Annotated in this window: 56 protein-coding genes and 1 tRNA gene (1 of these 57 running past the window's edge); 52 read left to right on the forward strand and 5 right to left on the reverse strand. The window is 60.0% G+C overall.

The annotated features are described in order from the left end of the window. Positions 1–636: ATP-binding protein (locus GTO91_RS03800; RefSeq protein WP_161255117.1), on the forward strand; the 636-nt coding region annotated here is incomplete at its 5' end. Between the two features lie 65 nt (positions 637–701). On the opposite strand, the gene GTO91_RS03805 is transcribed toward GTO91_RS03800, so the two are convergent. Further along, entirely contained in the window at positions 702–2,042 is a 1,341-nt protein-coding gene (locus GTO91_RS03805) for a DUF2252 domain-containing protein (protein WP_161255120.1), read from the reverse strand. 329 nt (positions 2,043–2,371) lie between these two features. Here GTO91_RS03805 and GTO91_RS03810 point away from each other — a divergent pair, with 329 nt between their 5' ends. Further along, a complete protein-coding gene (locus GTO91_RS03810) occupies positions 2,372–3,403 on the forward strand; it encodes an HD-GYP domain-containing protein (protein ID WP_161255123.1) in 1,032 nt (343 codons plus the stop codon). A gap of 71 nt (positions 3,404–3,474) precedes the next feature. Here the strand turns inward: GTO91_RS03810 and GTO91_RS03815 are convergent, their stop codons facing one another. After that, positions 3,475–4,131 (reverse strand): superoxide dismutase, encoded by a 657-nt coding sequence (locus tag GTO91_RS03815; protein ID WP_161255126.1) that lies wholly within the window; start codon positions 4,129–4,131, stop codon positions 3,475–3,477. Positions 4,132–4,528: 397 nt separating this feature from the next. Between GTO91_RS03815 and GTO91_RS03820 the strand changes: the two genes are divergently transcribed. The 17 genes from GTO91_RS03820 to GTO91_RS03900 all read left to right on the forward strand — a co-directional run bounded on the left by GTO91_RS03820 (position 4,529) and on the right by GTO91_RS03900 (position 20,761). Further along, positions 4,529–4,750 (forward strand): Sec-independent protein translocase subunit TatA/TatB, encoded by a 222-nt coding sequence (locus GTO91_RS03820; RefSeq protein ID WP_328793721.1) that lies wholly within the window; start codon positions 4,529–4,531, stop codon positions 4,748–4,750. Between the two features lie 60 nt (positions 4,751–4,810). Then, positions 4,811–5,773, forward strand: coding sequence for a polyprenyl synthetase family protein (locus GTO91_RS03825; protein ID WP_161255129.1), 963 nt, complete (start codon positions 4,811–4,813; stop codon positions 5,771–5,773). Positions 5,774–5,851: 78 nt separating this feature from the next. After that, a complete protein-coding gene (resB, locus tag GTO91_RS03830; RefSeq protein WP_161255132.1) occupies positions 5,852–7,240 on the forward strand; it encodes a cytochrome c biogenesis protein ResB in 1,389 nt (462 codons plus the stop codon). Between the two features lie 6 nt (positions 7,241–7,246). Beyond that, positions 7,247–8,086, forward strand: a complete 840-nt coding sequence (gene ccsB, locus GTO91_RS03835) for a c-type cytochrome biogenesis protein CcsB (protein WP_161255133.1) — start codon at positions 7,247–7,249, stop codon at positions 8,084–8,086. A gap of 130 nt (positions 8,087–8,216) precedes the next feature. Beyond that, the gene (locus GTO91_RS03840) at positions 8,217–8,849 is read left to right on the forward strand and encodes a precorrin-2 dehydrogenase/sirohydrochlorin ferrochelatase family protein (RefSeq protein ID WP_161255134.1); all 633 of its coding nucleotides are present in this window, start codon (positions 8,217–8,219) and stop codon (positions 8,847–8,849) included. Next, positions 8,831–10,150 carry a glutamyl-tRNA reductase gene (gene hemA, locus GTO91_RS03845; protein ID WP_161255135.1) on the forward strand — a complete coding sequence of 440 codons (1,320 nt, stop codon included), beginning with the start codon at positions 8,831–8,833 and terminating at the stop codon, positions 10,148–10,150. The genes GTO91_RS03840 and hemA overlap by 19 nt, the downstream gene beginning before the upstream one ends. Further along, complete coding sequence (hemC, locus tag GTO91_RS03850) at positions 10,150–11,094, forward strand: hydroxymethylbilane synthase (protein ID WP_161255136.1); 945 nt, start codon at positions 10,150–10,152, stop codon at positions 11,092–11,094. The genes hemA and hemC overlap by 1 nt, the downstream gene beginning before the upstream one ends. Then, positions 11,094–12,638: a uroporphyrinogen-III C-methyltransferase gene (gene cobA, locus GTO91_RS03855; protein WP_161255137.1), complete on the forward strand. Its 1,545-nt coding sequence runs from the start codon at positions 11,094–11,096 to the stop codon at positions 12,636–12,638. Before hemC ends, cobA begins: the two co-directional genes overlap by 1 nt. A 234-nt stretch (positions 12,639–12,872) precedes the next feature. Next, entirely contained in the window at positions 12,873–14,054 is a 1,182-nt protein-coding gene (gene nirJ1 / locus GTO91_RS03860) for a putative heme d1 biosynthesis radical SAM protein NirJ1 (protein WP_161255138.1), read from the forward strand. A gap of 65 nt (positions 14,055–14,119) precedes the next feature. Next, positions 14,120–15,109, forward strand: coding sequence for a porphobilinogen synthase (hemB, locus tag GTO91_RS03865; RefSeq protein ID WP_161255141.1), 990 nt, complete (start codon positions 14,120–14,122; stop codon positions 15,107–15,109). Between the two features lie 449 nt (positions 15,110–15,558). Then, entirely contained in the window at positions 15,559–16,554 is a 996-nt protein-coding gene (gene nirJ2 / locus GTO91_RS03870; protein ID WP_161255144.1) for a putative heme d1 biosynthesis radical SAM protein NirJ2, read from the forward strand. A 3-nt stretch (positions 16,555–16,557) separates the two neighbouring features. Beyond that, complete coding sequence (ahbA, locus tag GTO91_RS03875) at positions 16,558–17,043, forward strand: siroheme decarboxylase subunit alpha (RefSeq protein ID WP_161255147.1); 486 nt, start codon at positions 16,558–16,560, stop codon at positions 17,041–17,043. Between the two features lie 23 nt (positions 17,044–17,066). Next, on the forward strand, positions 17,067–17,543 hold the full coding sequence (gene ahbB, locus GTO91_RS03880) for a siroheme decarboxylase subunit beta (protein ID WP_161255150.1): 477 nt from the start codon (positions 17,067–17,069) through the stop codon (positions 17,541–17,543). Positions 17,544–17,692: 149 nt separating this feature from the next. Continuing rightward, on the forward strand, positions 17,693–19,003 hold the full coding sequence (gene hemL / locus GTO91_RS03885) for a glutamate-1-semialdehyde 2,1-aminomutase (RefSeq protein WP_161255153.1): 1,311 nt from the start codon (positions 17,693–17,695) through the stop codon (positions 19,001–19,003). Positions 19,004–19,005: 2 nt separating this feature from the next. Continuing rightward, complete coding sequence (locus tag GTO91_RS03890; RefSeq protein ID WP_161255156.1) at positions 19,006–19,260, forward strand: cytochrome c3 family protein; 255 nt, start codon at positions 19,006–19,008, stop codon at positions 19,258–19,260. Between the two features lie 281 nt (positions 19,261–19,541). Continuing rightward, positions 19,542–19,769 (forward strand): hypothetical protein, encoded by a 228-nt coding sequence (locus GTO91_RS03895; protein ID WP_161255159.1) that lies wholly within the window; start codon positions 19,542–19,544, stop codon positions 19,767–19,769. 143 nt (positions 19,770–19,912) lie between these two features. Then, positions 19,913–20,761, forward strand: coding sequence for an EamA family transporter (locus GTO91_RS03900; RefSeq protein ID WP_161255162.1), 849 nt, complete (start codon positions 19,913–19,915; stop codon positions 20,759–20,761). Between the two features lie 46 nt (positions 20,762–20,807). Here the strand turns inward: GTO91_RS03900 and GTO91_RS03905 are convergent, their stop codons facing one another. Further along, complete coding sequence (locus GTO91_RS03905) at positions 20,808–21,455, reverse strand: DedA family protein (RefSeq protein WP_161255165.1); 648 nt, start codon at positions 21,453–21,455, stop codon at positions 20,808–20,810. Positions 21,456–21,978: 523 nt separating this feature from the next. Between GTO91_RS03905 and ilvB the strand changes: the two genes are divergently transcribed. The 22 genes from ilvB to GTO91_RS04015 all read left to right on the forward strand — a co-directional run bounded on the left by ilvB (position 21,979) and on the right by GTO91_RS04015 (position 46,023). After that, positions 21,979–23,676: a biosynthetic-type acetolactate synthase large subunit gene (gene ilvB / locus GTO91_RS03910; RefSeq protein ID WP_161255168.1), complete on the forward strand. Its 1,698-nt coding sequence runs from the start codon at positions 21,979–21,981 to the stop codon at positions 23,674–23,676. Position 23,677: 1 nt separating this feature from the next. Next, positions 23,678–24,175, forward strand: a complete 498-nt coding sequence (gene ilvN / locus GTO91_RS03915) for an acetolactate synthase small subunit (protein ID WP_161255171.1) — start codon at positions 23,678–23,680, stop codon at positions 24,173–24,175. 32 nt (positions 24,176–24,207) lie between these two features. Beyond that, positions 24,208–25,329, forward strand: a complete 1,122-nt coding sequence (gene fni, locus GTO91_RS03920; RefSeq protein ID WP_161255173.1) for a type 2 isopentenyl-diphosphate Delta-isomerase — start codon at positions 24,208–24,210, stop codon at positions 25,327–25,329. 225 nt (positions 25,330–25,554) lie between these two features. After that, complete coding sequence (locus tag GTO91_RS03925; RefSeq protein ID WP_161255176.1) at positions 25,555–25,743, forward strand: hypothetical protein; 189 nt, start codon at positions 25,555–25,557, stop codon at positions 25,741–25,743. A gap of 15 nt (positions 25,744–25,758) precedes the next feature. Then, on the forward strand, positions 25,759–27,501 hold the full coding sequence (locus tag GTO91_RS03930; RefSeq protein WP_235919134.1) for a methyl-accepting chemotaxis protein: 1,743 nt from the start codon (positions 25,759–25,761) through the stop codon (positions 27,499–27,501). A gap of 47 nt (positions 27,502–27,548) precedes the next feature. After that, positions 27,549–28,289 (forward strand): hypothetical protein, encoded by a 741-nt coding sequence (locus GTO91_RS03935; RefSeq protein ID WP_161255180.1) that lies wholly within the window; start codon positions 27,549–27,551, stop codon positions 28,287–28,289. Then, a complete protein-coding gene (locus GTO91_RS03940; RefSeq protein WP_161255182.1) occupies positions 28,273–29,166 on the forward strand; it encodes a hypothetical protein in 894 nt (297 codons plus the stop codon). The genes GTO91_RS03935 and GTO91_RS03940 overlap by 17 nt, the downstream gene beginning before the upstream one ends. Next, positions 29,163–30,545, forward strand: coding sequence for a DUF512 domain-containing protein (locus GTO91_RS03945; protein ID WP_161255184.1), 1,383 nt, complete (start codon positions 29,163–29,165; stop codon positions 30,543–30,545). The genes GTO91_RS03940 and GTO91_RS03945 overlap by 4 nt, the downstream gene beginning before the upstream one ends. A gap of 6 nt (positions 30,546–30,551) precedes the next feature. Then, positions 30,552–31,880 (forward strand): ribosome biogenesis GTPase Der, encoded by a 1,329-nt coding sequence (gene der, locus GTO91_RS03950; RefSeq protein WP_161255188.1) that lies wholly within the window; start codon positions 30,552–30,554, stop codon positions 31,878–31,880. Between the two features lie 26 nt (positions 31,881–31,906). Next, positions 31,907–32,515: a glycerol-3-phosphate 1-O-acyltransferase PlsY gene (gene plsY / locus GTO91_RS03955; protein ID WP_161255885.1), complete on the forward strand. Its 609-nt coding sequence runs from the start codon at positions 31,907–31,909 to the stop codon at positions 32,513–32,515. Between the two features lie 38 nt (positions 32,516–32,553). Then, positions 32,554–33,585: an NAD(P)H-dependent glycerol-3-phosphate dehydrogenase gene (locus tag GTO91_RS03960; protein WP_161255191.1), complete on the forward strand. Its 1,032-nt coding sequence runs from the start codon at positions 32,554–32,556 to the stop codon at positions 33,583–33,585. A gap of 1,004 nt (positions 33,586–34,589) precedes the next feature. Further along, positions 34,590–35,603 carry a 3-deoxy-7-phosphoheptulonate synthase gene (aroF, locus tag GTO91_RS03965; RefSeq protein WP_161255193.1) on the forward strand — a complete coding sequence of 338 codons (1,014 nt, stop codon included), beginning with the start codon at positions 34,590–34,592 and terminating at the stop codon, positions 35,601–35,603. Between the two features lie 330 nt (positions 35,604–35,933). Continuing rightward, positions 35,934–37,412: a stage IV sporulation protein A gene (gene spoIVA, locus GTO91_RS03970; RefSeq protein WP_161255196.1), complete on the forward strand. Its 1,479-nt coding sequence runs from the start codon at positions 35,934–35,936 to the stop codon at positions 37,410–37,412. A 116-nt stretch (positions 37,413–37,528) separates the two neighbouring features. Next, positions 37,529–38,125 (forward strand): flavodoxin family protein, encoded by a 597-nt coding sequence (locus tag GTO91_RS03975; protein WP_161255199.1) that lies wholly within the window; start codon positions 37,529–37,531, stop codon positions 38,123–38,125. Between the two features lie 139 nt (positions 38,126–38,264). Beyond that, positions 38,265–39,272 carry a deoxyguanosinetriphosphate triphosphohydrolase gene (locus tag GTO91_RS03980; RefSeq protein WP_161255202.1) on the forward strand — a complete coding sequence of 336 codons (1,008 nt, stop codon included), beginning with the start codon at positions 38,265–38,267 and terminating at the stop codon, positions 39,270–39,272. A gap of 188 nt (positions 39,273–39,460) precedes the next feature. Next, positions 39,461–41,440, forward strand: a complete 1,980-nt coding sequence (gene dnaG, locus GTO91_RS03985; RefSeq protein WP_161255205.1) for a DNA primase — start codon at positions 39,461–39,463, stop codon at positions 41,438–41,440. Further along, a complete protein-coding gene (rpoD, locus tag GTO91_RS03990; RefSeq protein WP_161255208.1) occupies positions 41,437–42,552 on the forward strand; it encodes an RNA polymerase sigma factor RpoD in 1,116 nt (371 codons plus the stop codon). Before dnaG ends, rpoD begins: the two co-directional genes overlap by 4 nt. A gap of 99 nt (positions 42,553–42,651) precedes the next feature. Then, positions 42,652–42,726, forward strand: a tRNA-Ile gene (locus GTO91_RS03995). Positions 42,727–42,822: 96 nt separating this feature from the next. Further along, positions 42,823–43,572 (forward strand): tRNA (adenine(22)-N(1))-methyltransferase, encoded by a 750-nt coding sequence (locus tag GTO91_RS04000; protein WP_161255211.1) that lies wholly within the window; start codon positions 42,823–42,825, stop codon positions 43,570–43,572. Then, positions 43,548–44,669, forward strand: coding sequence for a Nif3-like dinuclear metal center hexameric protein (locus GTO91_RS04005; RefSeq protein WP_161255214.1), 1,122 nt, complete (start codon positions 43,548–43,550; stop codon positions 44,667–44,669). Before GTO91_RS04000 ends, GTO91_RS04005 begins: the two co-directional genes overlap by 25 nt. A gap of 27 nt (positions 44,670–44,696) precedes the next feature. Further along, positions 44,697–45,308: a metallophosphoesterase family protein gene (locus GTO91_RS04010; protein ID WP_161255217.1), complete on the forward strand. Its 612-nt coding sequence runs from the start codon at positions 44,697–44,699 to the stop codon at positions 45,306–45,308. Positions 45,309–45,318: 10 nt separating this feature from the next. Beyond that, the gene (locus GTO91_RS04015) at positions 45,319–46,023 is read left to right on the forward strand and encodes a DUF1405 domain-containing protein (RefSeq protein WP_161255220.1); all 705 of its coding nucleotides are present in this window, start codon (positions 45,319–45,321) and stop codon (positions 46,021–46,023) included. Here GTO91_RS04015 and GTO91_RS04020 read toward each other — a convergent pair. Both GTO91_RS04020 and GTO91_RS04025 read right to left on the reverse strand, forming a co-directional pair. Next, positions 45,909–46,622, reverse strand: coding sequence for a TVP38/TMEM64 family protein (locus tag GTO91_RS04020; protein WP_161255223.1), 714 nt, complete (start codon positions 46,620–46,622; stop codon positions 45,909–45,911). The two genes, GTO91_RS04015 and GTO91_RS04020, sit on opposite strands and share 115 nt — an antisense overlap. A gap of 84 nt (positions 46,623–46,706) precedes the next feature. After that, on the reverse strand, positions 46,707–46,886 hold the full coding sequence (locus GTO91_RS04025) for a small, acid-soluble spore protein, alpha/beta type (protein ID WP_161255228.1): 180 nt from the start codon (positions 46,884–46,886) through the stop codon (positions 46,707–46,709). Positions 46,887–46,982: 96 nt separating this feature from the next. On the opposite strand from GTO91_RS04025, the gene mobA reads away from it, so the two are divergent. From mobA to GTO91_RS04080, 11 genes are all read left to right on the forward strand, one after another. Then, positions 46,983–47,588 carry a molybdenum cofactor guanylyltransferase gene (gene mobA, locus GTO91_RS04030; RefSeq protein WP_161255231.1) on the forward strand — a complete coding sequence of 202 codons (606 nt, stop codon included), beginning with the start codon at positions 46,983–46,985 and terminating at the stop codon, positions 47,586–47,588. A 19-nt stretch (positions 47,589–47,607) separates the two neighbouring features. Further along, positions 47,608–48,564 carry a formate dehydrogenase accessory sulfurtransferase FdhD gene (gene fdhD, locus GTO91_RS04035; RefSeq protein ID WP_235919100.1) on the forward strand — a complete coding sequence of 319 codons (957 nt, stop codon included), beginning with the start codon at positions 47,608–47,610 and terminating at the stop codon, positions 48,562–48,564. Beyond that, complete coding sequence (locus tag GTO91_RS04040) at positions 48,561–49,844, forward strand: molybdopterin molybdotransferase MoeA (protein WP_161255237.1); 1,284 nt, start codon at positions 48,561–48,563, stop codon at positions 49,842–49,844. Before fdhD ends, GTO91_RS04040 begins: the two co-directional genes overlap by 4 nt. 99 nt (positions 49,845–49,943) lie before the next feature. Continuing rightward, positions 49,944–50,438 (forward strand): molybdopterin-guanine dinucleotide biosynthesis protein B, encoded by a 495-nt coding sequence (gene mobB / locus GTO91_RS04045; protein WP_161255240.1) that lies wholly within the window; start codon positions 49,944–49,946, stop codon positions 50,436–50,438. Positions 50,439–50,935: 497 nt separating this feature from the next. Further along, on the forward strand, positions 50,936–51,508 hold the full coding sequence (locus tag GTO91_RS04050; protein ID WP_161255243.1) for a 4Fe-4S dicluster domain-containing protein: 573 nt from the start codon (positions 50,936–50,938) through the stop codon (positions 51,506–51,508). Then, positions 51,505–52,386, forward strand: a complete 882-nt coding sequence (locus GTO91_RS18580; RefSeq protein ID WP_161255245.1) for a CoB--CoM heterodisulfide reductase iron-sulfur subunit B family protein — start codon at positions 51,505–51,507, stop codon at positions 52,384–52,386. The genes GTO91_RS04050 and GTO91_RS18580 overlap by 4 nt, the downstream gene beginning before the upstream one ends. 13 nt (positions 52,387–52,399) lie before the next feature. Next, a complete protein-coding gene (locus tag GTO91_RS04060; protein WP_161255248.1) occupies positions 52,400–54,382 on the forward strand; it encodes a 4Fe-4S binding protein in 1,983 nt (660 codons plus the stop codon). Continuing rightward, complete coding sequence (locus tag GTO91_RS04065) at positions 54,370–54,834, forward strand: hydrogenase iron-sulfur subunit (RefSeq protein WP_161255251.1); 465 nt, start codon at positions 54,370–54,372, stop codon at positions 54,832–54,834. The genes GTO91_RS04060 and GTO91_RS04065 overlap by 13 nt, the downstream gene beginning before the upstream one ends. Before the next feature lie 8 nt (positions 54,835–54,842). Next, positions 54,843–55,802: a 4Fe-4S dicluster domain-containing protein gene (locus GTO91_RS04070; protein ID WP_235919102.1), complete on the forward strand. Its 960-nt coding sequence runs from the start codon at positions 54,843–54,845 to the stop codon at positions 55,800–55,802. 53 nt (positions 55,803–55,855) lie between these two features. After that, complete coding sequence (locus GTO91_RS04075; protein ID WP_161255258.1) at positions 55,856–56,869, forward strand: 4Fe-4S dicluster domain-containing protein; 1,014 nt, start codon at positions 55,856–55,858, stop codon at positions 56,867–56,869. Continuing rightward, positions 56,862–57,671, forward strand: partial view of an FAD/NAD(P)-binding protein gene (locus GTO91_RS04080; protein WP_161255262.1) — the 5' portion only. The gene runs 87 nt beyond the window's last position; the window shows 810 of its 897 coding nt (coding positions 1–810); the start codon lies at positions 56,862–56,864; the stop codon falls past the right edge of the window. The genes GTO91_RS04075 and GTO91_RS04080 overlap by 8 nt, the downstream gene beginning before the upstream one ends.

Below are 57,671 nucleotides of genomic sequence, written 5' to 3' on the forward strand. Positions count from 1 at the left end.
TTATCAATTGTACCTACAGATGTAGTGCATTTGGTTGTCGCTGTTATTGCTCGTGTTGTTTTTGAGGCGCTGCAAAGGTACCGAAGAAAAAATGGAGAGCAACTTCCCACAGTAATGGTGTTAGAAGAAGCGCATACTTTCGTAAGCAAATATATTCAAGGAGACTATTTTTCTCCGTCACAAATGTGTTGTCACACCTTTGAACGAATCGCCAGAGAAGGTCGGAAGTTTGGGCTCGGTTTACTATTATCCTCACAGCGGCCTTCGGAATTGTCTCCCACAGTGCTATCGCAATGCAACACCTTTTTACTGCATAGAATTGTAAATAACAAGGACCAAGAACTTGTGCGCAGTTTGGTTCCAGACAATCTGGGCGCGTTATTAAAAGAACTTCCTGTTTTACCGACAAGAAAAGCGATTTTACTTGGGCTGGCAGCACCAATCCCAATACTGTTGGAGATGAAAGAATTAACCGAGGACCAACGACCGAAGTCTGATGATCCTCAGTTTTGGGACGTATGGACAGGTAAGGTTCCACGTGAGGTGAATTGGAAAGAAATCGCTGATGAGTGGCAAGGTAAAGAGAATGACGAAGATATCGATGTTGGAAACGGTGATACTGCAACAGAGGTTTAACCAAAATGGGTGTCGCGGTCTTAATACGTCCTTTGTTGTCCTGTTTTTTATAGAAGAAACGATGCTTATCTAGGCTCCGGCCACCGCTCCAGGAGGTCCTGAAAGAGGGTGTAATCCTCTTGAACGCGACGGGCGTACTCCAGCGACCACTCTGTGAGTTGCAAGATGAAGCCCCCGGCGTCACGATCGATGGCCTCGGCGATAGCCTCTTCACTGTGATGGGGAAGCAGTGACCGTTCCACATCGGCGTCAGCCCGGGCGTGAATCTTGGCGGTGATGCGACCCATCAGGGCGACGGTTTCGGCCAGGTCGTCGCCATCGACCACCGCCTCAGAACGCAGCTTCTTTTTATAAGGGCAGCGCTGGCGCACATAAAAGTCTTGGCCGTTGATGGTCAGGTACCCCAGATAGGGGTCGGCCCGGTGCTGCATCGCTTTTTGGGTTGTCACCACCCGTTTGCCCTGGTGATCGAGCAATTGGAAGAACGTCTCCTGGTAAGGGAGAAAACAAGACGGGACCGGCGGGCTGGCAGCCTTCATCTCCAGGACCAGATCATCGTCATGGCATGCCGCATCTCCTTCGACCAGGAGGTAGTAGCGGGCGAGACCGATAGAGGCGGTGCCGGAACCGCTCTTGACGGCTACGTCTTCGATCCGGTAAAAGGCAGGCTGCTCCCGCACATCGTCGTCGACAGTCCTTATGTAACCGGGCCAGGCCTCGGTCAATTCCTTGCGAAGGGTCTCGCTAGCCGGTGTGATCTCTTCACTCACGATAAAACGATGGGTTCCATCTGCAACGGTGGTGATCCGGTTCAAGAGCTTGCGCTCATCCTGTTTCTCCAGTTTTTTCAGCAATTTTTTGACAGGGCCGTCGCTGTCGCCGGCGTCGAAGGAGACATTGTGGGGAGATTTTTTCCTCCTGGCATAATCGTCCATGTCTGCCGCGTATCCTTCCAGGTAGCGCATAACGGCATGGGCGATTTCTTTCTCTTTTAAATTTCCCATCTGGCCGACCAGGACGATGGAGGCGCCCATGCGCAACAGGTCATAGAGGTATGAGCCCAGATACCCCTCGTCAAAATCATTCACGTCATAGACGATGTCGCCCTTACGATCCTGAAAGGCGCCGAAGTTTTCAAAGTGCAGATCCCCCTGGATCCAGGTCGGCTGCTGCTCGGGGGTGTGGTAGGGTGTGGGGAACCGGGTTGCGTCATAATAGAAGAGACAGGCGCTTCCCCGGAAGAAGCGAAAAACGTTTTCTGTCATCTGGCTGTACTTGTTCCGGCGGTGAACAGGCGAAAGGCCAAGCATCCCTTCGTCGACGATGTCGAAGAGCGCGCTGATCGTCCGGCGGCGTTGATCAAGGCGCATCTCCCTGATCCGGGCGCTAACATTGCGAACAGGCATCGCAGGACTCCTCCTTCAATGAAGGTCGGGGTAAGATGTTACATTGTTGACTTTCTTTTTGTTACATCTTCCATTCTAGCGGTTGCGCCATCCACTGTCATCGGCTTCCCCTTTCAGAATGACTACACTTTTGTCTTGTAAGCGCGCTTTTGTTATCTCAACGACCTGCACTGCAAAATTATAATAATTATTGATTTATTTTTTCGATGCCTTTATAATTAGAGTGGATCCTGGAAAGGACTGGTCCGCTGCGGCAATAGGTGGTCATATTTTCGACCCTTGGGGCGAAGCGACAACGGGAAACATCATCAGCCAGGGGATGAAAGGGCATGGCGCCACGTTTTTTATCGGTAGCTCAATTGCAGACCGGCATGGTGCTGGCGGGAGACATCATCGTTTCCCATTCCGGCTTGTTGTTGTGTTCTAAGGGAGAAGTCGTCGGCGGCCCGATGATCGACAAACTGCGGTCATGGGGGATCGAATATGCCGCTGTCGAGCACAACTACGATATGCGCCGCGAAGAAACGCTGGAACAGGTCGAGTGCCTGCGTCAAAAGGTGCATGACCTCTTTCAAGCCATTGTCTTCCGGCGAAGTCCCGAACTGACCGGGCTTACAGATGCCGTAGAGGAGATGGTGATTTCCCTTGACAGGCTGGACCTGCATTTCTTCCGGCAGGCGCTAGCCCAGTTAAAGCGCAAAGACGGCTACACCTTCGTCCATTGCCTGGAAGTGGGGTTGGGGGCGCTTCTGATCAGCCGGCAACTGGGTTGCAGGCGAGAGGACATGGTCCATCATTGCCTGGGGGCTACGCTCCACGATATCGGGAAACTGTCGCTGCCGCGCGCCATCCTAACGAATCCAGGGAAGCTGACGGAGGAAGAGTTCGACATCGTAAAACACCACCCCGCCATCGGGATAAAGGTGTTGAAAGCAGCCGGGATGCATCATCCGTTGGTGCTGAACGCCGTCGCTGAACACCACGAACGGCAAGATGGCTTGGGTTACCCCTATGGACGTTCTTGCGACCAAATCACCTTGGCGGGGCAGATCACCGCTGTAGCCGATGTATTCTTCGCCCTGCTCTCCGACCGCCCTTACCGGAAGGCTTGGTGCCCCTTGCGCACCTTCGAATATATCCACTCGCAAAAAGGCATCCAGTTCAGCCATGAGACCGCCGACGCCTTGATCGACAGTTTGTCGCCGCTCTACCTGACGGGAATGCGGGTGCTGCTTTCCGACGGCAGTTCCGGAACGGTGGAAAAGGTGGACCCCCGGTTGCCCCACAGGCCCTCCGTCCGGCTGGAAAACCATGTGGTCGACCTGCGCAATTGCCCGGAGATCGCCGTGATCAGCGCATAATCACCCAAATAACCAGAAGCCCGCGGTCTCGCGGGCTTTCGTGTTTCAGACGATGGTCTTTCGTCGACCCTTTAACGGTAACTACCTGGGATGAGCGGCAATTGACCCTGCATGGCGAGCAGCAGGCGCGTCTCCACCTCGAGCCAATTGACCAACTGCCACCAGGCATTGATGTAGTCGCGGCGCCGGTTCTGATAGTTCAAGTAATAGGCGTGTTCCCACACATCAACGGTCAGGATGGGGATGGCGCCCCACTGGGTCAGGTTCTGGTGCTTTTCAACCATGAGGACCTCGAGCCGCTGCCAGGCGGGATTCCAGACGAGCACCGCCCATCCCGATCCCTCCACATCAGCGGCGGCGGCGCTGAACTGCTCCTGAAAACTGCGGAAGTTACCGAAATAGGCGGCCACTTGGCCGCGGGTATGGGGTCCCGGTTGCCCGCCTCGGCTGGGCGGGGCCATGATCGCCCAGTAAAGGCTGTGCAGGATATGACCGGAACCATGGAAGGCCAACTCGCGCTCCCAGTGCTTGATCAACGAAAAATCGTTCTGCTGGCGCGCTTCGACCAGTTTACGTTCCGCTTTGTTTAACCCTTCCACATAGGACAAGTGGTGGCGGTCGTGGTGGATCTTCAGCGTTTCCGCGCCGATCACCGGCTCCAGGGCGTTGTAAGGATAGGGCAGAGGCGGCAGTTGGTGGCCACCGGGAGGGATCATGAGGTAGGACATAGAACGTCTCCTTCCGTCCTCATACGGTTTTTTCACTTTTTTGACGTTTTCATTTTTGCTTCCCATGATTTCAAGATAGGTTTCGGTTCATAGTTACTGGAGGAAATCCGGCCCTATTCCAATCCCCACTTTTTCCCAATACGCCAGCGAACGTTCGCTGCGCCGATAGAAACGCCGCCCCTGACAGAAAAAAAGGTTCGCGAAGGCACTTTCTTTACAGCGCTCGTCCATTATGCGATAATACCTTCAAAGAAGCGTGCAGGAGGCCCGACCATCGATTGTCGGCCTGTTCCTGGCGACAAAGCCCTTGCGTCATAATCGTGTTGCAAACGGGCCATTTTAATGAAAGAACCGGCGTTTTAACCGTCCCCGCGGGCGTTGGCCAGGGAGGTGCTTGGTGTTGGGTTCCTTAGGCATACCGGAACTGTTATTGATCCTCGTCGTGGCCATGCTGATTTTTGGGGCGGGCAAGCTCCCCGAGATTGGCCGATCCCTGGGTCGCGGGATCAATGAGTTCAAAAGCGCTGTCAGCAATGACGGGGAAGAGACAAAAGAATTGAAGGCAAAGCCCCCGGTGAAGGACGATACCCAAGGGGATGCTCCTTCAAAGGACAACTGATCTGTAAGGGCACGTCTCAACCGGCGTGTCTTTATTCATGTTATTGGAGCAGGTGACAGCATGCAGTTTCAATTATTTCATGAGATCCAAGCCGACCTGGCCAAGGTTGAGGCGGAATTGCAAAAGTACGTCGACACGTCCCTGCCGACACTGACCGCCGCCTCGAGCCACCTGCTCCATGCGGGCGGGAAACGGTTGCGGCCCGCCTTCGTGTTGCTGGCCGGGAAATTTCACCACTACGCCATGGAGCGATTGCTGCCGTTGGCGGTGGCCCTCGAATTGATCCACATGGCTACCCTTGTTCATGACGATGTGGTCGACGAGTCGAAGACGCGCCGGGGCATCCCGACCGTCCGAGCGCGCTGGGGAAACCGCATCTCCCTGCACACGGGGGATCACCTCTTCGCCCGGTCGCTGCTGCTGATCTCTGAATTGAACGATCCTGCCATGACGGCGGTGCTGGCGAAGATCAGCGTGGAGATGTGCGAGGGTGAGATCCAGCAGATGGAGGCCACCTATGATGTTCATCAAACCTTCCGGGACTACCTCTACCGGATCAAGCGGAAGACGGCGCTCCTGATCGCTGCGTCATGCCAACTGGGCGCCATGGCCGTCAAGGCAGATCCCTCGGCGGTGAGGGCCTTAAAAATGTATGGTCATCACCTGGGCATGGCCTTCCAGATCACCGACGACATCCTGGACATGATGGCCGATGAAAAGGAACTGGGCAAACCGATCGGTTCCGACCTCCGCCAGGGCATCATGACCCTGCCGATCCTGGAGGCGCTCCGGGAGAGCCGCGACCCGGCGCTGCGAACCCTGGTGGCCAAAAAGGAAAAGAGCCAGGATGAGGTTTGCCGGGCCATCGAGATCATCAAACAAACCGGCGCCGTCGAGCGCAGCCAGATCATCGCCCGCCGATACCTGGACAAGGCGAAAGAGGAATTGACACGCCTTCCGGCCATCCCGACGCGGGACACCCTGGCGGTGATCGCCGAGTACATCGAAAAGCGAACCTATTAAAACGTGACGGATATCCTTTTTCCCTCTAGGGGGATGTGCTAGAATAGGTTACGTTGAAAGTTGAAGGAGTGAGGAAGGTTGGTCCAACCCCAGGAAGAACGGGAGGATGCCTCCGGAACCAACAAAGGACTTGTGGATCGGCTCTGGGACTTTTTCAGTTCCATGAAGCTCGGTTTGTTCCTTCTGCTTCTCATTGCCGCCGCGTCGATCATTGGCACGATCATTCCGCAAAACGGCGATCCCCGGCAATACGGATCCCTGTACTCGCTATACAGCGCCCTCGGTCTGAACGATATGTATCACAGTTCCTGGTTCATGATCCTGCTCTTCTTGCTGGCGATGAACCTCTTCATCTGCACCTTCAACCGGGCGCCCGGGATCTGGCGCCAGTTCTCCCAGCCGTCGCTGCCCACCGGCGTCGAGTCTATCGGCGGGCTTCCGCAGAAGCTGACGACGGAACGACCCGAGCCTGTCGACAAGTTGGTCAGCCATGTTTCCGAACGCTGGCAGCGCCTCGGTTACCGCGTATTTTCCGAGTCTCGTGACGGCAAAAGCTACATATACGCTGACAAGGGAAGGTTCGGCCTCTGGGGTTCTCTGCTCTCCCATGTAGGGATGCTGGTCATCCTCGTCGGCGGTGTCGTCGGTCTCTATGGCGGAGAAGAGGGGCGCATGCCGGCGCAGGTTGGCAAGACCTTTCGCTTTGCTGACGTGCCGGGCCTTCCGAAAGAGGAGAACCTGGAGATCCGCGTCAACGACTTTCGGACCGTCTTCCGTGAAGACGGCAGTATCGCCGACTGGTTCAGCACCCTCACGCTGATGGAAAACGGCCGGGAGATCATGACCAAGGAAATCCAGGTCAACGACCCGCTGGAATACCGCGGTTATAAGGTCTACCAGGCCTTTTATGGGGCCAACATTGTTGCAAAAATCACGTCGAAGAATGATCCTGAGGGACATGCCTATACGGTCGAAGAGGGCGACGCCATTCCTGTCGCCGGAACCGATTTGGCGGTCCTCGTCTACAAGTACATCCCTGACTTTGATCCGGCGCGGGGAATGATCTCCAAATCGAGTGATCCTAACAATCCTCGCATCGTCTTTGTCGTCTACAAAGGACGCCAGCAGATCGATGCGCGAGCGGCCGAGATTGGCAAGGCGGAGACGATCGCCGGCGGCCTGGCCGAGGTCACTTTTCCCGAGTACAAGCCTTACACCGGTCTGACCATCCGTCGCGATCCCGGCGTCAATATTGTCTGGCTCGGTTGCGCTCTGCTGTTGATTGGATTGAGCTTCTCCTTCTATCTCTTCCACCGCCAGGTCCGGGCGGTTGTCGAGTCGCGAGATGGCGGCAGCCGGCTCCATGTGGGCGGGACAGCTGCGAAAAACAAAATCGCCTTTGCCCGAGAGTTTGAAGGGCTGATCGAACCTTACGTCAATCCGGACAGGAAAGGAATGGAGGCATAAACGACCATGGGCATGGAAGAGAACCTGCTTTTTTACGCCACCTTTGCCGCATACGGCCTCGCCGCCTTCCTGTATATCTGTTTCCTGGTCCTGCGCAAGCCTGCTCTAGCCCGCATCGGTTATTACATCACCGTTGCCGGCGTAATCGTCAATACGGCGGCCCTGGCGATGCGCTCGATTGTTGCCGGCTATGTGCCCCTGACGAACGGCTATGAGTTTCTGCTGGCCTTCTCCTGGGGTATCGCTTTTGTCTATCTCTTTGCCGAGCGGAAGTTTCAAATCCCCATCGCGGGCGCTTTTGTCATCCCTACCGCTTGGCTGCTCCTGGCCTATGTGGCCGTCGATATGTCACCGGCTGAGCGGGCCGCCCGGCCCCTCATGCCTGCGTTGCAGTCGAACTGGCTGACCATCCATGTGGCAACGGCCATGATCGCCTATGGCGCCTTTGCCTTCTCTTTCGGCATCGGCCTCATGTACCTCTGGAAGGTTTCTTCAGAAAAAAGCGGCGCCACGCGAGGGTTGGCCGCTGCTTTTCCTGATTCCGAAAAATTAGATGAGATCGGCTACCGGCTGATCGCCCTCGGCTTTCCCTTCCTGACGCTCTGCATCATCACCGGCGCCATTTGGGCGGAATTCGCCTGGGGACGCTATTGGAGTTGGGACCCGAAGGAGACCTGGTCACTGATCACCTGGCTGATCTACGCCGCCTACCTCCATGCCCGCTTTACCTACGGGTGGCGAGGGCGGCGCGCCGCTTGGATGTCGATCATCGGTTTTATAGCCGTCTTGTTCACCTATTTTGGCGTCAACTATTTCCTTAGCGGTCTGCACGGGTATGCGAATTAGCGTTTCATGTTAGGAACTCTTTGAGAAACTTTTTGAAAACATATTTCTAAAAAGATTTTAGAGAGAGAAATAGCGTCCTGTGATGGAAGATACCTTTCGCGCATCGTCCGTCGGGGCAGAGAAAGGGGCTATGCTGTTGTATCCATTGCTGCTAAGGCTGGAGGGGCAACCGTGCCTGGTCGTCGGCGGCGGTCAGGTGGCCGAGAGAAAGATCGAATCCCTCTTAGAGGTGGGCGCCCGCGTCACCGTCATCAGCCCGGCACTCACGCCTGAGATTCAACGCTGGGTGGACGAAGACAAGCTTCGTTGCCACTTGCGCGAGTACCAGGATGGAGACGCCGCCGGACACATGGTCGTCATCGCCGCCACCGATGTGTCAGCGGTCAACGAGCAGGTCGCCCGCGATTGTTTTCAGCGCAACATCTTGATCAACACCGTTGATATCCCGCAACTCTGCAATTTCTACGTTCCCGCCGTTGTGCGGCGGGGCGATCTGACTATCGCCATCTCCACCAACGGATGCAGCCCGGCCATCGCCCGCCGCATCCGCGAAAAGCTGGAGGCGACCTTTGGCGAGGAGTATTGCGAGTACCTGCAGGTGATGAAAAGTCTCCGCGAGCAGGTGCTTCGCGAAGTGCCCAACCCGGCCCGGCGCAAGGCGATCTTCGAGACCCTGGCCGAGGCGGAACTACTGGAGTGCATCCAGGCAGGTGACGATCAAGCCCTTAAGGAGCGAATCGCCCAGTGTTTATCTTCGTCGTAGGTTTGAACCATAAATCGGCGCCAGTGGAGATCCGGGAGCAACTCTCTTTCCCGGAGCATATCCTCATCGATTCCTTGCGCCGCCTTCACTCAGAACCGGCCATCGAGGGCTGCGCCATCTTGTCGACCTGCAACCGGACGGAGGTCTATGCAGCCACGACAGACATCGAAAAGGGACAGGCCGCCGTCCGCCGCTTCTTTACCCAGTCAGGCAAGCTGGAGGCTGACAAATTCGCCAGCTTCTTTTACACCCACACCCTCTACGACGCCATTCGCCATCTCTTCCGCGTCGCCGCAGGCCTCGATTCGATGGTGCTCGGCGAGACACAGATCCTCGGCCAGGTCCGGCGGACCTACCAGGCGGCTTGTGAGGCGGGAACCTCCAACAGCATCCTTAACACCTGGTTTCAGCAGGCGATCACCGTCGGCAAACGCATCCGCACGGAGACCGGCATCGACCAGCATGCCGTATCCACCTCCTATACGGCCGTTGAACTGGCCAAACAGGTCTTCACCACCCTGGAAGGCCGCTCGGCGCTGATCCTCGGCGCCGGCAAGATGAGCGAACTTACCCTGACCCACCTAATCGCCAACGGTGTCACCACGGTCCTCGTAGCCAACCGCACCCGCGAACGGGCCGAGGAACTGGCACGCCGCTGCGGCGGCAAGGCCGTCTCTTATGACGAGATCTCGGCGCGGATGGAGGAGTCTGACATCGTCATCTCCTGCACTGCAGCGACTCACTACGTCATCCGGCGCGAACTGGTGGAAAAGGTCATGAGCACCCGTCCCGACCGCCCGCTTTTCTTGATCGACATCGCTGTTCCCCGGGATATCGATCCCGCCGTGGCCACCGTGCCCGGTGTGCATCTTTTCGATATCGACGACCTGCAAAGCGTCGTCGACCAGAACCTGGCCCAGCGCCAGAAGGCGGCCTCTGAAGCCGAACTCATTGTGGAACAGGAGATCGCCGAGTTTCTCAAATGGCTCAACTCCCTGTTTGTCGTACCCACCATCGTCGCGCTAAAAAACAAGGGGGAGGCGATCCGGGAAAAAGAACTGGAGCGAGTTTTAGCGAAGCTGAAAAGTCTCTCTGACAAGGACCAGAAGACCATCGGCGCCATGGCATCATCGATCGTCAAACAACTGCTCCATGACCCCATCACCCAGATCCGCCACTATGCGGCCAGCCCGGAAGGGCACCTCTACTCAGAGATCCTGCAAAACCTCTTTTCCCTCGAGATCGCCGGACAGCGGTCCAAAGGCCGCGACGATCAATCTGATAGAAGGAGTCAGCCGTAATGTCAGCACTTCAACGACCCGTTGTCATCGGTACCCGGGACAGCGCCCTCGCCCTCTGGCAGACCCACTGGGTGCTTGAACGCCTGAAAGAGCTCTATCCAGAACAATCCTTTGAGGTCAAGCACATCAAAACCAAGGGTGACAAGATCCTCGACGTAGCCCTGGCCAAAATCGGCGACAAGGGGCTCTTCACGAAGGAATTGGAAGTGGCCATGCTGAATGGCGAGATTGACATGGCCGTCCACTCCATGAAAGACCTGCCGACGGTCTTGCCGGAAGGCTGCACGATCGGCGCTATCTGTGTGCGCGAGGACTGCCGCGACATCCTAATCTCCCGCGACGGCGGCGGTCTGGAAGACCTGCCCCAGGTCGCGAAGGTCGGCACGGCCAGCCTGCGCCGCAAGGCCCAACTATGGAAGGTGCGTCCCGATCTCCAACTCGTCGATATCCGCGGCAACCTGCAGACGCGGATGCGCAAGATGGAAGAACAAAACCTCGACGGTCTGATCCTGGCTGCCGCTGGCGTGAAGCGCCTCGGCTGGGCCGAGAAGATCACCGAATACATACCCGTCGACATGTGCCTGCCGGCTGTCGGCCAGGGTTCTGTGGGCATCGAGATCCGTGAAGGCGACGAAGAGATCGGTCGCCTCGTGGGCGCTTTGAACCACGCCGAATCGGCCGTCTGTGTCCGCGCCGAACGGGCGCTGCTCCGCACCCTTGAGGGCGGCTGCCAGGTGCCCATTGGTTCGCTTGGCCGCTTGTGCGGCGACAAACTCATCGTCGATGGTGTCGTCGCCTCCCTGGACGGCAAGAACATCTGCCGCGACCAAGTGGAGGGCGATCCGGCTGATCCCGAAGAAGCGGGCGTCCGTCTGGCCGAAAAACTGCTGCAACAGGGGGCCAGAGAGATATTAATCCAAGTAAGACAGGAGACGGATCTGTGATGAAGCAAAAGGTAGGGAAGGTTTATCTGGTCGGCGCCGGACCGGGGGATCCGGGCCTCATCACCGTGAAAGGTCTGGAGTGCATCAAAAAGGCCGAGGTGCTCGTCTACGACCGCCTGGCCGGTCACCGGTTGCTCACCTATGCGCGGCCTGACGCCGAACTTATCTTCGTTGGCAAAGGGCCGGACAAGCATGTCTATAGACAGGAAGAGATCAACGAAGTCCTCAAGGTCAAAGGCCTGGAAGGCAAGATCGTTACCCGCCTGAAAGGCGGCGACCCCTTCGTCTTCGGTCGCGGCGGCGAAGAAGCGGAAGTCCTCCGCGAAGCCGGCGTTCCCTTCGAGATCGTCCCCGGTATCACCTCGGCCATCTCCGTTCCGGCCTATGCCGGCATCCCCGTCACCCACCGCGACTTCACCTCCAACTTCGCCGTCATCACCGGCAATGAAGACCCCACCAAGGAAGATTCGGCTATCGACTGGGCCAAAATCAGCACCGGCATCGGCACCCTCGTCTTCCTGATGGGCATGGGCAATCTGCCCCATATCGCCGCGAAGCTGATGGAACACGGCCGCAGCCCTGAGACGCCGGTCGGCCTGATCCGCTGGGGCACCCGCCCGGAACAGCGCACCCTGACGGGCACCCTGGCCGACATCGCCCAGAAGGCGAAAGAAGCGGCCTTCCAGAACCCGGCCATCATCATCGTCGGCGAAGTGGTCAAACTGCGCGAAAAGCTGGCCTGGCTCGAAGAAAGACCCCTCTTCGGCAAACGCATTGTCGTCACCCGCTCCCGCCAGCAGGCGTCGGCTTTCGCTGCCCGCCTGGAAGAAATGGGCGGCGAGCCCTGGGAGTTCCCCACCATCGACATTCAGGAGCCGGAAGATCCCGCGCCGATGGAAGAAGCCATCGCCAAGGTTCACGAATACGAGTGGATCATTTTCACCTCTCCCAACGGCGTGCAGCGTTTCTTTGAGCGCTTCTTCGCCATCGGCCACGACATCCGCGAACTCTGCGGCATCCGTCTCTGCGCCATCGGGCCGCAAACCCGCAAGGAACTGCAGAAGTTTGGCCTGAAGACCGACTTCGTGCCGGAAGAATACCGCGCCGAGGCCATCATCGAAGGGTTGAAAAACCTCGACGACTGGCAGGGCCGCAAGGTGTTGCTGCCCCGGGCCGACATCGCCCGCAAGATCCTTCCTGAAGCCCTGGCCTCCTTCGGCGCCCAGGTCGACGATGTGGTCGCTTACCGCACCGTCCGCGGCGGCGGCGACGCCGTCCTGCTCCGTCAGATGCTGCAAGACAAGCTGATCCACGCCGTCACCTTCACCAGTTCCTCCACCGCCCGTAACTTCGTCGACATGCTCGGCGTGGAAGATGTGGCTGAACGCAATGCCCTGCTCGAAGGCGTGACTATGGCTTCCATCGGTCCCATCACCTCCGACACGATGCGCGAACTGGGCTTGAATGTGGACGTGGAAGCCACCGAATACACCATCCCTGGTTTGACAAAGGCGTTGCTGTCCTACTGGGGCATCAACGAGTAATCGCTACGAGTAAACCTTTGCTGAGCCAAGTCCACAGGGCCTTATTCTAGAAACATAGGGGAAGCGTTTTCGCCGGCAAGTCTAGCAAAAGTAATGCCATGATGTCGTATGGACGCGCAGCGATGACGAAGCAACGGGAAAAACGCTTCCTGCAATTGGCGATTTTTGCCCATATTGTCCAATAAATTTATTTAGTTTTTCATTTGATTGAAAAACGGGAGAGGAAGGAACACCATGATCGGAGTAAGTAAACTGCTCTGCGGCGTAGAAAACTTTGGCGACAGCCTTCGTTATGCCCATGGCTCCAAAGGGCAACGCGATGGCGCCGTAGCCGGTTACGGCCCGGTGGTGGCCTGGAACGTGTCCCGGACCTGCAACCTTCACTGCATCCACTGCTATTCCGACTCGGATGAGATTGAATATCCCGGCGAGCTGACCACGAAAGAAGCCCTCAAGTTCATCGATGACCTGGCTGATTTCAATGTGCCCGTCCTGCTGCTCTCCGGTGGCGAGCCGCTCATGCGCCCTGACATCTTCGACCTGGTCGCCCATGCCACCAAGCGCAACATCCGCGTCACCTTTTCCACCAACGGCACCCTGATCACACCTGACGTGGCCAAGGAGATCAAGAAGTACGGCGTCGGCTATGTGGGCATCAGCCTCGACGGCATCGGCGAGAACAACGACAAGTTCCGCGGCAAGAAAGGCGCCTTTGAAGACGCCCTGGCCGGCATCCGCAACTGCCTGGCCATCGATCAGCGCGTGGGCCTGCGCTTCACCATCAACCGCCACAACGTCAACGACATTGAAAATATCTTCAACCTCATCGAAGAAGAGAAGATCCCCCGCGTCTGTTTCTACCACCTGGTCTACTCGGGCCGTGGCAGCAACATGACGGAAGAAGACGTGAACCACGCCGAATCGCGCGCCTTCATGGACCTGCTCATGAAAAAGGCGGTCGACTTCTTCAACCGTGGTTTCAACTGCGAGCTGCTGACCGTCGACAACCACGCCGACATCGTCTATCTCTACCTGAAGACCAAAGAAAAGAACCCCGAACTGGCCGAGAAGGTCTGGAAGCTGATGCAGCTCAACGGCGGCAACCGCTCCGGCATCGCCTTCGCCAACGTCGATTCCCAGGGCTTTGTCCACCCCGACCAGTTCACCCAGAACCACACCTTTGGCAATGTGAAGGAACGGCCCTTCAAAGAGATCTGGACCGACACCTCCAGCAGCGCCATCCTGGCTGGCCTGAAGGACCGCAAGCCTCTGCTGAAAGGCCGCTGCGCCAAGTGCAAGTGGCTCAATGTCTGCAACGGCAACTTCCGTCCCCGCGCTGAAGCCGTCACCGGCGACTTCTGGGAGTCTGATCCCGCTTGCTACCTGACTGACGAGGAAATCGGCATCGCCGAGTAACCGGCAGCATCGACGCGATGCTTGCCTGACCTTTACGTGATGTTTATTGGGAGGGAATCAACGGGATGAAACACATCCTTTCCGGCTACCCCATTCAGCGGCCCCGGCGCCTGCGGGAGAACGCGGTTCTGCGCGACATGGTGCGGGAATTTCATCTTCGTCCGGAAGACCTGATCTACCCGCTCTTCGCCGTTCCGGGGAAAGACGTCGTCAATCCCGTCAGTTCCATGCCAGGCGTATGCCAGCTCTCTGTCGACAACATCGTCAAAGAGGCTGTCGACGCCTACAAGGCGGGCGTCCGGTCGGTGGAACTGTTTGGCATCCCGCCTGAAAAGGATGAGGTCGCTTCCGGCGCTTATGATCCCAACGGCATCGTCCAAGAGGCGGTCAAGGCGGTCAAGGACGCGTGCCCTGAGTTGTACGTCATCACCGACGTCTGCCTCTGCCAGTACACGACGAACGGCCATTGCGGCATCGTCGACGGCAACCGCATCCTCAACGACCCGTCCCTCGATTACCTGGCCAGAACGGCTGTCTCCCATGCCGAAGCGGGCGCCGATATGGTCGCTCCTTCGGACATGATGGACGGGCGGGTCGGCGCTATCCGCGACGCCCTCGACGAGTCCGGCTTTGAGGGCGTGCCGATTATGTCCTACTCAGCCAAGTACGCTTCTGCCTTCTACGGGCCTTTCCGAGATGCGGCCGAGTCGTCGCCCAAGTGGGGCGACCGCCGCTCTTACCAGATGGACCCTGGCAATAGCACCGAGGCGCTTCGCGAGACAGCGCTGGACATCCAGGAGGGCTGCGACATCATCATGGTCAAGCCCGGTCTGGCCTACCTGGACATCGTCCGCCGTCTGAAGGAGACCTTTGACCTGCCGGTGGCCATCTACAACGTCTCCGGCGAGTACTCCATGGTCAAGGCGGCCGCTGCCCAGGGCTGGATCGATGAGAAGCGGATCACCCTGGAGATCCTGCTCAGCATGAAGCGGGCCGGGGCGGATCTGATCATCAGCTATCATGCGAAGGATGCGATTCGGTGGATGAACGAGTAGGCGCCGCTCCGCCTACCGCTCACTGCGCCGATACACCCCCAACTTACGTGTTGGGGAAGCGGGGGTGTATTGGCTCCGTTCGCTAAGAGCTCCGCGGCGGCTCGCTCAACGTCAGAGCGGGCGCGCCAAACGATTAGGGTTTTTCTGCATGTCGTGGCGCGCCTTTTTCGCTCTGCCGCCTCGCTCGCTTTTCGCCGCTCCGCTCAAATCGCTCACTGCGCCGATACGCCCCCTGCAGACACTCAGGGAAGCGGGGGTGTATTGGCTCCGTTCACTAAGAGCTCCGCGGCGACTCGCTCCGCTCAAACCGCTCACTGCGCCAATACACCCCATGCTTCGGCTATCATTTGCGATTAGCGGGGGTGTATCGGCTCCGTTTGCTAAGAAATGCTGAATTGTAACTAGACAGAAAAGTCATATTTATCCACCGAAAAAGGAGGGGCTCTTTCTTGATTATTTCCTGGAATACAACGAACCAGTGCAATATGTTCTGTGACCACTGCTACCGTGATGCGGGGGCGAAGGCGGATCAGGAGTTGAATACGCAAGAGGGCAAGCAACTGCTCGATGAGATCGCCAAGGCCGGCTTTAAGATCATGATCTTCTCCGGCGGGGAGCCGCTCATGCGGCCTGATATCGTCGAACTGGTCGCGTATGCCACCTCGAAGGGCTTGCGCTCTGTCTTTGGCACCAACGGCACGCTGATCACGCGGGAACTGGCCCGTGATCTGAAAAAGGCCGGCGCCATGGGCATGGGGATCTCCCTTGACTCGTTGGACAAGCAGAAGCACGACGAGTTCCGTCGTTACCCCGGCGCCTGGGATGAGGCGGTTCGTGGGATGGAGAACTGCCGTGAGGAAGGTCTGGGCTTCCAGATCCACACGACCGTCATGGACTGGAACCGTCATGAGGTCAATGCGCTCACCGATTTCGCCGTCGAGATCGGCGCTGTCGGCCACCACACCTTCTTCCTGGTGCCCACCGGCCGGGCTGTCAGCATCGAGGAAGAGTCGCTGAAGGCGGAGCAGTATGAAGAGATCCTGACGGAGATTATGGAGAAGCAGAAGACCGTTGACATCGAACTGAAGCCGACCTGCGCTCCCCAGTTCATGCGTATCGCCAAGGAAATGGGCATGGACATGCGCTATGCCCGGGGCTGCCTGGCTGGCACCCACTACTGCATCATCTCGCCTGTCGGTGTCGTCCAGCCCTGCGCCTACCTGAACATCTCCGCCGGCAATGTCCGTGAGATGCCCTTCTCGGAGATCTGGAAAACGGCCCCCATCTTCGAAGAACTGCGCACGCTGAAGTATGAAGGCGGCTGCGGCTCCTGCAAATACCGCTATTCCTGCGGCGGCTGCCGGGCTCGCGCCTACTACTATCACAACGGGAACTTCATGGCCGAAGAACCCTGGTGCCTCTACCACGGCCGGAAGGGGTACTAAGCCATGAGCCTTGATGACCTGGATCGGCGCTTACTCACCATCATCCAGTCATCCTTTCCCATCGTCGCCGAACCCTATAAGCAACTGGCTGAAACGCTGGGAACAACCGAATCCGATGTGATCGAGCGGGTGCAGCGGTTCAAGGACCAGGGGCTCGTCCGGCGCATCGGCGGGATCTTCGATTCCCGCGCCCTCGGCTACAAGTCGACCCTCTGCGCCATGAAAGCGCCTGCCGATAAGCTGGACCTGGCCATTGAGGTTGTCAACAGCTACCCCGGTGTCACTCACAACTACCTGCGGGAGCATGAGTTCAACGTCTGGTTCACGTTGATCACGCCTTCGCCGGAGTACATGGACAAGGTGCTCGACGAGATCCGGGAAAAGACGGGCTGTGAGGTTCACAACCTGCCGGCGGTTCGCTTTTTCAAGATCAAGGTCGATTTCAAACTGGACAAGCAATCCCCAACCGCTGCTGCGGCGGCGGAATGACGCGCGGGAGGGAATGGCAGGCAATGCTGACAGAAACCGATAAGAAGCTGATTCGCCTCTTGCAGGACGACCTGCCCGTCGTGTCGCGACCCTTTGCGGCGCTGGCCGAACAGGTGGGGCTGACCGAAGAGGATGTGATCGCCCGCGCGCGCCGCTACCATGAGGAAGGGCAGATGCGCCGCTTCGGCGTCGCCCTGCGCCACCGGGAAGTGGGCTTTACCGCCAACGGAATGGGCTGTTGGGATGTGCCGGAGGAGCGGGCTGAAGAGGTAGGCCGGATCATGGCTACCTTCCCTGAGGCCTCCCATTGCTACCAGCGCCCCCGCTTCGACGGCTGGCCTTACAGCCACTTTACCATGATCCACGGCGAGAGCCGTGAGGATTGTGAAGCGGTGGCCCGCCGCATCTCGGCCGCGACGGGGATCACCAACTACCGCCTGCTCTTCTCCACAGAGGAACTGAAGAAGACGAGCATGCGCTATTTTACCGAAGAAGCATAGGAAAAACTGTATTGACGCCACAGTCAGCACCCGCGAGGCGGGGCCCTTGCCGGCCCCGCGTGGGTGCTGCTTTCGTAAAAGGTTTTTTCGGAACTCTTGGCGAAAAGAAGCATTCTAATAAAATCGCACTGGAAAGGCGGGCGACTTTTTTGAGCCGGATTTACGATCGTTCGGAACAACTGTTTGCTGAAGCGAAAACCCTGATCCCCGGCGGGGTGAACAGCCCCGTGCGGGCTTTCAAATCGGTCGGGCGCAACCCGGTTTTCATCGATCGGGCTGAAGGCGCTTACCTCTATGACGTGGATGGCAACAAGTATGTCGATTATGTCGGCTCCTGGGGCCCCATGATCGTGGGCCATGTCCACCCCGAGGTGTCGGAGGCGCTGAAAGCGGCCATCGACCGTGGCACCTCCTACGGCGCGCCGACTGAACTGGAAAGCCGCCTGGCCAAGCTGGTCCTGGAAGCCTTCCCGGCCATGGACATGGTGAGGATGGTCAACTCGGGCACCGAGGCGACCATGAGCGCCCTGCGCCTCGCTCGCGGCTATACGGGCCGGAGCAAGATCGTCAAGTTCGAAGGCTGCTACCACGGCCACGCCGACAGCCTGCTGATCAAGGCCGGTTCCGGTGCGCTGACCCTCGGCGTGCCCACCAGCCCCGGCGTGCCCGCCAACATCGCCAACAACACGATCACCGCCCCCTACAACGACCTGGAGACGCTAAAGGCGATCTTTGCAGAGGCCGGCGACGACATCGCCGCCATCATCATCGAAGGCGTTCCTGGCAACATGGGCGTTGTGCCGCCCGCGCCCGGTTACCTGCAAGGCGTTCGTGAACTGACTCGCCAGTATGGCGCGCTGATGATCGTCGACGAGGTCATGAGCGGTTTCCGCGTCGATTTCGGCGGCGCCCAGACCCTCTACGGCGTCGAACCGGACCTCACCTGCCTAGGCAAGATCATCGGCGGCGGCCTGCCCGTCGGCGCTTACGGCGGCAAGGCTGAGATCATGGAAAAAGTCTCGCCGGCCGGTCCCATCTACCAGGCGGGAACCCTTTCCGGCAACCCCCTGGCCATGACCGCCGGTATCATCACCCTGGAGATCCTCAAGCGGCCCGGAACCTATGCCGCGCTTGATGAGAAGGCGGCCTATCTGGCGGACGGCCTGGCGAAGGCTGCCGAAAAGGCCGGCGTCCCTGTCTGGACGAACCGCGTCGGCTCCATGCTGACCGGATTCTTCACCGACAAGCCGGTCATCGACTTCGCCTCCGCCTGCACCTCCGATACGGCCGCATTCGGGACCTATTTCCGGGCGATGCTGGACCGCGGCGTCTATCTGGCCTGCTCCCAGTTCGAAGCCGCCTTCCTCTCCTTGGCCATGACGAAAGAGGACCTCGACTTCACCATCGCCGCCGCCGAAGAGGCCTTCCAGGTCGTCGCCGCCGAGCGGGCGAAGGCCTAACGGTGAAAGGGTCGCCCTTTGCGCGCCTGCTCACGCTCGTTATCGTCGTCGCCTTCGCCCTTGTGGGCTATTTTGCGTTGACGAAGGATCAGAACCCACACGGCGATCTGGCCGAATGGGAACGGGAGCATGGCCGCGTTGTCAACACCAACCGCGATCCGGAACGGTTTTGCTACAAATGCCATACCGAAAAATCAGCGTACTGTGTTCGCTGTCACCAGCAGAGAGGGGTACGCCTGGAGAATCCTCTGCCCTGATGGGGCAAATACATCCCCCTATCATGTGGATGATAGGGGAGTGGCAACAATCGGTTAAAGCAAAGAGTTTGCCTCTCATAAAAATTGTTTTTCCGTCTCCGGTCATCCGGGGGCGGATTTTCTTTGCAACAAAAAAAGTGAGCAATTTGTATTTTTTTTGCACAGAAAAAGCAGGAATTGAGGGAGATATCCATGAAATAAAAATTAGTAATGCAATAAATCGATAAAATCAACCGGAAGCCCGTGAGCCGGAGCGGTTGATGAGCCAGCAGGTGACAGAATTGTATTGGTTGTTTGTTTATGAGCCGAATGAACTCTGCGACTTTCAATTACTCGATTACAGCCCGAGAGAGAGAGAGGTCCAACTGTCGAAGGAGGATTATATCCGTTGCGGCGTCTACGCTCGTGAACGGATGCTCGTCGTTTCGGCGGATAACTCATCAAGCGCGCGCCAGAAAGCGATTCAAATGCTGGTGCGCGGAGGGTTCATGGGCGGTCATCGGCGGTAGATCTTTTTTCGTCGCAGCGCATGGAATCGTAATAGGGAAAAACAATAAAACGACAACAACCAGGCGCCTCCGTCTTGCCGGGTAGGGCAGGACAGGCGCCTCTTTGCGCCAGCAATCACACTAAATGGGGTGAACGGGATTTCATGTGGCTTTTCATCGCTGTGATCAGTGCTGTCGTCTTTGGGCTCGCGGGGTTCGGGATGAAGGTGGGCCAGATGCGCGGCGTTCCAACGTCGATGGTCTTGATCGGCTTGTACCTTTCAGGAACCCTTGGCTTTCTCTTTACCTGGCTGGGTGGCGGCGCCGCCGCCGGGATCCTCATCCTGCTGGCCGGGCTGGTGATCGGCCTCGGTTCTGCCGGGGGAAATTTCGCCTTTATGCGGGCATTGGAGACAGGGCCGGCCAGTTTGGCGTCGCCGATCGTCAACATGAATGTGGTGCTTGTCATCCTGCTCTCCGTCCTGGTCTATGGAGAGACGCTGGGATGGGTCAAGGCTGCCGGCGTCTTTTGCATCGTTGTCGCCATCATCCTGATCGCGCTAAGGCCTAGCGGCGCCGGAGGCGCGCGCGGGTCGTTGCACTGGCTGGCCCTTGTCTTGCTGAGCACGCTGCTCTTCGCCGTGCGCAACGGCGGGCTCAAGGTGACCCAGGAGATGGGCCTGGACAACAGCGCCGTGCTTTTTTTCAGCTATCTTTTTCCGCTCATCTATTTCATCTTCCGGCACTGGGGGGAACTGATCGCCATCACGCCGGAGAAGCGCTTGCCCACACTGGGCTGGGGGTTGGCCAGCGGCGTCGGATCCTTCGGCGGTCTACAACTGTACGCCTACGCCCTCTCCCAGGGACCGGCCTCAGTGATTTCGCCTGTCTTTTCCCTGTACGGGCTGGTGATCGTGCTTCTCTCCGTCTGGATCTATAAAGAGCGGTTGACGGCCCTGCAGTCGCTGGCGGTGGCGCTCACCTTCGCCGGCCTCGTTTTGGTCCGGTTCTAAACCGCTCCATCACAATAAAAAACCGCGTCGAGCGATGTCGACGCGGTTACGGTTTTGGATTCTCTTCTGCGTTCGCCTCTTTTTCCCGGAGCTTGGGCCGGGTTGCCGTTCGGTAATAGAGGTAGAAGAATCCGCCGAAGATGACGGCGCCCCAGACCAGCAGGCTCACGTAGCGGTGAAACTCATGCATGAAGGCCTCATAGGCTTCCCCGACGAGAATGCCGATGAAAATCAAGGGCACACACCAGAGGATGGAGCCGATCAGATTCCAGAAGAAGGCTTCCCAGAAGGGCATGCGGACCAGACCGGTGAAATAGGGGGTGACGTGACGGACGCCAAGGACCCAGCGGCTGAACAAGATCATGGAAAGACGGTTTTTGCGAAACCACTTCTCAGACTTCTCAATATACCGGCGTTTCAGCCCCAAGCGGGGACCCCATTCATAGAGGAGACGGTGTCCGTAACGACTGCCGATGACATGGGCGGCCATGGAACCGAACAGGCTGCCGGCGATGCAGATGGGCAGTGTGATATACAGGTTCAGGTGACCCTGAGAGATGAGGAAGCCAGCGAAGGCTTGCGACAGTTCACCGGGGAAGGGGAAGCCGATAAATTCGAGAAAAAGTCCGATAAATAAGCCGAGATCGCCGTATGTCGTGACAACCCATTGGGCCGTCTCTTTCAATGCGCCCATTGCTTTGCCCCCTGAGGAACCTCTTATGCCAGCTATATTGTAACAAAGAGGGGGAAAGACCACAATCGCAGGCAAGGAGACCGTCAACGGAAATTTCATCGGAACCCCTTGAAAGGATTTTGGCTCCTGTATAGAATATAAGGAAACAACCATCGAGAACGATTCATCAAGGAACGTTCAGCCAATGAAAAAGTGATGGTAAATCCGATGCGGAGAAAGAGTACCGCGATCCCCCGCAGTCACCAGAGAGCCGTTCTTGGCTGAAAGACGGCACTGCGGCCTCAGGCGGGAAAATCCTCTCCAAGGAGCAGGCTGAAAAGGGTTTGACCTGATTAAGCCGGGCCGGTTGGTCGCCGTTATGGGACCGGGGGCAAGCCTGTCTTGCCTCACTGAGGGCTGTTCCGTTTTCCGGGACGGCCGAACAAGGGTGGTACCGCGAAAGACCCCTCGCCTCTTGCTTTGATCAAGCGGCGGGGGTTTTCTATTTATCAACAAGGAATAACTGAAAGATGAGGTGTCAGGGATGAAGATGACCGGAGCGCAAGCCATCGTCACCAGTCTTGAGAAGGAAGGGGTGGAACTGATTTTCGGGTATCCGGGCGGGCAGGTGCTTCCGCTCTATGATGCCCTCTATGACTGCAAACTCCGGCATGTTCTGACCCGGCACGAACAGGGCGCCGCCCATGCCGCTGACGGGTATGCCCGGGCTACGGGGAAGGTGGGCGTCTGTTTCGCCACTTCGGGGCCGGGGGCGACGAACCTGATCACCGGCATCGCCACCGCCTATATGGATTCTGTGCCTATGGTCTGCATCACTGGCCAGGTTCCCCTTTCCGTCATCGGCAAGGACTCCTTTCAGGAGGCGGACATCACCGGGATCACGGCCCCGATCACCAAGCACAACTACCTGGTCAAGAACGCCAAAGACCTGCCCCGGGTGATCAAGGAGGCCTTCTACATCGCCCGGACGGGCCGTCCGGGACCGGTCGTCATCGATGTGCCCAAGTGCCTGATGACGACGACGATCGATTTTGAGTACCCCGAGACGGTCCAACTGCGCGGCTACAAACCGCAGGCGGAAGGCAAGCCCGCAGAGGTGGAGGCGGTTGCGCAGGCGCTGGCCGAGGCGAAAAAGCCCCTCTTTTTCGTCGGCGGCGGTGTCATCAACGCCGAAGCGGCGCCGCTGTTGCGGCGGGTCGTGGAGACACACCGGATCCCCGTGATCGGTTCCCTGATGGGACTGGGGGCTATCCCCGTTACCGACCCCTTGTTCCTGGGCATGGTGGGGATGCACGGCACCGTGGCGGCCAACCGGGCTGTCATGGAATGCGACCTCCTCGTCGGCATCGGCGTTCGCTTCGATGACCGGGTGACGGGCCTGCTGGCGCGGTTCGCCGCCAATGCGCGCATCGCCCACTTTGACATCGACCGGGCGGAAGTGAACAAAAACGTTGTCGCTGATCTGGCCGTCGTGGGGGACCTGCGCTGGAGCCTGGCCGCGCTGGAAAGCGCCATGGCCGATCTGGGCGGCGAAGGCGGAAGACGATGGGAGGACTGGCGCCTTCAGGTGACCCGCTGGAGCGAAGAAGCGCCCCTGAGCTACCAGAAGAGCGACGACGTGATCAAACCGCAGTCGGTGATCGAGGAAATCGACCGCCAGACGAAGAGTGAGGCCGTCATCGTCACCGACGTAGGCCAGCACCAGATGTGGGCGGCCCAGTACTGCCGCTTCCAGCGGCCGCGCTCCTTTATCACCTCCGGTGGACTGGGCACGATGGGCTACGGCCTGCCGGCGGCCATCGGCGCTCAGATGGGGCAACCGAATGAACCGGTGGTGCTGATCAGCGGCGACGGTTCCTTCCTGATGAACTGTCAGGAACTGGCCACTGCTGTAGAGCACCAGTTGCCGCTCAAGGTGGCCATTCTCAACAACAACGTCCTCGGCATGGTGCGCCAGTGGCAGAAGCTGTTCTTCAACCAGCGCTACTCTTACACCCGTTTTGCCAACGGCGGCACCGATTATGTGCGACTGGCTGAGGCCTTCGGCGCCACGGGGCTGCGGGCCGAGACGCCGGAAGAATTGCCGGAAGTCATCGCCAAAGCGCTGGCGACGGAAGGTCCGGTCGTTATGGATATCCGCGTCTGCGCCGATGAGAACGTGCTGCCCATGGTCCCGGCCGGCGCGCCCTTGGACCAGATGATCAACGGGGAGGTAAAGTGATATGCGCCATACGATCGCTGTGCTGGTCGAAAACCGCCCCGGCGTGCTGGTGCACATCGCCGGCCTCATCGCCCGGCGGGCCTTCAATATTGAGAGCATCACCGCCGGCTATACGGAAGAAGCCGACGTCACCCGCATCACCATCGTGGTGGAAGGCGACAACCGCAACCTGGAGCAGGTGGTCAACCAGCTCTCCAAACTGGTCGACGTGATCAAAATCGTGGAGCTGACGGCGGAACCCTTGATCGAGCGGGAACTGGCGCTGATCAAGGTGAAGGCCCGACCGGAGACCCGTTCTGACATCGTTGACATCGTCGAGATCTTCCGCGCCAAGATCGTCGATGTGAACCGAGAGACGATGGTCATCGAACTGACCGGCGAAGAGACGAAGATCGACGCCCTTTGCGAGGTCCTGGCTGACCACGGCATCGTCGAGATGGTCCGCACCGGCAAAGTGGCCCTGTCACGCAAGCCTGGCGCCGCCAAGGATTCTGAATAGGCATTTGGGCGATATTCTAGGGGGAACATTTTTTGGACATTCGCCAGCAACGCAAACTTGATCACATCCGGCAAGCCCTCGCCCTGGACGACGGTCCCCTCTCGAACGGATTTAACGACGTGCGGCTCCTCCATGACGCCCTTCCGACGGTTGATTTTCGCGCCGTCGATCTGTCCGTACCGTGGATGGGCAAAAGGCTGACCATGCCGTTGCTGATCAACGCCATCACGGGAGGAACATCGCTGGTGACGGAGATCAACCGCCGCCTGGCGCGACTGGCCGCCCGCAACGGCGTGGCCGTCGCCGTCGGTTCCCAGGCGGCGGCGTTGCGCGATCCCCGGCTGCGCGATTCCTACCGGGTGATGCGCGACGAAAACCCTGACGGCGTCGTCTTCGCCAATGTCAACCCGAACACGCCGGCCGAAAAAGCGCTGGAAGCGGTCAACATGCTGGAAGCCGACGGGCTGCAGGTGCACTTGAACCCGGCGCAGGAACTGGCCATGGCGGAAGGGGACCGAGATTTCCGCCACTGGTCCGGGAACATCGCCGAACTGGTCCGCCATTGCCCCGTGCCGCTCATCGTCAAAGAGGTCGGCGCCGGCATCTCGATGGAGACGGCGAAGCGTCTCCTCGACCTTGGCGTCCGCTGCATTGATGTGGGCGGCGCCGGGGGCACCAACTTCGTGGCTATCGAACTCCGCCGCCAAGGGCAAAGCATCCCTGCCTTTGAGTCCTGGGGCATCCCGACAGCGGCCAGCCTAGCGGAAACGGTCTGGACTGTTGAAAGCAGGCAGCCGTCCGGCGACAAGGCGACAGTCATCGCCAGCGGCGGTATCCGCGACGGCTGGGAGGCCGCTAAGGCGCTGTCCATGGGCGCCTCGCTGGTCGGCATCGCCGGCGCGCCGCTCAAAGGTCTGCTCGGCGGCAGTCCGGGCGCTTTCAGTCCGTCAGGGAACGCCGAGGGCGACAAGGCGGCCCAAGGCTGGATCGACAGCTTCCGTCACGCCCTCCAAGTCAACCTGGCATTGACCGGCTCTTCCCGCGTCGCCGATTTGCGCAACCGTCCCTGTCTCTTGACCGGCGCGCTCCGCGACTGGCTCGACCTGCGGGGCGTTCCGGCGGCATTCTGGGCGCGACGGTCCGGCGAAGAGTGAGGCACAGCAGACAAAAGATGCGAAATCCTGTTGGAAACAAGAGCTTCGGCGAATCGCCGGGGCTTCTTTTTTTTGCGGGGCATGAAAGTTTTTTACGAAAGCGCACAATGGATTACAATGTTTTTTAAAAATATGTAAATTACAAATATTCGTTATTTACCGAATTTTCCACTGACCTTATTATGGAGTTAGTTGAGACGTGCAGACAGAGGAGGAAATAATGGAATGCGCTTGGGGTTGCGGCAACAGATTACGGGAGCGCTCATTCTCGCCATGTTGCTTCCCTTGTTTACCGGCGCGCTGTGGCTGGTCTTCAAAGCCACGGCGGCCTTGCAGACACAGGAAGACGATTACCTGGCCATCTCGGAAAAGCAGGTTGAAAACCAGGTGAAAAACCTGGGCGTCGAGTTGTAGAACTCCTTGGAACTGATGGCCGAAAACCCTGAGTTGGGGGCTGCTTTTGCGAGCGGAGACCGGGAACGGATAGGGCTTTACTTGGCCCGCCTCTTTGCTTATACGAAAGAACGGATGAAATTCGACGTCCTGGAAGCGGGCGACCTCGCGGGCAAGGTGGTCTACCGGGCTCACAATCCGACAAAATTCGGCGATGATAAGAGTAAAGACGCCCTGATCGGCAAGGCAATCACCGGCGAAAAAATCAATGGCATCGATCGAGGCAACTCCGGTCTGGGCATCCGCAGCGTCGTGCCGGTTCGATATGAAGGGCAACTCGTCGGCACCCTGCAAGCGGGGGTGCTGATGAAAGATGAACTGGTTCTGCTCAAGGCGCTGACGGGCCTTGACTTCTCTCTCATCGAAGAGGGGAAATCGGCAGCCTCCACATCGGCCTTCGATCCGATGGGCGTAATTTCCGATCTTGATGTACAGGCGAAGGAAGCCAGGAGCCTCCTGCGGGGCGATCGTGCATATATGGTGAAGCCGATCATGGACAACAACGGCAGGCTGCTTGCCCACCTGCTGCTCGAACAGGACAGGAGCGCTGCGGTGCAGGCCCGCAATTCCATGGTGGGGGCGTCCGGAGGCGTCGCATTCGGCTTCCTGGTCCTGGCGCTGATTGTCGGCGTGCTGTACTCACGGAGAATCACAGGACCGATCCTGCGCCTGGAAAGCGCCATGGCCCAGTTGGCCGAGGGCGATCTGCGGGTAGCCCTGTCAAGTGATCGCCAGGATGAACTGGGGGACTTGACCCGTTCTCTCAACACCATGCAAAGGGGGCTTCGATCGCTTGTCGAACAGGTACAGTCTTCGGCAGATGGCATCAACGGGTTGGCGAAGGATTTGGACCGCGCCGGTCATGACATCAGCCGCTCGGCTGAGGAGATCGCCCGGGCAGTCCAGCATGTGGCGGCGGCGGCGGCGAGCCAGGCCGGCGACCTGCAGCGGCAGGTAGAGACGGTTCAGGGGGCCGGGATGGATGTCGCCGCGACGAAAGATGCCTCCGATGCGATGAATCAAGCCGCCCAGGAAAGCCTGGCGTTGGTCCGCCAGGGGCGGCAGGCGGTGGCTGACTTGACGGCAGTCAACCGGATGAATCATGAAGCCGCCAGCGCCATCGGCGCGACGGTGAAGGAACTGCTGGCCGGATCTCAGGTGATTCACACTTTTGTCGATACTATTGCGGCTGTTGCCGGAGAAACAAACCTGCTGGCGCTCAACGCTGCCATCGAGGCGGCCCATGCAGGGGAAGCAGGTCGCGGCTTTGCCGTCGTCTCTGGGGAAGTGAGGAAGCTGGCGGAACGCTCGTCAGAGGAGGCGGAAAAAGTAGCGAAGGCTGTCGAGGCGCTCGGTGTGCAGATCGCTCAAGTGGCGAGAAGCGCCGAGGCGCTCAGGGAGATCACAGAGAAAGAACGCCATACGGTGGAACAGGTGGCAGCGTTAATCGCAGGCGTCGGCGTGAAAGCGGAAGGTCTGGTGACGCAGGTGAATCAGATCGTTTTGCAGATGAATCACTTGGAACAAGGCAATCGAAACATCCTCGAATCGGTGGAAAAGCTGCAGTGTTTTTCCGAAGAAGCAGCCGCCGGAACGGAGGAGGTGGCCGCCGCCAGCCAGGAACAGCAGGAGGGGACCGATCAAGTGACCGATACGATCGGCAACCTCTTTCAGATGAGTGAAGCGTTGCGCCTCGTCAGCAAACGCTTTCAGTTGTGAATCGTTACCGCGCCTCCCCGGGCAACCTAGGGGAGGAGGTGAGCGTTTTGCCGCGTTACCCGATCGGCGCCATGTTGATTTTGTTGTCCATGATTCTTCTTTTCTTCGGAATGGGTGATGGGATCGTTCGGAGGCTTCGTTTCTCGGGAAAAACCCTCCTGTTGGCGCTTCTGCTCTGGTGGCTGGCTCTCTTTGTGGACCTTCCCCTCGGCTGGGATCTTCCTTGGGAGGGGATCAACGTCGGTGGGATCGCCATTCCCCTCATCTTCGGCTTCGCCTTGATCGGAAAGACGACCTTGCAGGCGCGCCGGCTCTGGCTCGCCATCGCCACCGTCGCCCTGTCGGGATTGATCGGGATGCAGGTGCTGGGGGTTGAATCGGACCACTTTCTTTGGGACGGGCACTGGTTGTTCACCCTGCTGGGGGCAGTAGGGGCCGCGACGGTCGCTGTGGAGGTCCGAGGCGCTCTTGCAGCGGTGCTGCTCGGTTCGGTGTTGGCAGAAACGGTCGGACCGTTTATCAATGAACACTGGGGGATGACGCCCATCGAAAAGGCCGGCATCCTCGGGAGCGGCATCGTCTACGACCGGATCGTCCTGTCGGCTTTTTTCATCTTCTTGCTTACGTCCCTGTCGGAACGGGTAGGAGAGTGGAAACCGGAAAAACTGCGGGAGGCCGGCGTGGAGCGGATGCGCTGGTTGTCCCGGACGATCCCCCTGTTCCGGCGTGTCGAGAGCCGCCAGGGCGAACTGAAGCAGCCGAAGCAGGATGATGGACCGCCGGAATAAGGGCATCGGCGCCGGCGGCATGCTCTTCGCGGCGCCTTCGCTGGTGTCGGGTTTTCTCTTCCTATGCCTTTTCGCCGCGCTGGCATGGCTGCTTTTTCAACGATCCGGCGGGGAGCGGTTCTCCCTTCCGGCAGGCGCATCCTGGCGACCGGTTGTCGCTGACAGCGGCGAAAGGCTGGGCGATTGCCGCTGGCCCTGGCAGAAGGGCGACGGCCTGGTCGATACACAGGGCAGGTACTGGCGGGTCGATGGAAATTTTGCGACCGCCGCTTCCCTCGGCGAAGTTTCCGACCCGGTGCTGGATAGGGCGCTTTGTCCTGTGAGTGTGCTTTTGCCGCAGGATGGCGCAAAAGGGGTCATCGCGCTGCTGACACCGGGCCTTGACGATGGACACGCCGCTGTCTGGGAGAGGGCGCTGGAACAGGCGGGCTACCGGGTTACCCTGTCTGACGGGCTAGAAGCCGGTTCGTCCCGGTCCATTCGCGAGGCGTCCATGGCGTCGCCGGCAGCGATCGTGCGGATCCGGCAGTCCCCGGCGGGGGGATGGAGGGGGACAGATCATGACCGCCACAAGGCGCAACTGGTTGTGGAACGAGGACATCCCCGCCTCCGGTCCAACCTCGGTTTTGCCCTCCGCTGGCAGCAAACGATTCAAGAGGGGGATCGTCCGCCGATCCTGCTCACCGGGCGTCGCCTGGGTCAACATCTCTCTCCCCGGTCTGTCGATGTGCTGCTGCCTGAAAGCTTTATCGCCAGCGAATCCATCGCCCTGGCGAGGGGATTGGCGGCAGCGCTGGAACCCGATTCCTTGACGAAAGAGTGCCAGTCCGTCATAATGGATAGAAGAATCACGGACATAAGGGGGCCTAGGCCGTGAAACCTGTCGGCGGCTTGATTGAGGACCTGGATCCGGCGGGTCTGGCAAGCCGTATCGGGCTGCGGCGGGGGGACCGGATTGTGGCTGTCAACGGTCATGCCATCCACGACGTGTTGGATTATGGCTTTTATATTCGAGACGCCTGCGTCAGTCTGGAGATCCTCGACAAAGCTACTGGGGAAATCCGGCAGATTGAGTTGAACAAGGACGAGGACGACGATCTGGGCATCCGCTTTTCCGAGGCCGCCTTCGATGGCCTGCGGCGTTGCCAGAACCGCTGTCTTTTTTGTTTTGTCGACCAGATGCCGCCGGGGATGCGCCCTACCCTCTATGCCAAAGACGACGATTACCGCCATTCCTTCTGGCATGGCAATTTCATCACCTTGACCAATCTTTCGGAGGAGGACTTTCAGCGCCTGCTCTCGTTGCGCTTGAGCCCCCTCTACATCTCTGTGCAGGCGACCGACCCCGAGGCGCGCCAACGGTTGCTCCGGCACCGCCGAGCCGGCGAGATCATGGATCGCTTGCGCCGGTTGGCTGAGGCGAGGATCCAGGTCCACACCCAGATCGTCTGCTGCCCCGGCCTCAACGATGGCGCTGTGCTGGAAAAGTCGCTGGCCGATCTCTGGTCTCTCGGGTACGGGCTGGCCAGTGTTGCTGTTGTGCCTGTCGGTTTGACGAGCCACCGCGAGGGGCTGTTCCCGCTCCGGCCCTTTACACCGGGCGAGGCGGAGACGGTCGTCCATCAGGTGGGCGCCTGGCAGGAGCGAGCCTTGGCGGAGCGGGGCGAATCGGTTTTTTTTGCGGCTGACGAGTTTTACCTCCTGGCCGGGATCCCCTTTCCACCGGCTGAGGTGTATGAGGATTTTGCCCAACTGGAAAATGGGGTTGGACTCTGTCGCCTTTTTTGGGAAGACTGGCAAGAGGCGGCCGAGCGGTCAGGGGGAACAGGGGGCGCCGTGGAAGGAAATTCCCTCGGCGGAGGAAGCCTGCCGGGCAGGGGTGCGCACACCTTTATCATTACCGGCCTATCGGGACAGCGTTTTTTGGACAACCTGCTGACTGATGCGCGTGAGCGCATCCGGCTGATCGGCGTGTCGAACAAGTTCTTCGGCCCCACCGTCACGGTGGCCGGTTTGCTGACGGCGCGCGATGTGATCGACGCGTTGCGCGGTTTGGGCGACCCGCCGCGAAAAGGCGATCGGGTGCTGCTCCCTTCGGTGATGTTCCGGGCCGAGGGCGATGTCACCCTTGATGATGAAACGGCGGAAGCCATCGCCGAGGCGCTTGACGGCGTCTCGGTAGAGGTCATAGATACGGACGGGGGCGCCCTCTTTGAGGCGCTTTTTCCCGGAGAGAATCAGCGGGGAAGAAGGTGAGGAACCATGGCAAAACCGATTGTGGCCATCGTCGGGCGGCCGAATGTGGGAAAATCGACGCTCTTTAACCGGTTGACCGGAGGCAGGGTGGCTATTGTAGAAGACCAGCCTGGGGTGACCCGGGACCGCTTGTACCGAGACGCCAACTGGCTGGATCGAGAATTCACTGTCGTTGACACGGGCGGATTGGACTTCGGCGATCGCGAAAATCCCTTTTCGGCGATCATCCATAAACAGGCCGAAGCGGCCATGGAAGAGGCGGACGTCATCCTGTTCCTGGTCGATGGCCGGAGCGGGATCACCGCTGACGATGAGGCTGTCGCCACGATTTTACGGAAGGCGAAGAAGCCTGTCTTTCTCGTTGTCAACAAGATCGAAGATTTCTCTCAACGGGAGCGGTATTTCGATTTTTACTCCCTCGGCCTGGGAGAACCCATCCCCATCTCGGCCTCCCACGGCATGAACACGGGCGACCTGTTAGACGCCGTCGTGGCTGTCCTGCCGGAGAACAACGGCGACGATGAGGACCCGGATGCGATCAAGATCGCCGTCATCGGGCGGCCGAACGTGGGTAAGTCGTCTCTCGTCAACGCCATCCTGGGACAGGAGCGGGTCATCGTTTCCGACATCCCGGGAACGACGCGCGACGCCATCGACACGGCTTTCGACCGCGACAACAAGCGCTACATCCTCATCGATACGGCCGGCATGCGCCGCAAAGGGAAGATCGATGAGGCGGTGGAGCGCTACAGCGTGATGCGCTCTTTGCGGGCCATCGATCGCAGCGACGTGGTGCTCATGGTCATCGACGCCTCCCAGGGCGTGACCGAGCAGGATAAGAAGATCGCCGGCTACGCCCATGAAGCGGGCAAGGCCTGTGTCCTCGTCCTGAACAAGTGGGACCTCGTCCCCAAAGATGACAAGACGATGAACCGTTTCGACAAGGTCGTCCGGTCGGAAATGGGCTTTCTCGCCTACGCTCCGACGATCTACGTGTCAGCCTTGACGAAACAGCGTTTGCCGAAGATACTGGAACTGGTCGACTTCGTCGCTGAACAGGCCACCCGCCGCATCAGCACGTCGGTCATCAATGAACTCCTGGCTGATATTCAGCGGGTCACGCCGGCGCCGACAGACCGGGGACGGCGGTTGAAGATCCTTTTTGTGACCCAAACCGGGGTAAAACCGCCCACCTTTGTCTTTTTCGTCAATGATGAAGACTTGTTCCATTTTTCCTATCGCCGCCATGTGGAGAACCGCTTCCGGGAGACCTTCGGCTTTGAAGGCGTCCCGATGCGGATCATCATCCGTGAGCGCGAGAAGGAAAAGGACTAGAAAGGACCCGAGCAGCCATGAACACAATGATCAACCCGATAATCAACGCATCATCGCTTGGGCTGATTGTGCTCGCTTTTTTCCTCGGGTCGATCCCTTTTGCTTATCTTGTCGGGAGACTGCGCGGCATCGACATCCGCCAACACGGCAGCGGCAACGTGGGCGCCACCAACGCCTTCCGGGTGCTGGGGGCCGGCTTTGGCGCCTTGACGCTCATCCTTGATGCGGGAAAAGGGGCCTTGGCCGCCTGGCTGGGACTGGCCAACGGCGAAACGATGGCGGTCATCGCCGGGTTGGCCGCCATTCTGGGGCACACCTTTTCTCCCTTTATGAAATTCAAGGGCGGCAAGGGCGTCGCCAGCGCCGCCGGTGTGGTGCTATTGCTTGTTCCCGACGTGACGCTGATTTGTCTGCTGGCCTTTGGGCTGGCGGTGTTTCTCACAAAATACGTTTCCGTCGGTTCGCTGACGGCGGCGGCGTTGCTGCCGTTGCTGATGTTTTTTCTAGACAAACCGGTTCCTTACCAGTTATTTGCTCTGGTCACAGCCCTTTTTGTCATCTACCGGCACACCTCCAACATCCGCAGACTGCTGGCGGGAACAGAAAATCCCATCACGCGCAAGCAACATAAATAAAGATGACGCAAAGATAGACGAGGGGGTAAATTCACAAGATGCAATCGGAAAAAGTCGCTGTACTCGGCGCCGGCAGTTGGGGCACCGCGCTGGGACGCCTGCTGGTGCAGCAGGGGAAACAGGTGTACCTCTGGTCCCGCCGGGTTGATCTGGCCAAGGATATCAACAGCTACCGGGAAAATCGCCGCTATCTGCCGGGCGTTCTCTTGCCGGCCAAGGTTCGCGCCCATGCCGATGTGGACGAGGTCCTCAAAGACGCCGCCACGATTGTGCTCGCCGTTCCATCGTCGGCCCTTCGGGAGACGGCGGCGCTGATCCGTGAAAGAGTGCAGGGCGATGTGCTGATCATCAGCACCGCCAAGGGGATCGAACCGGAGACGCTGAAGCGGCCCTCGGAGATCCTGCGGGAAGAACTGCCCAAGGAATTGGCTGATCGGGTCGTCGTCCTCTCCGGTCCCAGCCATGCCGAAGAGGTGGCCCGGGACATCCCCACCACGGTCGTCGTGTCGGCGGAACAGCGGGCGGTGGCCGAACAGGCCCAGGACCTGCTGATGCGTCCCAATTTCCGCGTCTATACCAACCCCGACCTGCTCGGTCTGGAACTGGGCGGTTCCTTGAAGAACATCATCGCCCTGGCCTGCGGCGTCGCCGAAGGTCTCGGTTTCGGCGACAATACGAAGGCCGCCCTCGTCACTCGCGGTCTGGCCGAGATCATCCGCCTGGGCACGGCCATGGGCGCCCGGGAAACGACCTTCGCCGGCCTGGCCGGTCTCGGTGACCTCGTCGTCACCTGCACGAGCAAGCACTCCCGGAACATGCGCTTCGGCAGTTTCCTGGGCAAGGGCAAGTCGGTGGAAGAGTCGCTGGCCCTGGTCGGCCAGACCGTGGAAGGCGTCCGCACAACCCGCGCCGCCTACCAGATAGCACGGGAAAAGGGTGTCGAGATGCCGATCACCGAAGAATGTTACCGCGTGCTCTTTGAAGGCGCTTCTCCGGCTGACGCCGTCGGAACCCTGATGGGCCGTCTGAAGACCCATGAGGTGGAAGAAGGCGTCGAGGGCTGGAATTAGCCGACCGGAAAAAATAAAGTCTGGAAATTTAATTTTGGCAATCCCCTTGCATTGCCAAAAAACATATGGTAGAGTAAGTTCAACTTCAATATGGCATCAGCGATGACAGAGAAAAGTAGGTCGGCCCCAGCCTTACAGGGAGGAAACGCCATAGACTGAGAGCGTTTTCATGGCATGACAGACTGAAGTTCCCTCTGGAGCTGCCGGCTGAAACCGCCGCAACCCCTGGTTGCCGTGGCGCGTAGGTCAGGCCGTAGACTTCCGACGTTACAAGGAAGGGAGTATCGGAACGACGTTCCCGTACTCTGCATGGAGGTGGATCCGTCTTTTCCTTGGAAAAGCAGGATCAACCAGGGTGGTAACGCGAGAGCACAACGCTTTTCGTCCCTGAAGGGATGAAAGGCGTTTTTTGTTTTTACCAGCGTTTCTGGCGATGGGCTGGTTCGGACGGTTCCGTTTAGCCCGATAGAGCCGATTCAGCCAAAAGCTGCTCACGCCGTTTCATCCCTGACCCTATGCAGTTAAACGGTTTCGTTTCTCCCGTACTCTTATTCTAAATGAGCGGGCCGCGCGTTTTTTCGTGCGGTCAACCAGGGTGGTACCGCGGATGCCCCGTAGCATTCGTCCCTATGGAAGGGACAGCTACGGGTTTTTTGTTTTCACAGGGTTAACCCCAACGGGCTAACCCAAAAGGGGTAAGCCCAAGGGAGTTGCCCCAGAGGGAGTTGCCCCAGAGGGAGTTGCCCGAAGGGGGAACCGGGGCGCATTGGTCTGCGAGCGGTTTGGGCGGAGCGGCGAACAGCGAGCGCAGTTGCGCAGCGTCGGGAGCGCCATCGACATGCAGAAAAGCCCCAGAGCCTTTGGCGCGACCAGCGGAGCAACGGAGTGAGCCGCCGCGCAGCCCTTAGCTCGCAGGCCAATGCGCCCCTCCACCCCACACCTCGCACGGCTAACCTTGTTTCATTAAGACCCCTAAATGGGACAAAAAAGAGGAGGAATCGCCCATGGTCATCGTCATGACCCCCAACGCCACCCAGACGCAAATCGAAAAAGTCAATAAGATCCTCGCTGAGTACGGCTTCGCCGGCCACATGATCACCGGGGTCAACCGCATCGTCATCGGCGCCGTCGGCGACCGCCAGGCCATCGCCTCCTTAGGTTTGGAAACACTGGCAGGCGTGGAAAAAGTAGTGCCCATCCGCCGCCCCTACAAGCTGGTCAGCCGGGAGGCGAAGGAAGAGAATACAATCGTTCATGTCAAGGATGTCGCTATTGGCGGCGACGCCGTCACCGTCATCGGCGGTCCCTGCGCCATCGAGAGCGTCGAACAGGTCATGCGGGCCGCCGAAGAGGTGCGCCGCTGCGGCGGCAAGATCCTGCGCGGCGGCGCTTTCAAGCCGCGCACATCGCCCTACGCCTTCCAAGGACTCGAGGAGGAGGGGCTGAAGATCATGCGCATCGCCGGCCGTTTCGCCGGTCTGCCCACGGTCAGCGAGGTCATCGATGAGGCCAGCCTTGAATTGGCCAGCCAGTACCTCGACATGGTCCAGATCGGGGCGCGCAACATGCAGAATTTCCGTCTCCTCCAGGCGGTCGGTCGGGCCCGCATCCCCGTCATCCTCAAGCGGGGTCTATCGGCAACCATCGAGGAGTGGCTCATGGCCGCCGAATACATCCTCTCGGAAGGAAACAGCCAGGTCATCCTCTGTGAGCGGGGGATCCGCACCTATGAAACAGCGACCCGCAACACCCTCGATCTGAGCGCCATCCCTCTGGTGAAAGAGCTTTCTCATCTTCCCATCCTGGTCGATCCCAGTCATGCCACCGGCGCATCGCGTCTGGTCAAGTCCATGTCAAAGGCCGCCGTCGCCGCCGGCGCTGACGGGCTGCTGGTGGAGGTTCATCCCGAGCCTTGCAGGGCGCTCTGTGACGGACCCCAGTCGCTTGATCCCGAGGGATTCGAGGTGTTGATGAAGGAACTGGCCCCCGTCGCCAGGGCGGTAAATCGACTGATGTAAAAGCCGTGAAACACGCTCGTGTAGACATAGGCAGATGGGGCGCCCGCAGCGTTCTCCCGACCGGCGGGAGAAGCTGGGGGCGCCTTTTTTTTCGTGCTGCTCTTTTTCGTTCTAGCCCGTAACCCCGAAACATAACCATACAAATGGGGCCTCTGGCAGAGGTTTTTCGACTTTGCGGCAGCATACGGTTTTCCCCGCCATTGACAGTCATACGGACACGCATGGGCTCATATAAATTTTAGCGTTAAGGCCTGTCAACGGAAATATTTGGGGTGTAGACCCAACCGAGCGGCCAGGGCAAAACAGTCCGATAAGGAGGGGAAAACCGCGATGGAGAAACTGGATATTTTCCGTGATATCAGTGACCGCACCGGAGGCGACATCTATATCGGGGTGGTAGGCCCGGTCCGCACGGGTAAGTCCACCTTTATCAAACGATTTATGGAACATCTCGTGTTGCCCAACATCAAAAACATCCATGACAAGGAGCGGGCTCGCGACGAGCTCCCGCAGTCCGGCGCCGGGCGCACGATTATGACGACGGAGCCGAAGTTCATCCCCAATGAGGCGGTGGAGATCGGCGTCAAAAACGGCCTCAAGATGCGGATCCGCATGGTCGACTGTGTCGGCTACACCGTCGAAGGCGCCCTCGGCTACGAGGAAGAGGAAGGGCCGCGGATGGTCATGACGCCCTGGGCGGAGGCGGAGATGCCTTTCCAGGACGCAGCCGAGATCGGCACGCGCAAGGTGATCGCTGATCACTCCACCATCGGCCTCGTCATCACCACCGACGGCTCGATCACCGACCTGCCCCGCGATTCCTATATGGAAGCGGAGGAACGGGTGATTGAAGAACTGCGGGAACTGCACAAGCCCTTTGTCGTCATCCTGAACTCCATGCGGCCCCATTCGCGGGAGACGGCGGAACTGGCCTACACCCTCGAAGGCCAGTACCAGGTGCCCGTTTTGCCGCTGAACGTGTCGGAACTGAACCAGGATGACATCCTGAAGCTCCTCGAAGAAGCGCTCTACGAGTTCCCGGTGACCGAGGTGAACATCAACCTGCCCCTCTGGATCGAGGAGTTGGATGTCAAACACCCGCTGCGGCAGAAATTCGAAAGCGCCGTCCGGGAGACGATCTCGCAAGTGAAGCGGCTCCGCGACATCGACATCGCCGTCGAGACCCTGGGCGAGTACGATTTCGTCGAAGAGGTCTTCCTGCAGCAGATGAACCTGGGGACCGGCGCAGCCTCCATCGAAATGACGGCGCCGGACAACATGTTCTACACAGTGCTCCAGGAAGAGAGCGGCTTCACCATCACCGGCGAGCATGACCTGCTGCGGCTGATGAAGGAACTGTCCAAAGCCAAGCGCGAGTATGACAAGGTGTCGACGGCACTGGAGGATGTGCGCCAGAACGGATACGGCGTCGTCAACCCGAGCCTCGAAGAGATGTACCTGGAAGAGCCGGAACTGATCAAACAGGGGAACCGCTTCGGCGTCAAATTGAAAGCGAGCGCGCCGTCGCTGCACATCATCCGCGCCGACATCACCACCGAGATCACCCCCATCATCGGAACGGAGAAGCAGTGCGAGGAACTGGTCCGCTACATCCTCGAAGAGTTCGAGGAGAATCCCCAGAAGATCTGGGAATCCAACATATTCGGAAAATCGCTGCACGACCTGGTCCGGGAGGGCGTCCAAAACAAGCTCCAACGGATGCCGGAAAACGTTCAGGGCAAGTTGCAGGAGACGTTACAGCGCATCGTCAACGAAGGCAACGGCGGTCTGATCTGCATCATCATCTAAAGAAAAAGCCGGGAACAAAGGCCCGGCTTTTTTCCTTGTCCCCTCCGGAAGGGAATCGAGGGGGTTAGGTGGTATTAGTTATTATAAGTGAAATGCGAAAGGGGAAACGGTTCTTTATGAAGATCGTTCTGGTCAACGGAAGCCCTAACCGGACAGGGAATACGGCGGCGCTGCTCGATGCCGCGGCGGAGGAGATCGCGAAGGCTGGCGCAGAGGTGATCCGGGTCGAGGCCGCCGAGGCGCTGGCCGACGCCCGCTGGCCCTTTTGCACCGCCTGTTCGACGCCTTGCACCGCCGCCTGCTTTCAGGGAACCGCCCTGGAGAAGGCCTACGCCGAGATCACCGGCGCGGATGGCGTGATTATCGGCAGCCCCGTCTATTTCGGAACGGTGAGCGCCCAATTGAAGGCCTTTTTTGATAAGACCCGCCAGGTCCGTGGGCATAAGGCTTGGATCGGCAAACCCGGCGGCGCCGTCACCTGCGGCGCGGCGCGCTTCGGCGGCCAGGAGACAACGGTGCGGGCGATCCATGACATGATGCTCGTACAGGGTATGACCCTTGTCGGCGACGGTTATCTTGAGAATGACTGCGGTCACTTCGGCGCCTCGGCCCAAAAACCGGCTGCCACAGATGCCGACGGGCTCAAGCGGGCGCGGATCCTCGGTCGGCGGGTTGTCGAGGCGGCTCGCGAGCGTTCTCTCAAAAAGGGTTGAACGACTGCCACGAAAAGGCTGTAACCGCCGCCGCGAAAAAAAGTTGAACGGCTGCAAAAAGGGCTGCCCAGGGGTTGACGGAATTTGCTGATTGGTCGGAGTCTGGGGTAAGGAAACCCCGGTTGAGTGAGGTGGGACCATGATTCTTCGGGAAGAACTGGAACGGCGGGAAGAGAACCTCTTATCTCCCCATGCGGCCAAGAGCGCCCGCAGCAAGGGGCGGATGAAACCGGAAGAGGAATGCGCCATGCGGACCGCTTTCCAACGCGACCGCGACCGGATCATCCACTCAAAGTCCTTCCGTCGGCTGAAGCATAAGACCCAGGTCTTCATCTCGCCGGAAGGGGATCACTTCCGCACCCGCCTCACCCACACCCTGGAGGTGTCACAAATCGCCCGGACCATCGCCCGGGCGCTGGGGCTCAATGAGGATCTGACGGAAGCGATCGCCCTCGGTCATGACCTTGGCCACACCCCCTTTGGTCATGCCGGCGAAGACGCCCTCGACAAGACGCTGAAAGAGGGGTTCTCCCACGCCCGGCAGAGCCTGCGTGTCGTCGACACGTTGGAACAAGGGGTGGGATTAAACCTGACCTGGGAGGTTCGCGACGGCATCGTCAACCATTCCAGCAGCGGCAAACCGGCCACCCTCGAGGGGCAGATCGTCCGCTGGGCCGACCGCTTCGCCTACATCAACCATGACATCGACGACGCCATCCGGGGCGGCATCATCAGCCAAGACGACCTGCCGGCAGACTGCATCCATGTCCTCGGGGGAAATCACCGCTCCCGGATCAACCGGATGGTCATGGACATGGTGGAGGCCTCCTGGGACCAGCCCGAGATCCGGCTCAGCCCGGAGGTGGAAGAGGCGACGCTCAAGTTGCGGCGCTTCATGTTCAACGAGGTCTATATCGGTTCGCGGGCCAAGGCGGAAGAGAGCAAGGCGAAGGAACTGATCTTTTCCCTGTTCCGCTACTTCAAGTACAACCCGCGCGCTATGCCCCAGGAGTACCAGGACATGATCGAAACGCAGGGGATGGAACGTGCTGTCGCCGATTACATCTCAGGCATGACCGATCGCTTTGCCGTCAAGGTCTATGAACGACTATTCCTGCCCTCACCGTGGCTCAGTCGCTGGGATTAGAACCCCCAGAGGGTAGGTATAATATAGAGGATCTGGAACCGGCGCATAGGAACCGTCAAAAAAGTGTCGGATTTCTGGAGGAAATGTCAACTTCGCCGCGAATAACAAGAAAGGATTTCAGGCTGTCGCAAAGCGGAAGAAGAAGGATTTAAGCGCCAGACGGCGAATGCATGATGGGGTGATGGTTTTTGCGAGATCCCCAGATCGTCGATGAGATTCGCCATCGTTTGGATATTGTCGAAATTGTGGCGGATTACGTGGCGCTGAAACGGCAGGGCGGGCGGTATGCCGGGCTCTGCCCCTTTCACTCCGAAAAGACACCGTCTTTTACCGTATCGCGGGATAAGCAATATTTTCATTGCTTCGGTTGCGGCACGGGTGGCGATGTCTTTACCTTTGTCATGCTCCGTGAGAACCTGACCTTTCCCGAAACCCTCAAAAAATTGGCGGAACGCGCCGGCGTCACCCTCCCGGAACAGAAACTGACGCCCACCCAGCAGGCCCAGCGTACCGCTGTCGAGCGCGGGCGGGCGTTGCACAAGCGAGCGGTCGAACTGTACTTCCAATGTCTCCGAGAGGACGGCCGGGCCCGTCCGGCCCGGGAGTACCTGAGCCGCCGGGGCGTGAGCGACAGCGTGGCCGTCGATTTCGGACTCGGCTTTGCCCCGCCTGGCTGGGAGTTTCTCGCCACCCGATTGCAGCAAGAAGGATACAATCCGGAAGAATTGGAGCGGTTCGGCCTGATCGTGCCCCGCCAGGGGGGAGAGGGCCACTACGACCGCTTCCGCAACCGGATCATCTTTCCCATATTCGACGCCCAAGGGCGTCCGGTCGCCTTCGGCGGCCGCGTCTTAGACGATGAGGTTCCCAAGTATCTCAACTCGCCGGAAACGCCCCTTTACAAAAAGGGGCAGCACCTCTACGGCCTGAACAAGGCCGGTCCCGCCATCCGGGAAAAAGGGGTGGCCGTGCTGGTCGAGGGGTACATGGATGTCATCGCCTGTCACCAGCATGGCATCCGCCAGGCTGTGGCCAGCCTTGGCACAGCCATGACGACGGAGCAAGGTCGATTGCTCCTCCGCTACGGGCCGCGGGTGCTGATCTGCTATGACAGCGACCGGGCCGGCATGGAAGCGACGGTGAAGGCCGGCGAGATCCTGACCGCTCTGGGGGCGCAAATCCATGTGCTGACCCTGCCGGAAGGCAAGGACCCTGACGAGTACCTGCAGCGCCATGGCGCCGACAGCTTTTGGCTGGCGGCGGAACAGGCGCCGCCCTTTTTCAACTTTTGCTATTCCCGCGCCGCCGCCGCGCAGGACCTATCGTCCGCCGCCGGCAAGGCGTCCGTTGTTCGCGAACTGACATCCCTCTTGCTGGCCATGCCCAGCGCCGTCGAACAGGAGGCCAATATCCAGTGGCTGGCCCGGGAGTTGCGGCTCTCCGAGGCGGCGGTGATGGAGGAGATCCGGGGACACGCCCGGAATGCCAGGGCGCCGGGGATGAGAAAGGAAAATATTAGACATACTATTTCTGCTTCTGCCCCTGCCTGGAGTGCCGGGGATCCCGGGACACAGGCGGCGTTCACAGCGCCCGGCGATGCCGGGGCGGTCGATGGCGCCACTGCGGGGCCAGAGAGCGGGGCGGAGCGACGACAACATAGTGCAAACCGAAAAGAACAGGCCTGGCGCTATCTCCTTTACTGGATGATCGAGGATCCGGACCGGGTCCGCTGGGTCTTTGAACGGTTGGGCGAGGAAATCCCCCGCGCCGAGGAACCCTTGGGTGAAATCCTTGCCGCCTTGACGGCTGTATCTGACGAAGGCGGCGGAGGTTCCCTGACCGGACGGGTGGCTGAACGTCTGTCTACGAACAACGCGAAGGGATACCTGAGCGCGCTGTTGGTGGAGGACATCCTCTGCCGGGAACCGGTGATAGAAGATTGCATCAACACACTGCGTTATGGATGGTTGACAGAAGAAATCGCCAGCCTGGAGAGCCAGGTGGACGCCTTCTCCCGGAGCGGTGAAATGGAGGCGATGCAGCGTTTGCTGCCACGCCTAGCGAAGTTACAGCAAGCCCGCAACCGGGCGGCGCGCAGACAGGGCGCCATGCCTTTTGGCGGTCGATTGGATCAACGGCCCTGGTACAAGGGGGGGAACCACGGATGAAGGAAGAGCAGAAAGAAGAACAGGTAGAACAAGTACAAAAAGTAAAAGACCTGATTGCCAAAGGGAAGAAAAAAGGGGTCCTCACCTACCAGGAGATCATGGACGCGCTGCAAGGTGTCGAGATGACGGCAGACCAAGTCGATGATATCTACGAGCAATTGGGCAACATGGGAATCGATGTGGTGCCGGAGAACACCGAGTCGGAATCCTTGGATAAGGCCGAAGAACCAATCATCCGGGAAGAGGAAGAGATTGAAGTCGACTTGTCCGTGCCGGAAGGTGTGGGCATTGACGACCCTGTCCGCATGTACCTCAAAGAGATCGGGCGGGTGCCCCTGCTGTCGGCGGAAGAGGAAATCGACCTGGCCAAGCGGATGGAGGAAGGCGATGAGGCGGCCAAGCGCCGTCTCGCCGAAGCCAACCTGCGGCTTGTTGTTTCCATCGCCAAGCGCTACGTGGGCCGCGGCATGCTGTTCCTCGACCTGATCCAGGAAGGCAACCTGGGCTTGATCAAGGCGGTCGAGAAGTTTGATTACCGCAAAGGGTACAAGTTCTCCACCTACGCCACCTGGTGGATCCGGCAGGCCATCACGCGGGCCATCGCCGACCAGGCGCGGACGATCCGCATCCCCGTCCACATGGTGGAGACGATCAACAAATTGATCCGCGTCTCCCGTCAACTCCTTCAGGAGTACGGCAGGGAGCCGTTGCCTGAGGAGATCGCCAAGGAGATGGACATTCCCGTCGAGCGGGTGCGGGAGATCATGAAGATCGCCCAGGAGCCCGTCTCCCTGGAAACGCCCATCGGTGAAGAAGAGGATTCCCACCTGGGCGATTTCATCGAAGACCAGGACGCCCCGGCCCCGGCGGAGGCCGCCTCCTTCATCCTGCTCAAGGAGCAGTTGGAAGAGGTGCTGGAGACACTGACGGCGCGGGAGATGAAGGTGCTCCGCCTGCGCTTCGGACTCGATGACGGTCGCTCCCGCACCCTCGAAGAGGTGGGCCAGGAGTTCGGCGTCACCCGCGAGCGGATCCGCCAGATCGAGGCCAAGGCGCTGCGCAAGCTCCGCCACCCCAGCCGGAGCAAGAAGTTGAAGGACTATCTGGACTGACGACTCGACTGGCGGAAAATGGATCATTGACCGAGGCTTGGTCTTCGCGTATAATCGAATAGACGCTTTTTTATGGCATCCCCTCTGGGGATGTCGAACGGGCCTATAGCTCAGCGGTAGAGCGGCCGGCTCATAACCGGTTGGTCCCAGGTTCGATCCCTGGTGGGCCCACCACATATGCAAATCGCCCGTTTGCCTGACCGGCAGACGGGTTTTTGTTTTTTTGAAAAGCAACTGATAAGAAATGACGATCGCGAAGGATGGATTCTGTTGGAACTGAGCCCTCGTTTGCAGCGGTTGGCGGCGGCAGCGCCGCCAGGTCAGCCCATCGCCGACATCGGCACCGATCACGCCTATATCCCCGTCCACCTGGTTAAAACCGGCATCGTCCCTTATGCGGTAGGGGTTGATGTCCATCCCGGTCCGCTGGAAGCGGCGCGCCTGCACGTGGCCGCCTACGGCGTCAAAGACAGGGTCGACATCCGGGCGGGCGACGGGCTCGCGCCGTTGCAACCCCGTGAGGTCGTCGCCATCGTCATCGCCGGCATGGGCGGCGGAACCATGCAGACCATCTTAACGGAGGGAGACGCCGCCGGCAAGTTGGCCGGTGTGAGCCGTCTCATCCTGCAGCCGCTGGAAGGCGCCGGCGAACTGCGTCGCTGGCTCCATCACCGGGGATGGCGGATCATCGATGAGGATCTGGTGGCCGAAGGGCCGCGCATCTATGAAGTGATCGTGCTGGAGCCGGCGGAAGCAGATAACGATACCCGAAAAGCCATCTTCGGCTCCGAAGAGAACGCAGCAGTCGAGGAACTCTACTGGGATCTCGGCCCCCTGCTCCTGGCGCGGAAACACCCGCTGCTGCTCCCGGTCGTGGAAAAGCGGATCGAGCGTGAAAGGCGGGCGCTGGCGGGCATCGCCAAGGCGCGGCAGCCGGACGAGGCGAAACTGGAGCGGATCGAATCACGCATCAAGGCGTTGGAAAGGGTGAGGGCATGGCTATCGCCTGCGCGCGGATAATCGAGTGGATTGAACGTCTGGCCCCGAAGGGGCTGGCGGAAGACTGGGATAATGTGGGGCTCCAGTTGGGCGATCCCTCTCGCCCCGTGGAGAGGATCTATGTCGCCCTTGATGTAGACGAAAAGGTGGTCCAGGCGGCGGCGGAACAGGGCTGCCAGATGATCCTGTCCCACCACCCCTTGTTGTTTAAACCGATCCGGACATTGCGCTGGGACCAGCCGCAGGGACGGCTACTCAAGGCCATCATCGACCATGATCTGCAGGTCTACGCCGCCCATACCAACCTGGATTCGGCCCGGGGAGGCGTCAACGACATCCTGGCGCAGCGACTCGGCCTTGAGGCGGCAGAACCGCTCTTTGACGACAAACAGGAGGAACTGGTCAAGATCGTCGTCTTCGTCCCTGTCGAGCATGAGGCGGCGGTCCGCCAGGCCATGGGCGAAGCCGGCGCCGGACATATCGGAAACTACTCCCATTGCAGCTTTCGCAGCGCCGGGCGGGGAACCTTTTTGCCCCTCGAAGGCACGAATCCCTTTATCGGCGCCAAAGGCGTCCTCGAAGAGGTGGAAGAACTTCGTTTAGAGACGATCGTCCCCAAAAAAGCCTTGAACCGGGTCATCAAGGCAATGTTAAAGGCCCACCCCTACGAAGAGGTCGCCTACGACCTCTACCCCTTGCTCAATACCGGCGAAAAAACCGGCCTCGGCCGCATCGGCCGTTTGCGCCAACCGGTGACGATAGAAGCATTGGCCGATCGGATCAAACAGAGCCTTGCCATCACTCGGGTCCGCTGGACCGGCGCCGACAAGGGACGGCTCATCGAGAAGATCGCCGTCTGCGGCGGTTCCGGCGCATCGGTCATCGCCCGCGCCCATTTCAAGGGCGCTCAGGTGCTGGTCACGGGCGACATGAAGTATCATGAAGCCCAGTCGGCCCAGTCCCTGGGGCTCGACGTCCTTGACGCCGGTCATTTCGCCACGGAACGGCCTGTTCTGGAAGTGCTGGCCGCCTACATCAAAGAGACGGCGTCTCGGGAAAAGGCGGCTATCCAGGTGATCGTCCATGGGGAGAGCCAGGACCCCTTTGCCGACCTGTAGGCCTTCAGCCGGGAAGGAGAGTGGACCATGCGATACGGAATCCTCGCCGATGTTCACGGAAAACCGGAGGCCTTGCAAAAGGCGTTGCGCCTGCTGCAGGATGTAGACCGCATCGTTTTTCTCGGCGACGTTCCAGGATATCGTGACATCGAAGGCATGCCCGAGTGCTTGCAGGCCTTGGCGGCTGAGGGCGCGCTGGCGGTGCGCGGAAATTGTGACGCCTACATGTTGGCCCACAGGCGGCCGCCCGAGATCGCAGCTTCGCTCTGGGATTATTATGCGGCCTGGCCGGAGGAAATCATGGAAGGCGACCTGCTCTTCGTCCACGGCGGTCCCCGCGATCCTCTCCATGAACGGGTGAACGGAGAGGAAGCGGCCTGGCGAAACTTCCGGGTCCGTGATTTTTCCATCTGTTTTCACGGCCATGAGCACCGGGTCACCGCCTTTGCCAGCCGGGACGACGGCGACGTAGAGACGGTTAGGCTGCCGGAGACGGGCCTCTATACCCTCGAGGCGAAGAGCCGCTACATCATCGGCGTCGGCTCTGTGGGAAAGCCGAAAGATGAGCGCCGGGGCAGCGTCGTTCTTTTTGATGATTATAAGCGATTGCTCCGGGTGGAACGGTTTAGCATCGACTGAGGGGGGAGCGATGATAGAAACGATGATTGAAAAGATGACAAACCAACGCAAATGGCAGGACCATCCCCTGGTTTCCTGGATCTTTTCCTCGACGGCGATGACGGCGTTGGTTGCCGTCAACCTCGTGGGCACCCTCTATGGCTTCTGGTGGTACCGCATGCAACTGGCGGAGACGCCTCTGCGCTACTGGCCGCTCGTGCCGGACAGCCCCCTCGCCTCGGGAGATTTCACCCTCCTGCTGGCGTTGCTGCTCCTGGGCATCCGCTGGCCCTGGCTGGAGTGCCTGGCGCCAGTCGTGCTGGTCAAGTACGGACTCTGGGCGGTGATCATCAACATCGACGCGGCCCTTACCGCCGGAGCCACCTTTGAGAACTGGATGCTCGGCCTGTCCCACCTGGGCATGGCCCTTCAGGCGCTCTTGTTCTGGCCGCGACTGCGCTACTCCCGGCGGGTCTGGGCTGCCGTGACCGCCTGGGTGTTTTTCAACGACTTTGCCGATTACCGCTGGGATATCTATCCCTATCTCTTCAACCCCGGCCAGTACGACCTAGCCCTAGTGAGCGCCGTTCTGCTATCAGTGCTCTCCCTCGGCCTGGGCGCTTATTTCGCCTCTTCTTTTTCCGGCATGGGCCTGGGCGAGCCGTCGGCGCGGGTTAACCAGTTGCCGAGGAGCGGCGTGAGCGCCATCAATGACAAGATCCAGAGCCCGAAGTAGAGGGCGTACTGGAGCGGGTGTAAGGCCTGGTGTCCCAAAAAGGTGTAAAAGAGGATGGCCGGTGTCTGGCCGATGGCCGTTCCCCAGGCAAAGGTCCACCAGCCCACGCGGGTGAGGCCGAAGGCATATGAAGTGAAATCAAAGGGTATGAAAGGCAGCACCCGGGAAAAAAGGACGGCGGCCCGCCCGTACTCGTATAGGTAGTCATCGATGCGTGACAAAAAGCCTTCGCGGACAAACTGGGACACGAAAGGCCGACCGAGCCGCCGCGCCAAGCCGAAACAGAGCAGGGCCGAGGCGAGGGAACTGATCCAGGAGAGGAGCAAGCCCCAGGCGTTGCCGAAGAGGGCGGCGTTGAGCAAAAAGATGACCACCGAGGGAATCGGCGAGATAAAGGCTTGCAGCAACATCAAGCAAAAGGTAACGAGGGGCGCGGCCAGGCCGAAGGAAAGGACGAAGGTCCTCAGTTCCGCGAGGTTGGCCTCCATCAGGAGCCTAACGGCGACAGACACTTGATGGCGCAAGGCGGGAACCGATATGACGAGGACCGCCAAGAGGAACGGCAGCGCCCAGGTAAGGTTGCGCCAGTGCTTTTTCACTTCGCCGTCTTCCTCCTCTCCGGTCGAGCAAACAAGGCAAAGCCAGAGCGGAATTGGTGTTCCACTCTGGCCGGCGCGTGACGGTCAAGCGTGGGGAGTCGCCACAGAGCGTTCGGCCCGTTCGATCGCGGCGCGGACGAGGCTGCCGGCGTTCCGTGTGGTGACGCCGCCCCAACCTTCCCGTTCCACAACATCGGCGAAGCCGAGTTCCCGGGCTAGTTCATACTTGAGCTGCTCTGACATGACGGGTCTACGACGCGCCATACGCCGCCTCCCTTCCCGTTTGTCACGCGCCGCTGTTAGTTTTCGGCGGTCTCCGGAGCTTTATCCCTTTTGAAAGGGATGAGGAGTGGAAGAATCATGGATGCAGCGGCCATCATCCTATCGGGTGGACGCAATTCCCGGATGGGCCGCAACAAGGCTTTCGTCGCCGTCAACGGGAAGGCCATCATTGCCCAGATCATCGAGAAACTGAGGCCGGTGACGGCAGAGATCATCGTCGTGACCAATTGCCCCGACGATTATAGGCACTTGGGTGTCCGGCTGACAGGCGACATCATCCCGGACCAGGGACCCTTGAGCGGCATCCATGCCGGCCTGAGCGCCTCCCACTGCCGGAACAATATCGTCGTCGCCTGTGACATGCCCTTTGTTGAGGCGCCGCTGGCCCGAGCCCTGCTCGAACTGGCGCCCGGTTATGACGTGGTCGTTCCCCAATGGCGCGACTACCTGCAGCCACTCTTCGCCGTCTACGCAAAAACATGCATCAACCCTATCGAGGCTTGTCTGCGTGGGAACATCCGCAAGATCATCTCCTTCTACCCCCAGGTTCGCGTCCGCTATGCCGGAGAAGCCCTGTTGAGCCAATGGGGGGATCCCGAACGGTTTTTTTTCAATGTCAACACACCGGCTGATCTGGAGGCCGCCCAAGGGGTGGCTGAGGACCGGGACGCAGGGACAAGGTGAGGTGAAGGGGGCGGAACGGATGGAACGAGAGGAACGGTTGGAACAAGAGGAACGGTTGAAACAAGAAGAACAGTCGCCTCGGGAAGGGCCTCTTTCCATGCCTTTTACCGGCAGAGGAGTCGATGAAAAGGCGGATCGACGGGTCGAGCGAGTCATGGCCTTGCGCGTGACCGGGTCGGATTGGACGGGGCCTATCTTGGCCGGCGCAACGAAAGGGGAGGGACGAGCGGAGCAGGAAGAATTGCTCGTCCGGGAATGGCCGCTGACCCTCTATCTCAACGGCGAGGAACTGGTCACCCTGCTGGCCAGCCCGGAACATATGGAAGACCTGGCGATCGGCTTTCTGGCCGCCGAGGGCTTTCTCCAGCGGGCGGAACAAATGAAAGGCCTGCGGGGAGACTATGAAAACGGGCAGGTCTTTGTGGAAGCGGAGAGCGCCCTGACAGCCGGCAAGACCTTCATGAAGCGCTACATCACCACCGGTTGCGGCAAAGGCATGACCTTCTACGATGTCACCGACGCCCGCCACGCCCGCAGCCTCGAGGCTGCCGGGACCGCCGTCACGGCAGACCAAATCCTGGCCCGCATGGCCGAGATGCAGGCGCTCTCCGGCCTTTATCGCGAAACGGGCGGCGTCCATTCGGCAGCCCTCTGTGACGGCGACCGGATTCTGCTCTACCGCGAGGACATCGGCCGCCATAACGCCGCCGACAAGATCGCCGGCGCCTGTTTTCGCGAAAAGATCGCCACAGCGGATAAACTGTTTCTCACATCAGGCCGAATCTCATCGGAAATCCTGCTGAAGGTGGCCAAGATGGGAATCCCCCTGATCGCCTCCCGTTCGGCGCCGACGGACCTGGCTGTCCGGTTGGGCGAGCAGTTGGGGATGACCGTCGTGGGATTTGTGCGGGGCAAACGCATGAACGTCTACAGCCATCCCTGGCGCATCACCGGAGGGGAGGAGGGTGAACCGTGAGGGAAGAAGAAGCGCGTAAGGCCGGACGCTACGGCCAGGTGCTGATCCCGCTGGAGGAAGCGCGGGCATTGCTCATCGAAAAGACGGCGCCGCTTCCGGCAGAAGCCGTGCCCCTGATCGACGCCCAGGATCGGACGATCGCCGAATCGATCCGTGCGGAGACAGCCCTTCCCGCCTTTGACCGGTCGGCCCTGGACGGTTACGCCCTGTTATCATCCGACCTTGCCGGAGCGACGCCGGCGGAGCCGGTCTATCTGGTTTTGCAAGAGGAGGTTCCTGCCGGCTACCAGGCGACTCAGCCCATCACGGCCGGGAGGACGATCAAGGTGATGACCGGCGCGCCGCTGCCGGAGGGGGCCGACGCCGTCATCGGTCACGAGTGGACTGCCGCCGGACCGGAGAGCGGCATCGTCGCCTTCCGGCAGCCGGTCACAGCCGGAAACGGCATCGCCCCCAGCGGCGAAGAGTACCGGCAGGGCGAATTGGCGCTCCCGGCGGGAACGGTCATCGGCGCGCCGGAGATGGGCCTGCTGGCCGCCCTGGGTCACGACCCCGTACTTGTGCGACGAAAGCCGCGCATCGGACTTTTTGCCACAGGCGATGAACTCTGGGAAGGCGAGGGAAGGCCGCCACAGGGCAAAATCCGGCCCACCAACGTCTACGCGCTGGCGGCGCTCGTCAGAGAGGCGGGGGGCGAGCCGGTCCTGCTCGGGACAGCGACTGATCGGCGGGAGGCTGTCGCCGCCGCCGTTTGCGCCGGTCTCGCCGCAGGTGTGGATATGATCCTCTCGACCGGCGGCGTTTCCGCCGGCGATTACGATGTGGTCAAGGATGCCCTCCACGACATGGGCGCCGAGATGCTCTTCTGGAAGGTGGCGCTGCGACCCGGCGCGCCCGCCGTCGCCGCCGTTACGGAAAAGCGGCTCTTGATCGGCTTGTCAGGCAACCCGGCGGGGGCGGTCATCCTCTTCTTGTTGCTGGTGGCGCCCGTCATCGCCCGGTTGTCGGGGCGTACATGGAGCTTACCCCGGTCGACGGCTCTCCTGGCGACTCCCTGGGAAAAACGCAAGGGACTGCGCGGCTTTCTATGGGCGAAGGCGGAAGAGCGGGAGGGACGGCTTTGGGTTAGCCTGCTGGAAAACCAGAAGTGCGGCGGCATGCGCTCTTTTTTGGAAAGCAACTGCCTGGTCGAGGTCCCCGCCGGCGCCCATGCTTGGCCGGAAGGGCGGGAAATGACTGTGTACTGGCTGCCGAAGCGGGGTTTGCCCGCACCAAATTGATTTAAAGCGAATCGACACGCCGAAGGTAATCACACACCGAAGGCAATCCCTAGCGTAATACCGACGCCCGACTACATATCAGAAGGGAAGAACGCGAACATGCAGACCATCCCTGTGCTATCCATCGTCGGCACCTCCGACTCGGGCAAGACGACGCTGCTGGAAAAACTGCTGCCGGAACTGAAACGCCGGGGCTACCGGATCGCGACGATCAAGCATGACGTGCACGGCTTTGACATCGACAAGCCCGGCAAGGACACCTGGCGCCATGCCCAGGCCGGCGCCGATGTGGTTGTCATCGCATCGCCTGACAAGGTGGCCATGATCGAAAAAACAAGGCGGGAACTGTCTCTCGACGAGGTGATTTCCCGCATTGTCGATGTGGACCTCATCCTCACCGAAGGGTACAAGCGCGGCAACAAACGGAAGATCGAGGTCTATCGCGCCTGCATGAAACGGGAACTGCTATGCAGCCCCGAGGAGTTGGTGGCTATCGCCTCGGACACCCCCTTTGACATCGGCGTCCCCTGCCTGGATATCAACGACGCCGCCGGCCTCGTCGACATCATTGAAGCGACGTTTTTAAAGAAGTAAACGCTGGGGGAAACCGGGAAGTCACCTAATTGGAACTCAGCCTAAAAAAACGCGCCGGAATTGATAGAACCTCGGTGAACTCACCGAAAACTCTCAAAAAGCTTGTCTCCCAAAGTGGGAGCCGAGCTTTTTGTTTTTTTCAGGCGTGTTGCGTCACCGCAGAGCGCTGCATGGACGGACTGTCGATTGGAAATAAGGGACATCCAAAAGATGCAATCGGCATTCTTGTTTCTACTATAGACATGGTATAAAATGAAGGTATTGTGATACCGAGTGCCCACATATAATGCATCACCGACTTAGTGAAAAAGATTACTTTCAGATTAGAGGGAAAACTGCGCCGAGCATCGAATCAACCATCAAACAAGTGTCATCACTGAAGTGTCACCTTTGTCAAGAGCTTCGGTTCCAGCAACTCGCATGTATTATGTATACAAGGCGAGTCCGCCTGGTTTTTTTTATGTGGCTCATTCTTCAAACCGACGGGAGGTCGTTTTATGGGACCGGTCCAACTCTCCACGACGGTGGTGTCCAGCCAGGGCTTTCGTGACCGCTTGAAAGAGGCCTATGGCGCGGACATCTCCCTTTGCTACCAGTGCGGCAAGTGTTCAGCGGGATGCCCGGCGGCGTTCGCCATGGAACACACTGTCCGCCAGATCATCCGGATGGTCCAGGCAGGCCTCATTCAGGAAGCCCTTCACACCTACAGCATCTGGGCCTGCGCCGGCTGTGAGACCTGCTCCAGCCGCTGCCCGCGCCAGGTCGACCCAGCCAAGGTGATGGAGGCGTTGCGCATCGAAGCGAAAAACCAGGGCCTCGTTTCCGACCAGGAGGCTGACCTCTTCCACGACCTGTTCCTGCAATCGGTGCAGAGCAATGGACGCCTGCACGAGGTGGGGCTGATGGCCCGCTTCAACATCCTCTCCCGCCAAATCTTCAAGGACGCTATTCATGCGCCGGGCCTCTTAAGCCAGGGCAAGCTGAGCATCCTGCCCCATAAAAATCAGAACCCGGACGCGGTGGCCCGCATCTTCGCCAACGTCAAGAAGAAGCGAGGTGGCAACAAGTGAGATACGGACTCTACCCCGGCTGCTCCGCCAGCGGCACCGGCATCGAATACGGCCTGTCGACGAAAGCCGTCGCCCGCCGCCTCGGCATCGAACTCGTCGAAATCCCGGACTGGAACTGCTGTGGCGCCTCGTCGGCCCACAACCGCGACCACCTGCTCAGCATCGCCTTGCCGGCGCGCAACCTCGCCCTGGCCGAGCAAGCGGGGCTCACCGATATCGCCATCCCTTGCGCCGCCTGCTACCAGCGGATGAAGGCCTCCGAACGGGCCGTCGCTGACGAAGCGGAGCGCCGCGAAGTGGCCGAGGTCATCGAGATGGAGATCAAAGGCACGGCCAAGGCCCGGGCGCTCTTGGAGGTCTTCGCCAACGACCTGGATCCCGAGACGCTCCAGAAGGCCGTCGTCAAGCCCCTCAACGGCCTGAAAGTCGCCTGCTACTACGGCTGCCTGCTGGTGAAGCCCGCCGAACTGGCCATCGACAGCCCGGAAAACCCGATGATGATGGACCGCCTGATAAGCGCCTTGGGCGCGACCCCCGTCGACTGGGCCTACAAGACCGAGTGCTGCGGCGGCAGCCTCGCCATCACCCGCCCCTACGCGGCGGTGGGCATGACCGCCCAAGTGCTCAAATATGCAAAGTTAGCCGGCGCCGACTGCATTGCCACACCCTGCCCGCTCTGCACCTCCAACCTGGATATGCGCCAGAAAGAGGCGGAGAAGGTCCTCGGCATGGAACTCGGCCTGCCGATCTACTATTTTACGGAACTGATGGGCGCGGCCTTCGGCCTGCCTGCGGAAGAACTGGGCATCAACCGCCACTTTACAGAGGCGACGGCCCTGATCAAAAAACCGGCTGCCCCGGCCCCGGCGGAGCGGTGAGGAGGGAAACGGCGTGAAACGAATCGGGGTTTTCGTCTGTCATTGCGGCACCAACATCGCCAACACGGTTGACTGCGCCAAAGTCGCCGAAACCGCCAAAGATTTTCCCGGCGTCGTCTTCGCCTGCGACTACAAGTATATGTGCGCCGAACCGGGCCAGGTGATGATCCAGGAGGCCATCCGCGAACACAACCTGGACGGCTACGTCGTCGCCGCCTGCTCCCCGCGCATGCACGAGCCGACCTTCCGCAAGTGCGCCGAGCGGGCCGGCATGAACCCTTATATGGTGGAACAGGTCAACATCCGGGAGCAGTGCTCTTGGGTCCACGCCGACAAGACGAAGGGGACTGACAAGTCCATCGACATTACCCGCATGGGCGTCGCCAAGGTGGCCCAAAACGAGCCCCTCTTTTCGACGACCATCCCCGTGACCAAGCGGGCCCTCGTCATCGGCGCCGGCATCGCCGGCATCCAAGCGGCCATCGACATCGCCGACGCCGGCTACCCGGTGACCCTGTTAGACCGGGAGCACTCCATGGGCGGCAAAATGGCCCAGGTCGACAAGACCTTCCCGACCCTCGACTGCTCGGCCTGCATCCTGACGCCGAAGATGGTCGAGGCGGCCCAGCACCCCAACATCGAGATCGTCACCTATGCCGAGGTGCAGGCCGTCGACGGCTTCGTCGGCAACTTCGATGTGACCATCCGCAAGAAGGCCCGCTATGTGGACGTGGACAAATGCACCGGCTGCGGCCTCTGCTCGGAAAAGTGCCCGAAAAAGGTCGCCTCGGAGTTTGAGATGAACCTGGGCACGCGCAAGGCCATCTATGTGCCCTTCCCCCAGGCGGTGCCGAACAAGCCCGTCATCGACGCGAAAAACTGCCGCTTCCTTGTAGAGGGCAAGTGCGGCGTCTGCAAAAAAGTCTGCCCCACCGGCGCCGTCGACTTTGAACAAAAAGACGAGCTCATCGTCGAGCGTTTCGGCTCTATCGTCGTCGCCACCGGTTTTGAACAGTTCGATATCTCCAAGTATGAGGAGTACGGCGCCGGCCGCATCCCCGACGTGATCACGGGCCTGCACTTAGAGCGCCTGATGAACGCCTCCGGCCCCACCATGGGCAAGATCAAGCGCCCCTCTGACGGCAAAGTTCCTGAAAAAATCGTCTTCATCAAGTGTGTCGGCTCCCGCGACGAGGCGAAGGGCCGCTCCTACTGCTCCCGGGCCTGTTGCATGTACGTGGCCAAGCACGCCACGCTGATCAAAGAGAAGATCCCGACGTCCAAGTCCTACATCTTCTATATGGATGTGCGCACGGCCGGCAAGAACTACGAAGAGTTCTACACCCGCGCCCAGAACGAGTATGACGCCCAGTACGTCCGGGGCCGCGTCTCGAAGATCTTCCAGGTCGGCGACAAATTGATCGTGCGCGGCGAAGACTCCCTGCTCGGCCGTCCCGTCGAAATCGAGGCCGACCTGGTCGTCCTGGCCGCCGGCATGGATCCGCAGCAGGACGCCAAAGACCTGGCCCGCACCCTCGGCATCTCCTATGACCAGCACGGCTGGTTCACGGAAGCCCATCCCAAGCTCCGCCCGGTGGAGACCCACACGGCCGGCATCTTCCTCGCCGGCGCTTGCCAGGGGCCGAAAGACATCCCCGACTCGGTCGCCCAAGCCTCGGCGGCAGCCGTCAAGGCGGCGGGCCTCCTCTCGAAAAAGGAACTGACGGCGGAAGCCCAGACGGCCCGCTGTGACGAAGCCTACTGCTCCGGCTGCGGCCTCTGCGTCTCCATCTGCCCCTACAAGGCGATTGAACTGAAGAGGATCAGCGAGCGGGTCCACGGCGGCACGCGCGAGCGCCAGGTCTCCAGCGTCAACCAGGGCCTCTGCCAGGGTTGCGGCGCTTGCTCCGTCGCCTGCCCCTCCAGCGCCATGAACCTCAAGGGCTTCAGCAACGACCAAATTCTCGCGGAGGTGGATGCCCTGTGTCAGCGGTAGATGAGAAAAAAGTGAACGCGGCGGGGCAACCCGATCCCAATTGGGAGCCCAACATCGTCGGCTTCGCCTGCAACTGGTGCACCTACGCCGGCGCCGACCTGGCCGGCCTCTCGCGGATGCAATACCCCCCGAACGTGAAACTTGTCCGGGTCCCCTGCTCGGGCCGGGCCAACCCCCAGTTCGTGCTGCGGGCCTTTCAAAAAGGCGCTGACGGCGTCCTCGTGGCCGGCTGCCATCCTGGCGACTGCCACTACGCCACCGGCAACTACTTCACCCGCCGCCGCTTCCTGCTCTTCCAGCGACTCCTCGAATTCTCCGGCATCGACCCGCGCCGCTTCCAGGCCCGCTGGATCTCGGGGGCGGAAGCGCCCAAGTTCCGCGACGTGGTCACCCAGATGGCGGAAGAGGTGAAGGCCCTCGGGCCGAACCGGAAGCTGAGGGAGGAGGTATGAGCGACAACATGCGCGAAATTAACGCGAAACTGACCCAGGAGATGGGCGACCTCGCCCGGGACCTGCTCGCCTCCGGCGAAGTGAAGGGTGTCTTCGGCTGGACCAAGGGCAGCCGCTGGTACCTGACCCCGCCGGTCTTCATCACGAAGCCGGAAGAAGCCGACCAGCTCTGTTATGACGAATTCGCCGTCAACAACCTGACGGGCCTGCTCTTGGATTTTCGCGACAGCCAGGACAAGATCGCCATCTTCGTCAAGGGCTGTGACAGCCGCGGCATCGTCCGCCTCGTCCAGGACAACCAATTAAAGCGCGAAAACGTCCTCGTCATCGGAGTCCCCTGCCCGGGGATGGGCGACAAAGGCGCGGTCACCGACCACCGCCAGGCGCAGGAACTGCCCCTCCTGGCCAAGTGCCTCGAATGCCGCTACCCGAACCCGGTCCTGGCTGACCGGACCATCGGCGGGGTCACCGTCACGACCGAGCCCAGCGCCGCGCCCTCCGGCGCGACCGCTGAGGCCGCGAAAGGGCGCGGCGTCGGCAGCAAACAGGCGGACCGCTTCGCCCAGGTGGAGGCCATCGAGAAGATGAGCCCCGACGAGCGCTCCGCCTTCTGGCAAGCCCAAAACGAAAAGTGCATCCGCTGCTACGCCTGCCGCAACATCTGCCCGGCCTGCAACTGCCGCGAGTGCATCTTCGATTCCGATAAAAAGAACTGGGTCAACAAGGCGGCCACGCCGACGGACAACGCCTTTTTCGGCATCACCCGGGCCATGCACGTCGCCGGCCGCTGTGTCGAATGCGGCGAGTGTGAGCGCGTCTGCCCCATGGACATCCCGATCATGGCCATGAACCGCAAGCTGATCGGCGACCTGAACGAACTCTTCGGCCCCTATGACGCCGGCGTCAAGCCGGAGGAAAAGCCGCCGCTGGGCGCCTTCAAGCTCGATGACCCGGAAGAGTTTATGTAACGATTTTTCGCAGCGATGCGTTCTTCTAAGGTAAACGGAAGGCAGGTGCAGCATTGTTGAAAGCCTTTCCCAAAGACAAACTGACGGCGGTACTGGACACCCTGGCGAAGCAAGCCACCCTCTGGGTCCCCTCGGTCGTCGCCAGCGTCTCCCGCTTCGCGCCCTACGGCCCCGACCGGGAGGTCCAACTCGGCGCCAACACTGTCATGAGCCCCAAGGAAGCTCTCTTTCCGGCGACGGAAAAGATCTATGAATACAGCGCCTACGGCATCGACGGCGAGTTCACGCCTGTCGACCCGTCGGTGGGCCCCCAGATCCTCTTCGGTCTGCGCTCCTGTGACATGCAGGGCATCCTCTGCCTCGACGATGTCTTCCTGACCCGCGGCTATGTGGACGACTACTACGCCAAGAAGCGGGAGGAGGCCACCCTGGTCACCCTGGGTTGCGTCACCCCCGGCCCGGACTGCTTCTGCTATGCCATGGGCGTCAACCCGGCCGAGCATGAAGCCTCGGACGCCCAGCTTTTCGACCTGGGCGACGCCTACGGCATCGTGGCCCGGACGGCCAAAGGGGAGGCGCTGGTGAGCGCCCTGGCAGCCGCCGGCCTGCTCGTCGAATCGAACAAAGCCCCCCTGCCGACAGGCGACTTCGTCCTGAAGGTCGACGCCGAGGGCATCACCGAGAAGCTGCAACACATGTTCGACCATCCCCTCTGGGACGCCTTCAGCCGCAAGTGCCTCAACTGCGGCGCCTGCGCCTATATCTGCCCCACCTGCCACTGCTTCGACATCTCTGACAAGAAGCGCAACGCCCACTGCGGCGTCAAAATCAAGTGCTGGGACACCTGCATGTACGCCGAGTACGCCTTGATGGCCGGCGGCCACAACCCGCGCCCCTCGAAAAAGGAGCGCGTCCGCCAGCGCTTCATGCATAAACTCCGCTACTTCCCCGAACGTTACGGCAAACTCCAATGCACCGGTTGCGGGCGCTGCATCGCCAAATGCCCCGTCAACCTGGAGATCACCGACGTGATCCAGCAGGTGAGGGAGGCGAAGATCGATGGCTAATCCGACGAATAACGTGAACGCCGCGAATCCCCAGCCTGTGGCGACATTGGACGATGTGAAACGCATCAACCCGCTGGTGCCCATGAAGGCGCGGGTGACCCGGATCATCGAAGAGACATCTGATGTGAAGACCTTCTGCGTCTCCACCATCGGCGAAGACGGCCAGCCGGTCGCGCCCTTTCGCACCGGGCCGGGCCAGCTGGCCATGCTCTCCCTGGCCGGTGTCGGCGAGGCCATGTTCTCAGCCACCGACGCGCCCGACCACCTGCAAATCTCCATAAAAAAAGTGGGCCTGCTCACGGAGCAACTCCACGAAATCTGCGAAGGCCAGACCGTCGGCATCCGGGGGCCTTACGGCAACGGTTTCGACATGGAAGCGATGAAAGGGAAGAACGTCCTCTTCATCGGCGGCGGCATCGGCCTCGCGCCCGTCCGCTCTGTCGTCCGCTACTGTGTGGACCACCGGGAGGACTACGGTAACCTGCACCTGATCTACGGCGCCCGCACCTATGACGACCTGGTCTTCAAATACGACCTCTTCGAGACCTGGCCGAAAGTGCCCGACTTCAAGGTCTCCGTCACCGTCGATAAGGGCGACGACAACTGGAAGGGGAACGTGGGCTTCGTCCCCGCCTTCATCGAGCAGTTGCACCCGAGCCCGGAGAACACGGTCTGCATCCTCTGTGGCCCGCCGATCATGATTAAATTCACCCTGGGCGTTCTCAACAAGCTGGGTTTCAAGCCGGAGAACGTCATCACCACCCTGGAAATGCGCATGAAGTGCGGCATCGGGAAGTGCGGG

This window comes from Heliomicrobium undosum (assembly GCF_009877425.1).
Taxonomy (GTDB): Bacteria; Bacillota; Desulfitobacteriia; order Heliobacteriales; family Heliobacteriaceae; genus Heliomicrobium; species Heliomicrobium undosum.

What these genes read in the sequence shown, in the direction of transcription:
- ilvN (WP_161255171.1), top strand. Translation starts at nt 23,678, where the DNA reads ATGCGCCATACGATCGCTGTGCTGGTCGAAAACCGCCCCGGCGTGCTG.
- GTO91_RS03930 (WP_235919134.1), top strand. Translation starts at nt 25,759, where the DNA reads ATGGCCGAAAACCCTGAGTTGGGGGCTGCTTTTGCGAGCGGAGACCGG.
- GTO91_RS04025 (WP_161255228.1), bottom strand. Translation starts at nt 46,886, where the DNA reads ATGGCGCGTCGTAGACCCGTCATGTCAGAGCAGCTCAAGTATGAACTA.
- rpoD (WP_161255208.1), top strand. Translation starts at nt 41,437, where the DNA reads ATGAAGGAAGAGCAGAAAGAAGAACAGGTAGAACAAGTACAAAAAGTA.
- GTO91_RS04070 (WP_235919102.1), top strand. Translation starts at nt 54,843, where the DNA reads ATGCGCGAAATTAACGCGAAACTGACCCAGGAGATGGGCGACCTCGCC.
- der (WP_161255188.1), top strand. Translation starts at nt 30,552, where the DNA reads ATGGCAAAACCGATTGTGGCCATCGTCGGGCGGCCGAATGTGGGAAAA.
- plsY (WP_161255885.1), top strand. Translation starts at nt 31,907, where the DNA reads ATGATCAACCCGATAATCAACGCATCATCGCTTGGGCTGATTGTGCTC.
- GTO91_RS03905 (WP_161255165.1), bottom strand. Translation starts at nt 21,455, where the DNA reads ATGGGCGCATTGAAAGAGACGGCCCAATGGGTTGTCACGACATACGGC.
- GTO91_RS03980 (WP_161255202.1), top strand. Translation starts at nt 38,265, where the DNA reads ATGATTCTTCGGGAAGAACTGGAACGGCGGGAAGAGAACCTCTTATCT.
- GTO91_RS04010 (WP_161255217.1), top strand. Translation starts at nt 44,697, where the DNA reads ATGCGATACGGAATCCTCGCCGATGTTCACGGAAAACCGGAGGCCTTG.
- hemC (WP_161255136.1), top strand. Translation starts at nt 10,150, where the DNA reads ATGTCAGCACTTCAACGACCCGTTGTCATCGGTACCCGGGACAGCGCC.
- fdhD (WP_235919100.1), top strand. Translation starts at nt 47,608, where the DNA reads ATGGAACGAGAGGAACGGTTGGAACAAGAGGAACGGTTGAAACAAGAA.
- mobB (WP_161255240.1), top strand. Translation starts at nt 49,944, where the DNA reads ATGCAGACCATCCCTGTGCTATCCATCGTCGGCACCTCCGACTCGGGC.
- ccsB (WP_161255133.1), top strand. Translation starts at nt 7,247, where the DNA reads ATGGGCATGGAAGAGAACCTGCTTTTTTACGCCACCTTTGCCGCATAC.
- ilvB (WP_161255168.1), top strand. Translation starts at nt 21,979, where the DNA reads ATGAAGATGACCGGAGCGCAAGCCATCGTCACCAGTCTTGAGAAGGAA.
- GTO91_RS03900 (WP_161255162.1), top strand. Translation starts at nt 19,913, where the DNA reads ATGTGGCTTTTCATCGCTGTGATCAGTGCTGTCGTCTTTGGGCTCGCG.
- GTO91_RS03960 (WP_161255191.1), top strand. Translation starts at nt 32,554, where the DNA reads ATGCAATCGGAAAAAGTCGCTGTACTCGGCGCCGGCAGTTGGGGCACC.
- ahbA (WP_161255147.1), top strand. Translation starts at nt 16,558, where the DNA reads ATGAGCCTTGATGACCTGGATCGGCGCTTACTCACCATCATCCAGTCA.
- GTO91_RS03810 (WP_161255123.1), top strand. Translation starts at nt 2,372, where the DNA reads ATGGCGCCACGTTTTTTATCGGTAGCTCAATTGCAGACCGGCATGGTG.
- cobA (WP_161255137.1), top strand. Translation starts at nt 11,094, where the DNA reads ATGAAGCAAAAGGTAGGGAAGGTTTATCTGGTCGGCGCCGGACCGGGG.
- GTO91_RS03840 (WP_161255134.1), top strand. Translation starts at nt 8,217, where the DNA reads ATGCTGTTGTATCCATTGCTGCTAAGGCTGGAGGGGCAACCGTGCCTG.
- GTO91_RS03925 (WP_161255176.1), top strand. Translation starts at nt 25,555, where the DNA reads ATGCGCTTGGGGTTGCGGCAACAGATTACGGGAGCGCTCATTCTCGCC.
- GTO91_RS04050 (WP_161255243.1), top strand. Translation starts at nt 50,936, where the DNA reads ATGGGACCGGTCCAACTCTCCACGACGGTGGTGTCCAGCCAGGGCTTT.
- aroF (WP_161255193.1), top strand. Translation starts at nt 34,590, where the DNA reads ATGGTCATCGTCATGACCCCCAACGCCACCCAGACGCAAATCGAAAAA.
- GTO91_RS03815 (WP_161255126.1), bottom strand. Translation starts at nt 4,131, where the DNA reads ATGTCCTACCTCATGATCCCTCCCGGTGGCCACCAACTGCCGCCTCTG.
- hemB (WP_161255141.1), top strand. Translation starts at nt 14,120, where the DNA reads ATGAAACACATCCTTTCCGGCTACCCCATTCAGCGGCCCCGGCGCCTG.
- GTO91_RS04005 (WP_161255214.1), top strand. Translation starts at nt 43,548, where the DNA reads ATGGCTATCGCCTGCGCGCGGATAATCGAGTGGATTGAACGTCTGGCC.
- GTO91_RS04015 (WP_161255220.1), top strand. Translation starts at nt 45,319, where the DNA reads ATGATAGAAACGATGATTGAAAAGATGACAAACCAACGCAAATGGCAG.
- spoIVA (WP_161255196.1), top strand. Translation starts at nt 35,934, where the DNA reads ATGGAGAAACTGGATATTTTCCGTGATATCAGTGACCGCACCGGAGGC.
- GTO91_RS03825 (WP_161255129.1), top strand. Translation starts at nt 4,811, where the DNA reads ATGCAGTTTCAATTATTTCATGAGATCCAAGCCGACCTGGCCAAGGTT.
- ahbB (WP_161255150.1), top strand. Translation starts at nt 17,067, where the DNA reads ATGCTGACAGAAACCGATAAGAAGCTGATTCGCCTCTTGCAGGACGAC.
- GTO91_RS03975 (WP_161255199.1), top strand. Translation starts at nt 37,529, where the DNA reads ATGAAGATCGTTCTGGTCAACGGAAGCCCTAACCGGACAGGGAATACG.
- GTO91_RS03805 (WP_161255120.1), bottom strand. Translation starts at nt 2,042, where the DNA reads ATGCCTGTTCGCAATGTTAGCGCCCGGATCAGGGAGATGCGCCTTGAT.
- GTO91_RS03940 (WP_161255182.1), top strand. Translation starts at nt 28,273, where the DNA reads ATGGACCGCCGGAATAAGGGCATCGGCGCCGGCGGCATGCTCTTCGCG.
- nirJ1 (WP_161255138.1), top strand. Translation starts at nt 12,873, where the DNA reads ATGATCGGAGTAAGTAAACTGCTCTGCGGCGTAGAAAACTTTGGCGAC.
- mobA (WP_161255231.1), top strand. Translation starts at nt 46,983, where the DNA reads ATGGATGCAGCGGCCATCATCCTATCGGGTGGACGCAATTCCCGGATG.